This window comes from Clostridium mediterraneense, from assembly GCF_900091705.1.
GTDB classification, from domain to species: Bacteria; Bacillota; Clostridia; order Clostridiales; family Clostridiaceae; genus Sarcina; species Sarcina mediterraneense.
Genome location: NZ_LT594782.1, coordinates 1 through 57,671, shown reverse-complemented (window position 1 = coordinate 57,671; position 57,671 = coordinate 1). Strand labels below are relative to the sequence as shown.

At 24.3% G+C, this 57,671-nt stretch carries 59 protein-coding genes (1 of these 59 running past the window's edge); 24 read left to right on the top strand and 35 right to left on the bottom strand.

Annotated elements, in window-relative coordinates:
* From BN8917_RS00290 to BN8917_RS00275, 4 genes are all read right to left on the bottom strand, one after another.
* Nucleotides 1-785: the 5' portion of a glycosyltransferase gene (locus BN8917_RS00290; protein ID WP_066868933.1), read on the bottom strand. Its footprint begins 334 nt before the window's first position; 785 of the gene's 1,119 nt are visible here — the first part of the coding sequence; its start codon is at nucleotides 783-785; its stop codon lies beyond the left edge, outside the window.
* Nucleotides 786-799: 14 nt separating this feature from the next.
* On the bottom strand, nucleotides 800-1,291 hold the full coding sequence (locus tag BN8917_RS00285) for a hypothetical protein (RefSeq protein WP_066868930.1): 492 nt from the start codon (nucleotides 1,289-1,291) through the stop codon (nucleotides 800-802).
* A gap of 5 nt (nucleotides 1,292-1,296) precedes the next feature.
* Nucleotides 1,297-1,716, bottom strand: a complete 420-nt coding sequence (locus tag BN8917_RS00280; protein ID WP_066868927.1) for a hypothetical protein — start codon at nucleotides 1,714-1,716, stop codon at nucleotides 1,297-1,299.
* 239 nt (nucleotides 1,717-1,955) lie between these two features.
* Nucleotides 1,956-2,261: a hypothetical protein gene (locus tag BN8917_RS00275; protein WP_066868924.1), complete on the bottom strand. Its 306-nt coding sequence runs from the start codon at nucleotides 2,259-2,261 to the stop codon at nucleotides 1,956-1,958.
* A 491-nt stretch (nucleotides 2,262-2,752) separates the two neighbouring features.
* Between BN8917_RS00275 and BN8917_RS00270 the strand changes: the two genes are divergently transcribed.
* The 3 genes from BN8917_RS00270 to BN8917_RS00260 are packed head-to-tail and all read left to right on the top strand — an operon-like array spanning nucleotide 2,753 to nucleotide 5,351.
* Nucleotides 2,753-3,763, top strand: a complete 1,011-nt coding sequence (locus BN8917_RS00270) for an ABC transporter ATP-binding protein (protein ID WP_321220962.1) — start codon at nucleotides 2,753-2,755, stop codon at nucleotides 3,761-3,763.
* Nucleotides 3,744-4,550: an ABC transporter permease gene (locus BN8917_RS00265; RefSeq protein WP_066868921.1), complete on the top strand. Its 807-nt coding sequence runs from the start codon at nucleotides 3,744-3,746 to the stop codon at nucleotides 4,548-4,550. The genes BN8917_RS00270 and BN8917_RS00265 overlap by 20 nt, the downstream gene beginning before the upstream one ends.
* Nucleotides 4,551-4,556: 6 nt before the next feature.
* Nucleotides 4,557-5,351 carry an ABC transporter permease gene (locus BN8917_RS00260; protein ID WP_066868918.1) on the top strand — a complete coding sequence of 265 codons (795 nt, stop codon included), beginning with the start codon at nucleotides 4,557-4,559 and terminating at the stop codon, nucleotides 5,349-5,351.
* Nucleotides 5,352-5,504: 153 nt separating this feature from the next.
* Here BN8917_RS00260 and BN8917_RS00255 read toward each other — a convergent pair whose 3' ends face one another.
* Nucleotides 5,505-6,695, bottom strand: a complete 1,191-nt coding sequence (locus BN8917_RS00255; protein ID WP_066868915.1) for a multidrug efflux MFS transporter — start codon at nucleotides 6,693-6,695, stop codon at nucleotides 5,505-5,507.
* A 105-nt stretch (nucleotides 6,696-6,800) separates the two neighbouring features.
* Here BN8917_RS00255 and BN8917_RS00250 point away from each other — a divergent pair, with 105 nt between their 5' ends.
* From BN8917_RS00250 to BN8917_RS00230, 5 genes are all read left to right on the top strand, one after another.
* Nucleotides 6,801-7,367, top strand: coding sequence for a TetR/AcrR family transcriptional regulator (locus BN8917_RS00250; RefSeq protein WP_066868912.1), 567 nt, complete (start codon nucleotides 6,801-6,803; stop codon nucleotides 7,365-7,367).
* Nucleotides 7,368-7,960: 593 nt separating this feature from the next.
* On the top strand, nucleotides 7,961-9,490 hold the full coding sequence (locus BN8917_RS00245) for a polysaccharide deacetylase family protein (protein ID WP_066868909.1): 1,530 nt from the start codon (nucleotides 7,961-7,963) through the stop codon (nucleotides 9,488-9,490).
* 314 nt (nucleotides 9,491-9,804) lie between these two features.
* The gene (locus tag BN8917_RS00240; protein ID WP_066868907.1) at nucleotides 9,805-10,017 is read left to right on the top strand and encodes a hypothetical protein; all 213 of its coding nucleotides are present in this window, start codon (nucleotides 9,805-9,807) and stop codon (nucleotides 10,015-10,017) included.
* Nucleotides 10,018-10,504: 487 nt separating this feature from the next.
* On the top strand, nucleotides 10,505-11,305 hold the full coding sequence (locus BN8917_RS00235; protein ID WP_066868904.1) for a Cof-type HAD-IIB family hydrolase: 801 nt from the start codon (nucleotides 10,505-10,507) through the stop codon (nucleotides 11,303-11,305).
* A complete protein-coding gene (locus BN8917_RS00230) occupies nucleotides 11,302-12,093 on the top strand; it encodes an HAD family hydrolase (protein WP_066868901.1) in 792 nt (263 codons plus the stop codon). The genes BN8917_RS00235 and BN8917_RS00230 overlap by 4 nt, the downstream gene beginning before the upstream one ends.
* A gap of 566 nt (nucleotides 12,094-12,659) precedes the next feature.
* On the opposite strand, the gene BN8917_RS00225 is transcribed toward BN8917_RS00230, so the two are convergent.
* Entirely contained in the window at nucleotides 12,660-12,914 is a 255-nt protein-coding gene (locus BN8917_RS00225) for a phage holin family protein (RefSeq protein ID WP_066868896.1), read from the bottom strand.
* Between the two features lie 384 nt (nucleotides 12,915-13,298).
* Here BN8917_RS00225 and BN8917_RS00220 point away from each other — a divergent pair, with 384 nt between their 5' ends.
* Complete coding sequence (locus BN8917_RS00220) at nucleotides 13,299-14,186, top strand: tyrosine-type recombinase/integrase (RefSeq protein ID WP_084748391.1); 888 nt, start codon at nucleotides 13,299-13,301, stop codon at nucleotides 14,184-14,186.
* A gap of 295 nt (nucleotides 14,187-14,481) precedes the next feature.
* Here the strand turns inward: BN8917_RS00220 and BN8917_RS14240 are convergent, their stop codons facing one another.
* From BN8917_RS14240 to BN8917_RS00195, 6 genes are all read right to left on the bottom strand, one after another.
* The gene (locus BN8917_RS14240; protein WP_159426709.1) at nucleotides 14,482-14,640 is read right to left on the bottom strand and encodes a hypothetical protein; all 159 of its coding nucleotides are present in this window, start codon (nucleotides 14,638-14,640) and stop codon (nucleotides 14,482-14,484) included.
* 80 nt (nucleotides 14,641-14,720) lie between these two features.
* On the bottom strand, nucleotides 14,721-15,416 hold the full coding sequence (locus tag BN8917_RS00215; protein WP_066868893.1) for a hypothetical protein: 696 nt from the start codon (nucleotides 15,414-15,416) through the stop codon (nucleotides 14,721-14,723).
* Nucleotides 15,417-15,885: 469 nt separating this feature from the next.
* Nucleotides 15,886-16,242: a GntR family transcriptional regulator gene (locus BN8917_RS00210; RefSeq protein WP_066868890.1), complete on the bottom strand. Its 357-nt coding sequence runs from the start codon at nucleotides 16,240-16,242 to the stop codon at nucleotides 15,886-15,888.
* Between the two features lie 15 nt (nucleotides 16,243-16,257).
* On the bottom strand, nucleotides 16,258-17,463 hold the full coding sequence (locus BN8917_RS00205) for a hypothetical protein (protein ID WP_066868887.1): 1,206 nt from the start codon (nucleotides 17,461-17,463) through the stop codon (nucleotides 16,258-16,260).
* Nucleotides 17,464-17,477: 14 nt separating this feature from the next.
* Nucleotides 17,478-18,281, bottom strand: a complete 804-nt coding sequence (locus BN8917_RS00200) for a hypothetical protein (protein WP_066868884.1) — start codon at nucleotides 18,279-18,281, stop codon at nucleotides 17,478-17,480.
* Complete coding sequence (locus BN8917_RS00195) at nucleotides 18,265-18,966, bottom strand: ABC transporter ATP-binding protein (RefSeq protein ID WP_066868881.1); 702 nt, start codon at nucleotides 18,964-18,966, stop codon at nucleotides 18,265-18,267. The genes BN8917_RS00200 and BN8917_RS00195 overlap by 17 nt, the downstream gene beginning before the upstream one ends.
* Before the next feature lie 472 nt (nucleotides 18,967-19,438).
* Between BN8917_RS00195 and BN8917_RS00190 the strand changes: the two genes are divergently transcribed.
* Nucleotides 19,439-21,391, top strand: a complete 1,953-nt coding sequence (locus tag BN8917_RS00190; protein ID WP_066868878.1) for an FUSC family protein — start codon at nucleotides 19,439-19,441, stop codon at nucleotides 21,389-21,391.
* 32 nt (nucleotides 21,392-21,423) lie between these two features.
* Here the strand turns inward: BN8917_RS00190 and BN8917_RS00185 are convergent, their stop codons facing one another.
* Nucleotides 21,424-22,038 (bottom strand): hypothetical protein, encoded by a 615-nt coding sequence (locus BN8917_RS00185; protein WP_066868875.1) that lies wholly within the window; start codon nucleotides 22,036-22,038, stop codon nucleotides 21,424-21,426.
* A gap of 149 nt (nucleotides 22,039-22,187) precedes the next feature.
* On the opposite strand from BN8917_RS00185, the gene BN8917_RS00180 reads away from it, so the two are divergent.
* Complete coding sequence (locus BN8917_RS00180; RefSeq protein WP_066868872.1) at nucleotides 22,188-22,589, top strand: hypothetical protein; 402 nt, start codon at nucleotides 22,188-22,190, stop codon at nucleotides 22,587-22,589.
* A gap of 79 nt (nucleotides 22,590-22,668) precedes the next feature.
* Entirely contained in the window at nucleotides 22,669-23,031 is a 363-nt protein-coding gene (locus tag BN8917_RS00175) for a hypothetical protein (protein WP_066868869.1), read from the top strand.
* A 348-nt stretch (nucleotides 23,032-23,379) separates the two neighbouring features.
* On the opposite strand, the gene BN8917_RS00170 is transcribed toward BN8917_RS00175, so the two are convergent.
* Nucleotides 23,380-24,045, bottom strand: coding sequence for an NAD(P)H-dependent oxidoreductase (locus BN8917_RS00170; protein ID WP_066868866.1), 666 nt, complete (start codon nucleotides 24,043-24,045; stop codon nucleotides 23,380-23,382).
* Nucleotides 24,046-24,399: 354 nt separating this feature from the next.
* Here BN8917_RS00170 and BN8917_RS00165 point away from each other — a divergent pair, with 354 nt between their 5' ends.
* Nucleotides 24,400-25,545 carry an AI-2E family transporter gene (locus tag BN8917_RS00165; protein ID WP_066868863.1) on the top strand — a complete coding sequence of 382 codons (1,146 nt, stop codon included), beginning with the start codon at nucleotides 24,400-24,402 and terminating at the stop codon, nucleotides 25,543-25,545.
* Between the two features lie 34 nt (nucleotides 25,546-25,579).
* Here the strand turns inward: BN8917_RS00165 and BN8917_RS00160 are convergent, their stop codons facing one another.
* The 4 genes from BN8917_RS00160 to BN8917_RS00145 all read right to left on the bottom strand — a co-directional run bounded on the left by BN8917_RS00160 (nucleotide 25,580) and on the right by BN8917_RS00145 (nucleotide 30,037).
* Nucleotides 25,580-26,569: a magnesium transporter gene (locus tag BN8917_RS00160; protein ID WP_066868860.1), complete on the bottom strand. Its 990-nt coding sequence runs from the start codon at nucleotides 26,567-26,569 to the stop codon at nucleotides 25,580-25,582.
* 288 nt (nucleotides 26,570-26,857) lie between these two features.
* Entirely contained in the window at nucleotides 26,858-27,826 is a 969-nt protein-coding gene (locus tag BN8917_RS00155; protein ID WP_066868856.1) for a magnesium transporter, read from the bottom strand.
* A gap of 224 nt (nucleotides 27,827-28,050) precedes the next feature.
* Nucleotides 28,051-29,484, bottom strand: coding sequence for a hypothetical protein (locus BN8917_RS00150; protein WP_066868853.1), 1,434 nt, complete (start codon nucleotides 29,482-29,484; stop codon nucleotides 28,051-28,053).
* A gap of 205 nt (nucleotides 29,485-29,689) precedes the next feature.
* Nucleotides 29,690-30,037 carry a hypothetical protein gene (locus BN8917_RS00145; protein WP_066868850.1) on the bottom strand — a complete coding sequence of 116 codons (348 nt, stop codon included), beginning with the start codon at nucleotides 30,035-30,037 and terminating at the stop codon, nucleotides 29,690-29,692.
* Between the two features lie 481 nt (nucleotides 30,038-30,518).
* Here BN8917_RS00145 and BN8917_RS00140 point away from each other — a divergent pair, with 481 nt between their 5' ends.
* Nucleotides 30,519-30,839: a hypothetical protein gene (locus BN8917_RS00140; RefSeq protein WP_066868846.1), complete on the top strand. Its 321-nt coding sequence runs from the start codon at nucleotides 30,519-30,521 to the stop codon at nucleotides 30,837-30,839.
* Between the two features lie 217 nt (nucleotides 30,840-31,056).
* On the opposite strand, the gene BN8917_RS00135 is transcribed toward BN8917_RS00140, so the two are convergent.
* From BN8917_RS00135 to chbG, 3 genes are all read right to left on the bottom strand, one after another.
* Entirely contained in the window at nucleotides 31,057-31,545 is a 489-nt protein-coding gene (locus BN8917_RS00135; RefSeq protein WP_066868843.1) for a hypothetical protein, read from the bottom strand.
* Between the two features lie 143 nt (nucleotides 31,546-31,688).
* Nucleotides 31,689-31,853: a hypothetical protein gene (locus tag BN8917_RS14480; RefSeq protein ID WP_187117182.1), complete on the bottom strand. Its 165-nt coding sequence runs from the start codon at nucleotides 31,851-31,853 to the stop codon at nucleotides 31,689-31,691.
* A gap of 149 nt (nucleotides 31,854-32,002) precedes the next feature.
* Nucleotides 32,003-32,743 carry a chitin disaccharide deacetylase gene (gene chbG, locus BN8917_RS00130; protein ID WP_066868841.1) on the bottom strand — a complete coding sequence of 247 codons (741 nt, stop codon included), beginning with the start codon at nucleotides 32,741-32,743 and terminating at the stop codon, nucleotides 32,003-32,005.
* A gap of 570 nt (nucleotides 32,744-33,313) precedes the next feature.
* Between chbG and BN8917_RS14855 the strand changes: the two genes are divergently transcribed.
* Complete coding sequence (locus tag BN8917_RS14855; protein WP_066868838.1) at nucleotides 33,314-35,134, top strand: NlpC/P60 family protein; 1,821 nt, start codon at nucleotides 33,314-33,316, stop codon at nucleotides 35,132-35,134.
* Between the two features lie 55 nt (nucleotides 35,135-35,189).
* On the opposite strand, the gene BN8917_RS00120 is transcribed toward BN8917_RS14855, so the two are convergent.
* Nucleotides 35,190-37,250: a DUF262 domain-containing protein gene (locus BN8917_RS00120; protein ID WP_066868835.1), complete on the bottom strand. Its 2,061-nt coding sequence runs from the start codon at nucleotides 37,248-37,250 to the stop codon at nucleotides 35,190-35,192.
* A 238-nt stretch (nucleotides 37,251-37,488) separates the two neighbouring features.
* Between BN8917_RS00120 and BN8917_RS00115 the strand changes: the two genes are divergently transcribed.
* From BN8917_RS00115 to BN8917_RS00105, 3 genes are all read left to right on the top strand, one after another.
* Nucleotides 37,489-38,871: an FAD-dependent oxidoreductase gene (locus BN8917_RS00115; protein ID WP_066868832.1), complete on the top strand. Its 1,383-nt coding sequence runs from the start codon at nucleotides 37,489-37,491 to the stop codon at nucleotides 38,869-38,871.
* Nucleotides 38,872-38,992: 121 nt separating this feature from the next.
* Nucleotides 38,993-39,427: a winged helix-turn-helix transcriptional regulator gene (locus BN8917_RS00110; protein WP_066868829.1), complete on the top strand. Its 435-nt coding sequence runs from the start codon at nucleotides 38,993-38,995 to the stop codon at nucleotides 39,425-39,427.
* 90 nt (nucleotides 39,428-39,517) lie between these two features.
* Nucleotides 39,518-39,784, top strand: a complete 267-nt coding sequence (locus BN8917_RS00105) for a hypothetical protein (protein ID WP_066868826.1) — start codon at nucleotides 39,518-39,520, stop codon at nucleotides 39,782-39,784.
* A 66-nt stretch (nucleotides 39,785-39,850) separates the two neighbouring features.
* Here the strand turns inward: BN8917_RS00105 and BN8917_RS00100 are convergent, their stop codons facing one another.
* From BN8917_RS00100 to BN8917_RS00075, 6 genes are all read right to left on the bottom strand, one after another.
* Nucleotides 39,851-40,408, bottom strand: a complete 558-nt coding sequence (locus tag BN8917_RS00100; protein ID WP_066868823.1) for a DUF6512 family protein — start codon at nucleotides 40,406-40,408, stop codon at nucleotides 39,851-39,853.
* Nucleotides 40,409-40,500: 92 nt separating this feature from the next.
* Complete coding sequence (locus BN8917_RS00095) at nucleotides 40,501-41,934, bottom strand: sensor histidine kinase (RefSeq protein ID WP_066868820.1); 1,434 nt, start codon at nucleotides 41,932-41,934, stop codon at nucleotides 40,501-40,503.
* Nucleotides 41,909-42,589 (bottom strand): response regulator transcription factor, encoded by a 681-nt coding sequence (locus tag BN8917_RS00090; RefSeq protein ID WP_066868817.1) that lies wholly within the window; start codon nucleotides 42,587-42,589, stop codon nucleotides 41,909-41,911. Before BN8917_RS00090 ends, BN8917_RS00095 begins: the two co-directional genes overlap by 26 nt.
* 407 nt (nucleotides 42,590-42,996) lie before the next feature.
* On the bottom strand, nucleotides 42,997-43,284 hold the full coding sequence (locus BN8917_RS00085; RefSeq protein WP_066868814.1) for a hypothetical protein: 288 nt from the start codon (nucleotides 43,282-43,284) through the stop codon (nucleotides 42,997-42,999).
* Nucleotides 43,285-43,456: 172 nt separating this feature from the next.
* Nucleotides 43,457-43,891 carry a hypothetical protein gene (locus BN8917_RS00080; protein WP_066868811.1) on the bottom strand — a complete coding sequence of 145 codons (435 nt, stop codon included), beginning with the start codon at nucleotides 43,889-43,891 and terminating at the stop codon, nucleotides 43,457-43,459.
* Between the two features lie 180 nt (nucleotides 43,892-44,071).
* Nucleotides 44,072-44,680, bottom strand: a complete 609-nt coding sequence (locus BN8917_RS00075; protein ID WP_066868808.1) for a thermonuclease family protein — start codon at nucleotides 44,678-44,680, stop codon at nucleotides 44,072-44,074.
* Between the two features lie 162 nt (nucleotides 44,681-44,842).
* Between BN8917_RS00075 and BN8917_RS00070 the strand changes: the two genes are divergently transcribed.
* Entirely contained in the window at nucleotides 44,843-45,619 is a 777-nt protein-coding gene (locus BN8917_RS00070) for a hypothetical protein (protein ID WP_066868805.1), read from the top strand.
* Nucleotides 45,620-45,718: 99 nt separating this feature from the next.
* Here BN8917_RS00070 and BN8917_RS00065 read toward each other — a convergent pair whose 3' ends face one another.
* Nucleotides 45,719-46,303, bottom strand: coding sequence for a TerD family protein (locus BN8917_RS00065; RefSeq protein WP_084748385.1), 585 nt, complete (start codon nucleotides 46,301-46,303; stop codon nucleotides 45,719-45,721).
* Nucleotides 46,304-46,767: 464 nt separating this feature from the next.
* On the opposite strand from BN8917_RS00065, the gene BN8917_RS00060 reads away from it, so the two are divergent.
* Nucleotides 46,768-47,967 carry a C40 family peptidase gene (locus BN8917_RS00060; RefSeq protein ID WP_066868798.1) on the top strand — a complete coding sequence of 400 codons (1,200 nt, stop codon included), beginning with the start codon at nucleotides 46,768-46,770 and terminating at the stop codon, nucleotides 47,965-47,967.
* A gap of 71 nt (nucleotides 47,968-48,038) precedes the next feature.
* On the opposite strand, the gene BN8917_RS00055 is transcribed toward BN8917_RS00060, so the two are convergent.
* Entirely contained in the window at nucleotides 48,039-48,359 is a 321-nt protein-coding gene (locus tag BN8917_RS00055) for a rhodanese-like domain-containing protein (protein ID WP_066868794.1), read from the bottom strand.
* Nucleotides 48,360-48,429: 70 nt separating this feature from the next.
* Complete coding sequence (locus tag BN8917_RS00050) at nucleotides 48,430-49,506, bottom strand: hypothetical protein (protein WP_066868791.1); 1,077 nt, start codon at nucleotides 49,504-49,506, stop codon at nucleotides 48,430-48,432.
* 250 nt (nucleotides 49,507-49,756) lie between these two features.
* Between BN8917_RS00050 and BN8917_RS00045 the strand changes: the two genes are divergently transcribed.
* The 3 genes from BN8917_RS00045 (at nucleotide 49,757) to BN8917_RS00035 (ending at nucleotide 52,035) form a co-directional block, all read left to right on the top strand.
* The gene (locus tag BN8917_RS00045) at nucleotides 49,757-50,242 is read left to right on the top strand and encodes a CarD family transcriptional regulator (protein ID WP_066868788.1); all 486 of its coding nucleotides are present in this window, start codon (nucleotides 49,757-49,759) and stop codon (nucleotides 50,240-50,242) included.
* Nucleotides 50,243-50,513: 271 nt separating this feature from the next.
* A complete protein-coding gene (locus tag BN8917_RS00040; RefSeq protein WP_066868785.1) occupies nucleotides 50,514-51,209 on the top strand; it encodes an MgtC/SapB family protein in 696 nt (231 codons plus the stop codon).
* A 253-nt stretch (nucleotides 51,210-51,462) separates the two neighbouring features.
* Nucleotides 51,463-52,035: a YrvL family regulatory protein gene (locus tag BN8917_RS00035; protein ID WP_066868783.1), complete on the top strand. Its 573-nt coding sequence runs from the start codon at nucleotides 51,463-51,465 to the stop codon at nucleotides 52,033-52,035.
* Here the strand turns inward: BN8917_RS00035 and BN8917_RS00030 are convergent, their stop codons facing one another.
* Both BN8917_RS00030 and BN8917_RS00025 read right to left on the bottom strand, forming a co-directional pair.
* The gene (locus BN8917_RS00030; protein WP_084748382.1) at nucleotides 52,036-52,986 is read right to left on the bottom strand and encodes a serine hydrolase; all 951 of its coding nucleotides are present in this window, start codon (nucleotides 52,984-52,986) and stop codon (nucleotides 52,036-52,038) included.
* Between the two features lie 537 nt (nucleotides 52,987-53,523).
* Nucleotides 53,524-54,921, bottom strand: coding sequence for a basic amino acid/polyamine antiporter (locus BN8917_RS00025; protein WP_066868780.1), 1,398 nt, complete (start codon nucleotides 54,919-54,921; stop codon nucleotides 53,524-53,526).
* A gap of 378 nt (nucleotides 54,922-55,299) precedes the next feature.
* Here BN8917_RS00025 and BN8917_RS00020 point away from each other — a divergent pair, with 378 nt between their 5' ends.
* Complete coding sequence (locus BN8917_RS00020) at nucleotides 55,300-56,166, top strand: DMT family transporter (protein WP_066868777.1); 867 nt, start codon at nucleotides 55,300-55,302, stop codon at nucleotides 56,164-56,166.
* A gap of 111 nt (nucleotides 56,167-56,277) precedes the next feature.
* Here BN8917_RS00020 and BN8917_RS00015 read toward each other — a convergent pair whose 3' ends face one another.
* A complete protein-coding gene (locus tag BN8917_RS00015) occupies nucleotides 56,278-56,799 on the bottom strand; it encodes a chromate transporter (protein WP_066868773.1) in 522 nt (173 codons plus the stop codon).
* Nucleotides 56,799-57,347, bottom strand: a complete 549-nt coding sequence (locus BN8917_RS00010; RefSeq protein ID WP_066868770.1) for a chromate transporter — start codon at nucleotides 57,345-57,347, stop codon at nucleotides 56,799-56,801. The genes BN8917_RS00015 and BN8917_RS00010 overlap by 1 nt, the downstream gene beginning before the upstream one ends.
* Between the last annotated feature and the right edge of the window lie 324 nt (nucleotides 57,348-57,671).

The window sequence follows — 57,671 nt, the reverse complement described above, 5'->3', positions numbered from 1 at the left end:
AGAAATATTACATCATTTAATATATCTAGCATATTTGCAAGTTCTTTAAGCTCTTTTAAATATTCTTTTTCATATTTATTTTTATGTATTTCCCTAACCGAAATAATAAGCTTATCATTTATAAAAGCTCTTTCTTTTATAGTTTTAAAAAAGAATATTACCTCTTCAATATTTTTTCTTCTATGGAGGTCTCCATTAAAAAATAAGAAGTCTTCTGTTATTTTAAATTTAGAACTTAAATATACCTTAGAGATTTCTTTATCACGAGGACTATAAAATTTACTTATCTTTGGATATAATACATCTAACTTTTTATTATCTATATTATAATATTTTTTTAAAAGATTCTTTTGAAAATAAGAACTAACTATAATTTTATCACTTAGATTTAAAGAAATAGGAAGTCTTTCTAAAAATCTATTTAGAAACTTCTTATTACATAGCTCCTCATCATAAAGAGGATATAAGGTATTTATACTAGTAATTTTTTTAGCTTTAATTTTGCTATTTAAAGAAAAACCATTATTAAAGCAATGGTAAATATCATAATTTTTATTTTTAGTAATATCAACTATTTCAGAGTAATTTCCTTTTATCCTATCTATATTAAGTTTTTTAATATTAAAGCTAGATAAGTTTCGTCCCTTTTTAAATGACATATCTTTTATTATAGATAACTCATTAGCAAGTGAATTTTTTTCAAGGGAATCAATAATTTCTCTTACTTCTTCTCCATAATCTCCATTATGAAAAAAATAAACCAAACCATCAATTAATACACTCATAAGCCCTCCAAAATCTATAAGAAATCTAAACTACTATCAAACATATCTTTACTTGAATTATTTATATATCTAGAATCTAGAGTATACATTTTAACATCGCCTTTATTTTGCTTTAAAAGCATAAAGATAAAGTTTAATTTATAATTTTTGTTATCTTCTATAAGGTTTAAATCTAAAATTTCTATATTATCAATATCAATATTTTTATCTATGTTATATAAAATAGGTATATTCTTTTCAGCAAATAAAGCTCTATTTGTAGAATGCTCACTATATAAGATTTTAAGATTAAGCTTTGCTGTTATTATTGTTAGAAAGTTATCTTTAAGCTCTACTTTTCTTTTACTTATTAAGTTCGTAGAAAGTTTTATTTCATATATACTTTTTATAGGAAAGTCTAGAGAAAGCTCACTATCTAGTGATTTTATTATAAAATCTGATTTATTTAATAGCTTTAATTTATCTTCATTTATTAGTCCTTGGATTTCTATATCACCTTTAATCATAATATCTAAAAAATAAAACTACTATGTATATCAATATAAATATAATATCTATTATTTTGAAGTTCTAAGAACTTTATATTAGTTATATTATTCTTTATATTTAAGCTATCCCCTATATCAGTTTTAAAATATAAAGTTTTATAATTTATAAATTTCTTTAAAGCTATCATTCCAAACTTATCTTCATCTATATATTCTATAGATATATCAATTTTCAATATATAAAATATAGTCTTAATATCTTCTAGGAACTCCTTATCTTCAATTATAAGACTAGCATATATTTTGCTTATCTCTATATTACTAAGTTCTTTTTCAAATACTATATCAGTTTCAAATATAGACTTTTTAAATAATTTTGATTTATCTATATCTTTTGATATACCAATATACTCTATAAAGTTTTCTTTTTGATTATTAAACATATAGATACCTCCAAAACTTTCCTTATTAAATAATATGTTAATTAAAATTAATCTATTCTAATAATTTAAAATGTATCAAATTATAATTTAACAACATATAAATAGATTAGAAAGTAAATGTTTCTATAAGATTTTTTCAACACCTCTCCTTTTTTAATATATAAGGCCTATATCATTAAATGATATAGGCCCTTAATATTATAAGTAGTGGCTTATTTAAATTTATTTTAGAGATATTATTATTTATACCAATATAATTTTAAAGCATATACTATTGATATCAAAAACAAGAACATAAGTAGGACTGTTCCAATACCAAGACCTAATGAACCATATTGCTCTGTTAAATATGCTGAAAATAAGGACATTAACCCTAAAAAGAAGTAGTATGCTCCAAATCTTTTAGAAACGATTTCTTTATTTGTTATCTTTCTTAAATCTTTTTTATCTACAGTGCTTATTAGATATAATTTTTTTTCTATTCCAACAAAATATGCTACAACAAAAAATATTAAGGCTATTATGCCAAAAATCCAATAATGCATAAAGATCACTTCCTTTTAAGCTATATTATATAGTATTCAAATAAGTGAATTATGTACCTATATTTAAACGTTTTCTTTTGGTAAAGAGTTTTATAAGTACTAACATAATAAAAACTTAATAAATTAGATTTTATAAGAGTATCACTAGTTTATAAAATTTATTTATAACTTAATTAATTACTATAATTTATATATTGCAATTAAGTTAAGTTTACTTTTATTGTATTATTAAACTAATAGAAAGGTTTTTATCTTATAAAGATACTAAGGAGCTAGTTAAAATGCTTTTAATATATTTTTGTAAGAATGTGAAAAAATATATAGTAAAATACTGAAATTTAAAAGAAAGAGCTTATACCATCTTTATTATGGGATAAGCTCTTTTATTTTTATAAAATATATAAAGTTTATACAATAAAAACAAAATTTTTTAACTATAAAAAGATTTTAATAAATGTAATAATTTTATTGGTAATAAATAGGAGGGGATTGTGAGAAATTCTAATTATGTTATAAAAGTAGATGGTCTATGTAAATGTTATAAATATTATAAGAAAAAACAGGGCGTAATGGGTTCATTAAAAAATTTAATAAAAAGAGAGGTTTTAGAAAAAGAAGCTGTAAAAAATGTTAGCTTTAATATAAAAGAAGGGGAAATAGTAGCTTTTTTAGGGCCGAATGGAGCAGGAAAAACTACAACCTTAAAAATGTTATCAGGAATTTTATTTCCAACAACGGGTACAATTGATATTTTGGGCTTTAATCCTGCTGAAAGAAAAAATGAGTTTAAACAAAAAATATCAATCGTTATGGGACAAAAAAATCAGATATGGTGGGATCTTCCTGCAAATGAATCATTTTATTTAATAAAAAAAATTTATAATATTTCAGATGAAGATTATGAAAAAAGATTAAATGAAATGGCAGAATTATTAGATGTTAAACATTTATTAGAAATTCAAACAAGACGTTTATCTTTAGGGGAAAGAATGAAGATGGAAATTATAGCAGCTCTTTTACATAACCCTAAAGTTTTATTTTTAGATGAGCCAACTATAGGCCTTGATATTGTATCACAAAAGAAAATTAGAGAGTTTTTAAAATATTATAATAAGGAAAAGAAAACAACTATTATTTTAACTAGTCACTATATGGAGGATATAAAGTCACTATGCAGTAGATGTATAGTTATAGCTAATGGAACACTTATTTTTGATGATAAATTAGAATCTGTAAGTAAATATATGGAGGATACAAAAATCATTAAAGTAAAACTTGTAGATACTAAAAGTGAAAATACATTATTAAAGTATGGAGAAATAATTAGTAGAGATAATTTAGATGTAAGTTTGGTAGTAGAAAAAGAGAAGTTCAAGGAATCAGTAGCTCAAATGTTAAATGAAGTTGAAATCTTAGACTTTACAGTAGAAGATACACCTATTGAAAATAGTATAGAAAGATTATATGAATTAGGAGCTAAAAATGAAAAAATATATAAGTAAATATTATTACTGCTTTTTAATGGGATTTCAAACTACCTTAGAATATAGATCAGATTTCTTCTTAAGTCTAATTAGTACGATATTTCCAATAGTAATACAAGTATCTTTATGGAGTGCTATATATAAAACTACTGGACAAGGAGCAATTTATGGATATTCATATAGTCAAATGATTATGTATACAGTTTTAGTTGCTCTTGTTGGAAAGTTCTTAGCAACTGGTTTTGAATGGGAAATGAATGATGATATAAAAAATGGTGGGCTTAGTAAATATATTGTAAGACCAATAAATTATATTTATTATAGATTAAGTTGCTTTATTGGAGGACGTTTTGCATTATTAGTTTTCTTAAGTATATTAATAAGTTTTATTATTATGATTTTTCCTCAGCAAAGAGCTATGACAGTTTTAAGATTAATATATATTATAATTTCTTTTATGTTAGCAATGCTATTAAACTTTATATTATTTTTTATTATAGGAACAAGTGCTTTTTATTTTACAGAAGTAGCACAAATATTCCCTGCTATCTCAATAATAATAACTCTAATTAGTGGTGGTATTTTCCCAGTTGATATATTGGGAAATGCATATTTTAAATTTTTAAATTTCTTACCATTTAAATATACACTTCAATTTCCCATTGATGTAATAATAGGAAAGTTAGATATACAAAGCACCTTGTTAGGAATTACCTTCCAAGCTATTTGGGTATTAGTATTATTTTTTGTGTTAAAAGTATTTTTTAATAATGGACTTAAAAAGTACATTGCTATTGGAGGGTAAGTTATAATGAGAGAGTTAAAAAGATATATAAATATATTTTGGGTTTTTGCAAGAAATTCTTTCTTAGTAAATTTAGAATATAGAGTTAATTTTTTTGCAGGTATATTTGTTCAGATAGGCTTTGTTCTTGCAAAGCTATCTTATGTATTTTTGATATATAAAATGAATGTAGATATAAATGGAATGAGTCCAGATTATATGCTTATTTTTATAGGTACTTTTATATTTATGACAGGAATTTATATGAGTTTTTATTGTAATTTATTAGGTTTTAGTAGAGAAGTAAGAAGTGGTAATTTAGATATTCTACTTACCAAACCTATATCATCACTATTTTTAGTAAGTTTTCAAAAAATAGATTTAGCAATGCCTATACCAAACTTAATTTGTGGAACAATACTGATAATAATGGGCTGGACTAGATCAGGGATAGAAGTAACATTCTTTAAAGTATTTTGTTTTATTCTATTTATGATATTGGGATGTATATTGACCTATGGTTTATTTTTACTTCCTAGATTATTAGCCTTTTTTGTAATATCTACAAATGGGATATCACAAATTTGTGAATCATTATGGGATTTTAATAATATGCCACAAGGAATCTATGGAAAAGTAATTCAAAATATAGGCACCTTTGTTTTTCCTATATTTTTAATAACAAATATGCCAGGAATCATAATTAAAGAACCTAGTTTAGAATATGTACTTTGGTGTATAACAATGCCATTTGTATTTTTATTTATAAGTATAAAAGTTTGGAACATAGGAATTAAGAATTATACAAGTGCTAGTAGTTAATATGAGCAGTAAAAATATTTTAGTTATTAGTAACTTTTCCCTAAATAGTTTTATGATAAAAAAATGAAATAGTCTTAAGAGATAAATTAATATTATTAGATTAAAAAGTAAAGGTGGATAAGAGGACTTATCCACCTTTGTAATATTTGATTATTAATTTAGAAGAGGTCTTTTATAAACTTTGAAATAAACTAAAACTGCATTTAATAATAGTAATGCACTTGTAATAAAGAATATATATCTTATACCTAAATAAGCTGCAACTTGACCTCCTAAAATAGAACCACCAAATACTCCTAAATATCTAGCTGAAACACTAAAACCAAAGACTCTACCTGTAAGAGAACTTGGTGTAATTTTCTTTATAATTATATTAACTGATGGATTTAGTCCTGCTAGTGCTAAACCTAGTAAAAATCTAAGTATCATTAATTGCCATGGATTTTTTACAAATGCTTGAGGTATAAAGATTATACCTGCAACTATAAGAGAGTATAGCATAACTTTATGAGCCCCTATTTTATCAGAAATCTTTCCAAGCTTTGGAGCAGCAATTATATTTGCAAGCCCTGAAGCTGAAAATACTATTCCAGCTATTAAAGCAACATTAGTTATATTATTAGATAATTCACTTATATATACTGTTATTATTGGTTCTACAGAATATAATGCAATAGTTAATATGAAAGATGTTAAAAACATTATAATAGTTAAATTCTTATCTGGAAGAGAGCTCCACACTTCTTTCATATTAGGTATCTCTTTCTCCTCACGCTTAAATGATTCTTTTACAAATATAACTGTTGTAATAAATGCAATAAATAAAAGAGCACCTGTTATGAAAAATACATTTTGTGAACCAAAATTCTCTTGTATAAGCCCACCAATTGATGGCCCTAGTAAAGATCCAGCAATATTTGCTGTTGAAAGTACACCTAAAGCCCAACCAGCATTTTCATTATCTGTTTGAGTTGCAATTAAAGTAGTACAGGCTGTACTATAACCAGAAATAACACCTTGTAATAATCTAAGACCAATAAGTTCATATACATTTCTTGCAAATCCCATAGTAAATATTACTATTGCCATACCAAGACTTGCTCTTAAAAGCATAGGTTTTCTTCCAAATTTATCAGCAGCACGTCCCCAAATTGGTGAGAAAATGGCAGATATTATAAAAGTAACTCCAAAAGCTATTCCTGAGAGTTGTTCAATTAAAGATGTGTTTTCAATTCCAAGATGTTTTATGTAAATTGGCAGTATAGGGGCTATTTGACTCATTCCTATTCCTGTTACGAACATTCCAAACCAGCAGAATATTAAATTTCTTTTCCACATTTTCATTAGTATACACCTCACTTTATTTTATAATTATAAACTATAAATTATAGTTTGTAAAATATATTCTATTATGATAAAATACTTTATGAAGTTATAAGGAGTGATATAATGGCGAAAAAAAGGAATTTAACTAAGGAAAAAATTATTGAAGTTACTCTTTTATTAGCTGATGAAATTGGGCTTAGTAAAGTTAATTTTTCTAAGATTGCAGAAAAGTTAGATATAAAGTACCCATCACTATATAATCATTTTACTAATATGGATGATCTTAAAATAGCAATGACTATATACGTTTTAAATCAATTAAATATGAAACTAATGCAAGGATTAATTGGAAAAAGTGGTGAAGAAGCAATTAAAGTATTTGCTTATAACTATAGAGAGTTTGCATTTAAGAATAAGACTGCCTATGGACTTTTTATGAATGTTCCAAGTGCAGAAAACAAAGAGATAAAACGCTTAGTAAGTGAAACTATGGGGATTATTCGTCAGATTTTAGCTTTTTATATTAATGATGAAATATATTTATCTCATAAAAGTAGAGCATTAAGAAGCTCATTACATGGATTTATTTCATTATGTTCTCTTGGATATTTTCAAGGAAAAGCAGATTTAGAAGATAGTTTTCAATTTATGATAGATGATTTTATATTTTCTCTTTCTAATAAAAAATAAAATTTTAATAGCTTAGAAATAACATTATTTAGGAGCATATTTAAAACAGAAATTTATTCTGCTTTAAATATGCTCCTTTTGTTTAATTACAAATTAATTATTGTAGATACCCTATGATAATTTGTAAAAAATAAACTTTTTTTATTAAAATTATTTTTAATAAAAACTTATTTAACTATAAAAGATACATTTTTATTAAATATTAATTTTAATATTTAAATAAATTTTCTTTGTTTTTATTTTTATTTGTTTAAATATAATAATTTAATTATTATACAGTATATTATTATATAAAAATAATTTACAATTTAATTATTTTTATGAATAAATAGTTAAATAAGTAGTAGTTTTATACTAAAATCAATATCAAAATTAGATATAGTTATAAATAAATCTTATTTTCATTTATAACTATATTAGAATAAAAATCTAAATAATATTAAATTATTTAGTAAAAAGATATTTTAATATTAATTTAATTTAAAGTTGGATAATTTTTATTATTTAATAAAAATTATTAATTTGAAAAAGAGATTTTTAAATAGTAAATTTACCTTAACCAAAAATTTTATACTGAAAAGGTGGATTTATACATGATAAGAAAAACTTTATTAAAACTTATAGCATGTGGAGCTATAATATCCGCAGTTTTAGGAAGTACTACTTTAGCTAAAGCAGAGAATATTAATACTAAACATGCTGTTAATAAAATTCTTTTAAGTAACGTAGTTCAAAATGATGGGAACCAAGCAGTTGTAGTTAATACAACAGGTGCACCACTTGTTCTTTATTCTAATGATAATACAAGTTCTAAGATTTCTAGTTATATATCAGTAGGAGAAATGCTTACTATACAAAGTTCAACTAATGGATTTTATAAAGTAAAAATTCATGAAACAGGTGCAGTTGGATATATAGCTAAATCAAATCTTCAAAAGATTGAAAGTGGAGTAAATGCTTCATATACTTCTATCAATAAAAAAGGTATGATTATAAATGTAAGTTCAGCAGTTCATTTAAGACAAAATGCTACTATGAACTCAGCTATTTTAAATAATTTAGGAAATAAAACTAATATAAATATTTTAGGTAAACAAGGAGAATGGTATAAAGTAAGCTATAATGGAGTGGTAGGTTATATCTATGAAACATATGTAGCAACTTTAAATCAAAATATCTCAGGAATAGTAAATAGTAATAAAACAACTACTTCATCAAATAGTGTAAAGGGAACAACAAGTAATGTTACATCTAACCCAAAAGTAGTTGTACCTACTAAACCAACAGTTAATAAGACAGAATCACATAAAACTACACCTACTAAGAATACAGCTAATAAAGCAAATACAAATAGTAGTAATAAAACAACAGCTACATCAAGTAGTGCAAAAGGATCAAACAATGAAATAATTCCAAATGGAAATATAATTTATTCAGCAAAGAGTTATGCTGTTCCAGCAAATGAAGTAGCTCAAATGATAAATGGTACTTACAAAGGTGGCGGAAAGCAAATCTTCTTAACATTTGATGATGGCCCAAGTGCAGTTAATACACCAAAAGTACTTAATATACTTAAGAAATATGGAGTACATGCAACATTCTTTGTATTAGGTTCAAATCTTCAAACAAAGACAGAACAAAATCTTCTAAAAGAAGAAATAATGGATGGAAATGCTATAGGTGATCATTCATATAGCCACAATTATAGCAAGTTATACCCAGGAAATAAGGTTAATGTAACTGCATTTATGAATGAATTAAATAAAACTAATAGTATAATGAGAAGTATATTAGGTCCAAACTTTAATGCAAGAGTTATAAGAATGCCAGGTGGATATATGTCAAGAGCATACTACCATGATCAGAACTTACCAGCATTAAATAGTGAATTCAGAAAAGAAGGAATTACTTCAATAGATTGGAATGCTGAAACAGGAGACGCAACAGGAAAGGCTTACACACCATCTCAACTTGTAAATAATGCTATTAAGGAAACTAAGGGATATCACCATATAATTCTTCTTATGCATGACATCAAGGGAAATACAGTACAAGCTCTTCCAGAATTAATCCAATACTATAAATCACAAGGATATTCATTTGATGTAATATCAAATTCATAATATAAAAATAGCACTAGAGAATACTAGTGCTATTTTTATTATTCTATTATATTTAAATATTTATTAATTGAATTTTTATTAGTATTCTTTAAAAAACTTTCAAGAATATTAGAAAGTAATATCTTTTTAGGAGTTAAAGTAATACTACAGGATATTACTTTTATATATTTAATTCTAGATTTTTTATTGAGGTTTACTACCAAATAATTTAAATCTAAAATTCATTTTCATAATTTAATTTAATCTTATAATGACAAAATCAAATATTAATAAATATATTTATAATATATAAATATATTGGGGGCTTTAATAAAGTGAAAATAATTTTAGAAAGAAAGTTTTTCACAATGGAAAGTTTATTATCTGGTTTGGATGAGTATTTTTTAAAACAAAATAAAAGATTTAGAATTATAGCTAAGGGATCTAGTCCAATAATAAGTATTGATGATACTTACTATAAGGTCTTTATAGGAAATGGAGATGCTGTATTTTTAGGATGTAAAGAAGTATTATTAAAGAAGGTATAGATATTTTAAAACTAAAAAAATAATTAAAAACATAGAATTAAATGATAGTATACTTTAAAAATTCAAAGAATATATAAGAAGAGGATAAATTTAAATTTATCCTCTTCTTATATATTCTTTATAAAAAAGTCTTAATATTTAGTAGTAATTAATTATTTTATAGATTATTAAGATAATATTCCAATTTAATACTTTTATATTATCTATAAATAGGAAAAATGCCTATATTACTATATTTATAAGCTATAATAGAGTATTTTATTTATTGTTAATTATTAACTAAGTCTTAAACCTATAAATTTATGATATTAATTATTTAATTGAATATTTTATTTAAAAATAAGAATAAGTACTCATTAATTGTGAATTTTATATCCATTAATAATATTTTTAATATGAGAATGATAATTAATATCAATTTACGAAAAGAATAACATGATATAAAATCAAAACATAATTTATACAGATCTTTAAAGGAGATATACAAATGATAAAATTAATAGCAACAGATATGGACAACTCACTATTAGGTGAAGGATATATATTAGATGAATCATTTTTTGATATATTTGAAAAATTAAAAGAAAAAAATATAAAATTACTTGCTGCTAGTGGTAGACAAGGTGCAAGTATGATGGAAACATTTAAACATGAAAAAGATAATATTATATTTGTATACGAAAATGGAAGTTGTGCTTCATTAAATGGAGAAGTTCTTTACAAGAGTGTTATCGATAATGAAATAGTACAAGAATTTATAAGAATTGGTAGAGAAAATAATTTAGATATATTATTAGGTGCAAAAGATACAGCTTATATAGAATCAAGAAATCCAGCATTTATAGATAAAGCAAGTAACTTCTTTGCGAATTTAGAAATAGTTGATGATTTAACAAAAGTTGATGATGAAATAATAAAATGTAATGTATGTGATTTAGATGGAATATGGGATCATTTTCACAATATAATTGAACCTAACTTCGGAGATAAATTACAATTAGCAACATCAATGGGATTCTGGATACATTTAGTTAATAAAGGAATAACAAAAGGTTATGCTGTAAAGATGATCCAAGAAAAATTAGGAATCAAAGGTTCAGAAATGATGACTTTTGGTGATGATGATGGTGATATAGAAATGATAGAATTAGCTGATGAATATGCATTTGCTATGGAAAATGCTAGAGATGAAATCAAAGCACATGCTAAACATATAGCACCAGCTTATAATAAAAATGGAGTATTAGAAACTATTAAGAAGATTATTATAGATGGAGAAACATTATGATAAAACTTATAGCAGCAGATATGGATGGAACATTATTAAATGAAAATGAGTTAGTTCCAGAAGAATTTTTCGAAGTATTTGAAGAGTTAGATAGAAGAGGAATAAAATTTACTGCAGCTAGTGGTAGACAAAAAGCTAATCAATATAAAATGTTAAATCCTATTGTAGATAGAATAGGAATAATCTTTGAAAATGGTAGCTGTGGCGAATTTATGGGAGAATCTTTTTATAAAACAGAGATAGATGAATATATTGTTAATTCAGTAATAGATATCGCTAGAAAGGACAAGCTTAATCTAGTTATATCAACTGAAGATATGGCATATTTAGAAGGTAATAATGAAGAATTTAATAATACTGTTATTAGATTTTATGAAAATGTATCTATAATAGATGATTTAAAAGAGATAAAAGAACCAGTTATAAGTATGACTATAGCTAAATTAGATGGTACAATTTCAGCTTTATATGAAAGTTTTCAAGAAAAATATAAAAATGATTTAAGTATGACAACATCTATGAACCTATGGTTACATATGTTAAATAAGGATGCTGATAAAGGTAAAGCTATAAAGAAATTACAAGAAAAGCTTAATATTTCTGAAGAAGAAACTATGGTTTTTGGTGATGGTTTAAATGATTTAGAATTACTTAAATCAGCAAAGTATAGCTTTGCTATGGATAATGCATCTGATTATGTTAAAAACCATGCAAATTATGTAGCCCCATCTAATAAAGAAAATGGAGTTGTTAAGATTATAAAACAATATATATTAGATAAAAAATAGTCTATATTTATTAGATTATTTTTTAAAAGACCTTCTTTATTGAAGGTCTTTTTATATTTTATTAAATTAATTTTTATTCAAATAATATATATAATATATAAATTTCAAACTTAAGAATTAATAAACTAAAAAAATAAGGGTATAGTTAAAATAAATTTTAACTATATCCTTATTAATACTTTCCCGTAATATGGAGTCACTGGGATTAAACGAAAATCTATAAAAATACAACAATTAGTTGCACAATCAAACAAAAGACAGAACAATAATCATACAATTAACTAGATATCATTGCCCTGGAATTTCATTTTATCATATCAATTATATTAAAGCAATTTACTATATATATTATATTATTAAATTTTAAGCTACTTTTATATCTATAAAGTTACTGATTATATATTAAATATAATATTTTATTAAAAATACATTATATTTTTCAATATATGATAATGATACTCAATATCATATATAAAATAAATTTATATTAAAATATAATTATATAGTATAAAATAAGCTATAACTTCTTTAGTAAAATTAAAAAGCCAAATTAAGGACTTCTTAATTTATCTTTTAGAGACAGTTTGTTTATAAAGCTGATTAATTCCTACAGATCCAAAGCTACATATTATACCTTGTAAAATAGATGTAGCACTAAAGCCACAAATAATTACACTAAATATAATTCCAATAACTAATAATATCCAAGGTATCATCCAATCCTGGACTTTAGGTGTTTTCTTTAAGATAGTTCCTATAACGTAGAGAGCAGCTACTAATATTAATAATTGATGTGGAATGAAGTTTGTTAAATCTTCCATAAATTAAATCCCCCCTATTTATTCTAATTTAATTTATGATATTAGATAACATATGATTCCTAATTAATCTAAAAATATTTTATGTTAAAAATTTCTCTATTTTAAATAAAAGATTACTTACTAATTTTTAAAAAGAACTTCTCCCCTAAATGGTCACTATAGAAAATCTTAAAGTTATTCGCATTTTAACTAAAATGCGAATAACTTTAAGAAAAATGGCTTATTATAATGCTTTATAGATATTTTTTTAATAATTATATTTTTAATATAATTATTAAAAGCGAATAACTTTGACAAATACGAATAAGTTTAATATAATAAAACTAATAATAAATATACATAATTTAGTAAATTAATATAATCTACAGAAGGGATCTTAGGTACATGAATAATTCAGATATAATAAAAGTATTAGAAAGTGATTTCTTAGAAATAGAAGAAAAATTTAAAATTCTAGAATCTAGAGCTGTAAATATAGATAATACCTTAATTTCTGCCATATTGGATTCTGATATTGCTTTAGATTTACAAATGAGTTTAATCAGGTATATCAAGGAATATAAGGATTTTAAAATTCAAAATTTTCTTAAAAACGATAGTGGGAATTTAGTAAAAAAAACTAAGATAAAAAATGAAAAAACTACAGTTAATAATAAAACTAAAACTAGAGATGATATAGCAAAAGAATTAAATGAGAGTAAGGCGACAAGACCTTTAACTGAAGAAGAATTTAATAAAATAATTTCAATATTAAAATTTGGAGTTAAATATAAAGATAAAAGAGGGGCGAGTAGAAGGATTGAACCTAATTTACAAGTTGCTTTAATACTTAGTGTGCAAGCAACTATAGGATTTAGAATAAATGATATTTTAAGAATGAAACTTAAAGATATCAGAGGAAACAAACTAGCTTTTATAGAACAAAAAACCAAAAAGCTTCAATATAGAAAGGTTAATATTAATTTTATAGAAGCTCTCCAAGACTATGCTATAAATAATAATCTTGGTCTTGATGATTATCTTTTTAATACAACTGCCAGAAATATTCAAATGAGATTAAAAAAAGTTACTGAATATTTAGGGTATAACTATATAGGTACTCATAGTTTTAGAAAGTTTTATGCTGTAAATGCTTATAGAGCAAGTAATAATAATCTTGAAATGGTAAGAAATCTTCTAAATCATTCAAGTGTTTCAGTTACTCAAAGATATATTAATGTAGATCAAGATAAAATAGATGAGTATAGTGCTAGTGTTAATTTTGTTAGATAATCTTTTATTATATAGGAAAACTTATTTTTATTTTCCTTATTTCACAATATTCCACTATAATTTTACCTGAAAATTAAATATTTTACAAATGATGTGTTAGTTAATTCAAAATTAAAATTTTAATACAATAATGTAATCTTTCAGAAATATCTTTTAGTATAAGGTTTCATTATTAAAGGGTATAATTAAATTAATCACTTATGATGACTTGTTACGGTTATCTAAACTAAAATTTCAAATACATAAAAATAAAAAGAACTCCTAAGGATTAGCCACTTTAGAAGTTCTTTTTATTTTAATAATCAAATTGTCTATTTTTAGATTTCAAATAATTCTCAAGTTTTTTCTTAGAATTTTTTGATTTACTAAGCTTTTTATTTAATCTGGCTTTTTCAGCTACTTTATCTATATAATCTTGCTCTAATCTTTCGCCATCTCTTCTTATTCCGTACAATTTTAATTACATCTCCTCATGATTTTATAAAATCTATTATAAATTATATCATAAGAAATTTGCTTAGTATAATAATTTTACTATTTTCTTGTAACGTATATATTAAAGTAATTTATATCTGCTGGTGTAGTAGGCATTTTTGCTTTTACAATTATTTTACCAGGTGTACTACTATCAACTTGATTTCCAGTAAACATTACACCATTTATATTAACACCTGTTACTTTTAGGTTTGTATTTAATCCTTTTGGCACATTTATAATAGTTGAATCAGCAGTTTGTTCTATTTTATAACTAGTTGAGAATGCTATTTGAACTCCCCCCATTGTAACATGAACATCATTAGTTTTTGGCATTGATATATTTACAATTATTAAACCATTTGCATTAGGTGTAAATACAAGATCTTCTATATCTTGTAATGAATAACGTACTCCATCATAAGTAATTGATGTTATTGTTGCATCAGCTGGTATTTTTACATATTTACTTAAATCCCCAAGAACTTGATGTCCAGTTCCTTTTGCAACTCCTGAAGATATTAATATTCCTGATTCATTTATTACATAAATACTTTGTTGACCTTCTGCTGTTGCTTGATCTTTTTGTGATTTTACTTGTGTATTATTTTGTACTACTTGTACACTATTAGTAGCTTGTTGGTGTTGTGCTAATAATACAGTATTATCTACTTTAGGATGAGTTGCAAGTCCCTTAGCTGCTAATGGTGCACTCATAATTAATGCTGCGATAAATCCTAATTTTACTTTGTTCATATAAATCACTCCTACTTTAATATAAAAAATAAAAGATTCAATATAACTAAATACTTTATTTTTTATATATTTTATTTATTTTTTTATTATATTTAGTATCTTGGCCTTACCATAAAATACTAATTTATATTATGTTTAAATTATAACTACTCTAAAAAAAAAATACAAAATAAGTGATTATAGAACTTGCTAAATTTTGCTATACTAAATAATAAATTTATGTAATTATTTCCTATAAAAATATTAGATTTCGTTATTATAAGTTAATTTATATAATATATCCATATTTTTTAACTAAAATATAATACTTTTGAAATAATTTAGTATAACCTCTAAAAAAATTTACATAATAAGTATTAAATTTAGCAACTTTAATAAAATAAAACTAGAATATAATATTAAAACAAATAAAAAAATGCTATCTTAATAATCAAAGATAGCATTTTTATTATTTAATATTCTCTATTATTTAATATTTTTCATTTATTATATCAATAACCTCTTCCTTAGAAAAATTTAAAGATTTCATTGATTCTAAAAATTTATTTATAGATTCATCAATAAGTTCTGATCTAATAGTATTTAATATTTCTTTATCATTTGTTATCTTACTTGGAAAATTTCTTACTGTTTCTATCAAACCAATCCCCTCCATTTCTCTATAAGCTCTTTGTACAGTATTTGGATTTACTCTTAAACTTTCTGCAAGCTCTCTTCTTGAAGGGATTTCATCACCAGCTTGTAAAGTACCAGTAACTATTGCAGTTTTAATATGTCTTATTATTTGAATATAAATAGGTTCTCTATCATTGACCTCAAAGAACATAAATTAATCCCTCCTTTATTTTTTCATAGATATAGTTTCAACAAGATATGGATCATTTTCAAATCGTCCAGTATATAAGGATTTGTTAGTATTTAAATCTAAAACTTCTACTACTGTATTGGAATCATATATATATTCATTATCACTTTTTCTTACTCCTTTAATTAATATAGCTTTATCATTTTTTAATATAATATCCTTTATATAACTTTCTTTACCTTTAGTATCTAAGATATCAAATTTTAAATTTTTATATTCTTTAAAGGAATTATTCTTTATATTATATCTATATAGATTTAAAGTTTTATTATTATTTTCATTTGCAAAATAAATTTCATTACTTACTCTTCCTATATTGAAATTTATATTTTCAACTTTATTTTCTAAGTTAAATTTATTTACTACTTCTAACTTATTAATATTATTAATATCGCCTTTTATAATTTCAACAATATCTTGCTCTTTATCTTTATTATTAAGCTTAAGGTAATAAAAATTTTTATTATTAACTACTATAGGAGTTTCTATCATATTATTACGTTTTTTATCTTCAACAGATATATCGTACTTTAAGGTATTAAGATCTAATGTTATTATACCGAATTTATAAATTTGATCCTCCTTTTTTTCTTCTCTTCCACTAATATCTAATCCTATAATTAATTTATCATTATCTTTTTTTATAAATTTTGTATCTGTATAATAAATATTAGCCATTCCTTTTATATTAAACTTCATACTAATATCTCTTATATTCTTATTTTTATCTTGGAATTTTCCTTTCATCTCTAAATTATAATCCATATTAATAGAATTATAATCATTTGTATTACTTCCTATATATAATAAACTATTATCATCAAAAACTTCTAACTTACTATCTGAATCTACGCTAAACAACCATGTGCTAATACTTTTAAAAAACTTTTTATTTTCTTTAATAAAGTCTTCTGATGGTCTTTTATTAGCTAACTCAGCTACTATATTTTTCAAAAAATTATCTATCCTTATTCCATCTTTAGATATTTCCGTAGTATAATTTCTAAAAAGTATATCTGAATTAAACGTTAACTTAGTATCACCTAAGGCATCTAAATTCCCTTTTATTGTAGTATACTTGTTATTAGTTTCAGTTTTTCTATCCTTATTTATAAGCTCCATCCCTATTCCCATAATAGAAATTATTGCTAGTACTGAAACTATTATTCTCTTTTTATTCATAGTACATCCCCCTTTTAAACATGAACCTTTTTATTCAATAAATAATTAGCTACTATAAATGATCCAATAAAATAAATAATAGTCTCTACAAAATATACTGTTATAAATTGATTAGTAAATAAGTTTAACCATATAGGTAATAAAAAGAAAATAGCTGTTAAAATTAATTCTATAATAAGTATAAGAATAGTTCCTAATATAGGCTTTAATCTATTTATAAATACTATATTAAATACAAATATTATAGCTATAGTTACAAATATAAATATTAATTTTATAATATCTAAATCATTAATAAAAGTAAAATATATACTTCTATCAATTAATGAAGCTTCTATATTATAATTTATATTAGATAATATAAGTCTATCTATATATTTAAATAAATATATTAATCCAAAATTTATTATAAAGAAGAAATAACAAACTATATATTTAGAAGCTATTAACTTCCATCTTTCAACAGGTAACATTAATAAAGTATAAATAGTTCTATTGTTTCCAAACCATTCTTTAAACCATATATAAAATGAAAATATTACTAAAAGTAAAATAATACCTCCTAGGAATATTAATTCCTTCATTTCAAAGAAATTAGTTATTGAAGTAAATAAATTATATTCTATATCCTTTTTGCTATATCTTTGCTCTACAAAATACTTTAAAGCTGAATTAGTACTAAAAAACTTAAAAATTGTTACTCCAATACTAAGAGCTATTAATGAAATAGTAGCTATGACTCCAACTTTAAATGTATTATCTATTTCATATCCAATAAGGTTTAAAAGACTATTTTTCTTTTTAGCTATAGATTTCATTTTTATAAACCTCCCTCATTTTATCTACAATTGAAAGACCTTCTTCTTCTTTAAGCTCCTGAGCATTAAATTTACTTATAAGTTTTCCATCACTTATTAAAATCACATCATCGGCTAAGTTTTCAATTTCTTTTATTTCATGTGTTGTTAGAAGAACTGCCATATCTTCAGTCATATATTTAAGCATTGAGCTTATAAATACTTCTCTTGTAAATATATCTATTCCTGAGAAAGGTTCATCAAGTAAAAGATATTTAGGATTTTGTGCAAAACCTAATATAAGTTTTACTCTTGCTATATTTCCTTTTGATAAACTTGAAATTTTACTATCTATATCAAGTTTAAAATCCTTTAGCATTTCATAAGCTTTTTCCATGTCCCAATTTATATAGAAAGTATCCATATATTTAAATGCTTCTTTAATTGTCATATATGCATAGTGAGTTTGTATATCTGGAACAAGCGCTATTTTATTATAGGATTTTGCTCCAACCTTTTCACCATCTACAAATATTTCACCCTTATTAAGTTTTACAAGTCCCATTATAGCTTTTAATGTAGTTGATTTACCTACCCCATTTAAGCCTAGTAAAACTGTTATTTTCCCTTCATCAATATTTACTGTAAGTCCATCTAAAGCTCTAATTTTTTTATATACCTTTACAGCATCTTTAATTTCAATCACTTACTTCACCCCTTATAATATATAATGTATTAATTCATTAATACATATAAGACAAAAAAATATATTTATTCCTTTTTCTTACTTAAGTGTATTATAGTATTAATACAATATTAGTGTCAATAAATCCCTGTTAAATATTTCAATCTTAAGATTTTTGTAATAATCTATGTAACAAAAAGAATATTTTTTTATATTCAGCTTATAATAGATATATCCTAAATTATTTAGTTCAAATTTATCTTTATATTTTTTACAGTAAAGATAAACTATATATGACTGTAAAAGTCATCTATCCAAAACATATTCAAAGACTATCTTTTTAAGGTAGTCTTTTTAAGATTTTGATCTAAAAATACTACATATAATTTAAATATCTATATTCTAATGTTAAATTATTATCTTTTTAGACTTTTGTTTATATCGATAGTATAATAAGAACTAAACATAAGATAAAATAATTAAGGAGTTGCAAATGGATACAAAAAAAATAATAACCAACACGATAATAGTCCTAATTACCGCTCTTTTCTTTATAGCTGCTAAATTATTTTTAGGTCCAGCAAATATTATTGTTAGTATTCTTGTTTTTCTTATAGGTGTATTTATCTTAAATAAAGATTTCACTGGAACACCTTTAAGAATAGCATTTAAAATTATAGGGCTTAGCATTTTTATAGGAGTTATGCCTTACTTAGCTAACTTAAATATATATACAGGACTTTTCATAAACTTTATAAGTATTTTTATACTTGTATATCTACTTATATACAGTTTAAAGAAAACGATTTATTTCCCATTTTTAATGGGTTACTGTTTACTTTTAGGTATACCTGCTAAAGGAAAAGATTTTGGATTTAGAATTTTAGCTCTTACTATAATAGGAATAATAGCTGTTTTAGTACAATTAGTTATTAATAAAAGAAGGGCTAAGAAAAATACTCTTAATAATCTAAATGGGATTTTAAATTCTTTCCTTACATTTATAGATTGTATAATTAAAGAAGAGGATACTAGTAAAGTTATTAAAAACCTTGACATGCTTAATTCAAAATGGTCAAGTGAAGTTTTTGAGACTAGAAATAGTAACTTTTATTTAAGTAAAAAAGAAGGAGCTACTCTTAGTTTAATATCATCTTTTGATGCTTTAAAAAGAAAGCTTATAAGTATAGAACATTCAAAGCTTTCCGAATGTCAAACATTAAAAGATTTAAAAGATGGCCTTTCTGAAATGATTAAATATTCTAAAGGAGAAGTAGATAAGAAAAATATAGAGTCTATAATAACTAAATTTAGTAAGCGTCATAATGAAACTGATTTAGATGATTTTACTAAATATGAATTATATGAATGTATAGATATTATTGCTAAACTTCTTATAGAATTTGTAGAGTCTGATAAAGGTTCTAATAAACTTGATAACAAGCAAATAATCACAGAAACTTTAACACTTACTAATATATTAAAGACTAGCTTTAATAAAAGCTCTGTTAGATTTACTTTTGCTTTAAGAACTTCACTTACTATATCTATTACTTATTTTATAGTTCAATATTTTAAAATTCCTCATGGAACTTGGATTATATATACTATAGCATCTGTAAGTCAGCCATATAATGATACTTTAAAAAATAGAAGTATTGCTAGAGTTGTAGGAACTACACTTGGAGCTATATATTTCTTAATTTTATTCTATATATTCCATAATGCTAATATAAGACTTTTAATTCTTTTACTAGCTATATATGCTGCTAGTTTTTCTAAATCATATAAAAATCAAATAAAATTTATAACTATCTTAGTACTAGGACTTGCAGTTATGAGTGATCCAAACCATCCTACAATACTTTCATTTGATAGAATTTATTTTATTATAATAGGTGTAATAATAACATTACTTGCAGGTAAGTTTATATATCCTTACTATATAGCAAAAGAGACAGAAGTTCTTATAAATCAATACTATAATGTAACTAGAGAAATGATAGATAAGCTATTTACTATAACTGAAGATAAAGACAATACTACATTTATTCAAAATTCAATACTTTTAGGTAAATCTATAGAAACTAAAATAAAGATTAATAATACAGCTCTAGATGATGAAGTATTAAGTGAATTTATAAATCTTGAGCGTTATATTTTAGTAAAGATTAAAAATATAATTAATAGAGTAGAATATGGAGATATATCTCTTAAAGAAAATAGAGAAGAACGTATTCAAAGATTAAATGAACTAAGATGTAATATTTGTACTCTCCCTGATTATGATAAGATAACATCTGTTGAAGACATTCCTTTATGTATTAGAGAGAATTTTAATCAAATTAATAAGGTTAGTGAAAGACTTATATATACAGATATATGTGAGATCCTTATAAATATTGAAAAATGTTCTGCTTTAAAAGATAAGCTTTTAGCTAAATAAAAAGTGGTCAACTTTTTAGTTGACCACTTTTATTATTCTCCAATATCAGTTAAATCTTTAAGAGCATTAGCATCTAAATTAAACATTTGAAGCATAATATCTTCTTCATCTACAATTTTCCACTCTGAATCTTTCTTTTCAAGTTTTATATCTATTTCATTAGTAGCTGTTTTTACATTATCTTTATCTAAAGCTTTTTTTATTGAATCTATAATCATATTTGTAGCTTCTTCATCAGAAATATCTTCACCTTCTTTTAATTCACCTTGGAAAGCCTTTGAAAATGCTTGTGAGAATATATCACTCATTACATCACTAAATAAGACATTAAAATCTACAGCTGTTACTTTAGTTTTAACTACAGCTGTATTTCCATCTTCTGATATCTCACTAGAAATTATTTCACCTTTAAATGTATCTTGAACTACTTTAAATGATGGTTCTAATTCTTTTAATTTAGGTTCAATTTTTTTTAATTCTGCAAGCTCTTCCTTTGATAAATCTGATGATGAAATTAAATCTTCAAGTTTATCTTCTTTTATTTCCTTAAATGATTGCTTTACTACATCTTCTGGCTTAACCCCACCACAAGAAACAAGTAAAACTGAAAGTAATACAGCTAGAAATCCTCCTAATATTTTTTTCACTAAAAATCCCCCTTAAATTAATTCTATCTAAGATTATATTACCATATAAAATCCACATTTGGAATTATTTTTAAATATACTTGTATGAAAAAAATATATATGATATTTTTATTTATAGTAACTAATACTTAAGAAAAGAGGAAATATTAATGGATAAAACTTTTATCATACAAGATACTGAAGATGGATTAAACCTTACAGCTTGTCTTGCACAAGAACTTGACGTAACATTTGAAATTAATCAAATAATCAAATGTGTTAATGGCTCATTTATTACTTTAATAAAATCTAGCACAGATCCATATTCTTATAAACAAGATGGTAAAAATCTTACTTTTAAAATAGGAATTAATAATATACATGAAATAAAAATAAAAAAAAGTAGGGACCTTTTAACTTTTGTTATTGAAGGAAAAGAAGAAGATGCTTTTGACTATCCTAGACCAAAAGATTTTGTAGCTTCATGTGCTGAAGTAATAAAGTGGTTCTATAAACACTTCAATATATTTATAGCTGTTAAAGATATAAAATCAATTACAGGTTACTATTAAAATTTAAAAAGCCATTATAATAACCATTTAAATATCTAAATCATAACATATAAGTAGTAGTATTTTTAGGAGAATATATATGTCAAGATCAAAATTTACACCTTGTGATTGTAAGATGTTGACTGAACAAGGTCGAGAAAGTCAGCAAATGTTATTTTGGATACTTATATATGCATTAACCACAATAACAAATCAAAACAGTTATCTAATGTGTATTCATGATTTGCTTTTAAGGAACACTCTTGATAGTAATAACTTAATTTTAAGAAATAATCTTGATACTAACGATTTAATTTTAAGAAATAGTCTTAATAATAATAATTTACTTTTAAATAATGTATTAAGTAATTCTAGAGCAGATAATTTTAATTCTAATGACAATACTGGATTCCCTTTAAGTGGAACTATACTTGGTGGTACTAACAATAATGGTTTAAGTTAATATTATATCCACAGCTAGTTATTTTATTTAAGAATAACTAGCTTTTTTTCATACAAATATTTCAAATATATTTAATAAGATTTTAATATTATGTCATATATAATAATATTTAGTTATTATTTATCTATACATATTGAATATAAATTTTAAAATGAGATAATTATAACATAGTTAATTATCCTAGTTTAAGAAGTAGCTTGAGTTATGATTTTTACTATGAAATTCGTATTCTAATATAATATTTTTTATTATATGTCTATCATCCAAACTCTCTGATTGACCCCAGAGAGTTTTTTATTTAATAAAAAAAAGAAATCAATAAATATTGAAATCTTTCTTAAAATTATTTTAATGAATAAACTTAACTACTTGTTCCATAGGTCTTCTTACTTTAGCTCTCTTTGGTTCTGCTTTTCTATATCCAAATGAAACTAAGCATGAAACTCCAAACTCTTTAGAATCAATAATTCCTTCTTCTTCTAATATTTTTTCTAATTCTTTAGGTGAAAAACCTTCCATTCCACAAGAATCTATACCTCTAAGTGCAGCAGCAAACATCATATTTCCAAGAGCTATATAACTTTCTCTACATGACCATTCAAAAGCAACTCTATCACTTTCTAATATATTAAACTCATTCTTTTGGAAATGTTCAAGTGTTTTCTTTTTCTTTTCAACTTTCTCTATTGGAAGTTTTTGAATTTCTCTTACGTAATAATCAACATAATCTGAATTATAAATTATAGATTCTTTTTTTCTAGCTAAGATTATAACAAAATGACTTGCTGTATCAAGTTGTGATGCTGCTCCAAAACAAACTGGTTTAATTTTTTCTCTAAGATCTTTATTTTGAACAACAACAAAACTCCAAGGTTCTAGTGAAAATGCACTAGGTGATAATCTACCTGCTTCAAGAATACAATTAAAATCTTCCTCACTTATTTTCTTTTGATCATCATAGATTTTACATGCATGTCTAAAGTTTAATATTTCTAATATTTCTTTATTTTCCATATGTACGATTGACCCTCCTTTTTTAATAATTTAAAATTTAATTTGTTATATAAAATTGTAGCAAAAAACTATATGTTTTCATTTACAACTTCCTATCAATATTTTTTTTATTTTGTATCATTTTATTCTTTTTTTATTTAATTATCATTTACGAGTATTTTATTTAAGAGATAAATTATAAATATATCAAAAAATATATTAACTTATTTGTTTTTATCAAACTTAAATATAAAAATTTACTATTTTAGTATATTTACTAGTTTAAATTGTATTTATTAAATATTTATTATAAAATTGTAACTAGAGATTTATATTAAATTATTGATTATTAAAATTAAAAGGAAAGTGATATTATTGTTTTTTAAAGATTTAAAGTTAAAATCTTATATTTTATTAAGCACTTATATATTATTACTAGCTGCTTTACTTTTAAAAATAAAATTAGTTTTATCAATAATAAGTGATATTTTAGGTATGCTTTCACCTTTTATTTATGCAATAGGTATAGCGTTTGTCTTAAACCTACTTATGAAATTATTTGATAATAAAATTTTAAAATTTATTGATAAAAGTAAAAGCGCTAAAATTAGGCATATGAAAAGACCTCTTTCTATAACTTTATCACTTATTACTATAGTAGGTGTATTAGCAGCATTAATTATATTTGCAATACCACAACTTATAGAAAGTGTATCAAAGCTTGGAAGTAGTATCCCAGGATATGCTACTGAAATAGAAAAATTTGTTGAAAACTATATAAGCCATATTAATTCAGAACAAATACATACTATGCTTGATAAAGCTCTTAATATGTGGAAAGAAATACTTAATATATCAACTAACATCATAGGTTCATTCTTATCAAACGCTATAGATATTACTATTAATGTAACTAGCAGTTTAATTGATTTAGTTCTTTCAATAGTATTTGCTGTTTATATGCTTGCAAATAAAGAAAAACTTATACTTCAAATGAAAAAAGTCTTATTTGCTTTCTTTAATAAAAGATTTGCAGAAAAGACAGTTGAAATTGCAAAGCTTGCAAATAAAACATATTCTGCTTTTATTACAGGGCAATGTTTAGAAGCACTTATAATAGGAACTCTTTGTTTCCTTGGTATGCTTGCTTTAAGACTTCCATATGCTTTTCTTATAGGAACTCTTGTTGGTGTTACAAGTATTATACCTATTTTCGGAGCATTTATAGGAACTATTCCATCTTTATTTATTATATTTATGGTAAATCCTATTAAGGCCGTTTACTTTTTAATATTTATACTAATTCTTCAACAAGTAGAAGGTCATTTTATTTATCCAAGAGTTGTTGGAAATTCAGTAGGACTTTCAGCTATATGGATAATGCTTGCTATACTTATAGGTAGCAGTGTATATGGAGTTTTAGGTGTTATATTAGGTATTCCTCTATTTGCAGTTATATATAGAGTATTTGCTGATTATACACATAAAAGACTTAAGAAAAAAGATATTGAAGTTAAATAAAAAAATGGATGTCTAAAAGACATCCATTTTCTTTTTATATATACATAATAAATTTATATGCTAATCCTAAATAGAACAAGAATCCTAATGTATCTGTTATTATTGTTAGGAAAATCGCAGCTGAACTTGCAGGATCTAACTTGAATTTAGTTGAAATATATGGAATTACTATACCACTAATATTTCCTGCTATCATATTAAGTACCATAGCAATAGCTAAAATTAGAGCTATCATAACATTTCCAGTCCATATTGTAGCTATTAATCCTACAGTAATCCCTGTTGCTAAACCTGTTGTAGCACCAAGACTTCCTTCTTTGAATAATACTTTAATAAAATTCTTAGAATTTAGTTCTTTTAATGCAAGACCTCTTATAGCTATGCTAAGTGATTGTCCACCTGAATTTGCTCCAAGACCTGCAACTATAGGTAAAAATGTTGCAAGTATTGCTACCTTTTCAATAACTCCATTAAATAAAAATATAACTGAGCAAGATAAAACAACAGTTACTATATTTAATATAAGCCATGGTAATCTCATCTTTACAGAATCTAAAATACTATCAGTAACATTTTCTTGTTTGATATCACATTTTCTTTCTGAATATATCTTTTCTGCTTTAATACTTTTATAAAAAACACCTCTAAGCTTTGAAGTATTGTCAACAACAGGTAAGCTCATATAACCATGTTTATTAACTAAAGACAATGCTTCATCACTTTTAGTATTAAGTCTTAAAAATGCTATTTCTTTATGCATTATATTTTTGATAATCTCATTAAAATCTGTTGTTACCAAATCTTCAAAACTTATCTTACCTTTTAACTTACCATTATTGTCTACAACAAATATTGTATAATGCTTTTTATCATTAATTGCAATAGTTTGTAAATATCTTAAAACATCTCCCACTGTTTTATTTTGATTTATTGATATAAAATCATAATCTATTAATTCCTCTACCGTTCCCCTGGGGTGAGAACCTGAGTCATCACCAGCTACTTTTGCTAAACTAAAACTCATCTTAAGTACACCTCTACTTTAAATTATATTTTTCAAATTAATTTAAAAACCTAATTGAGAACATTTTATCACTTACTATAAGTATACTCCTATTTATATAAAATCTACAAGTAATCTAGAAATTTTTATCAATTTTTATACTAAGATTGATTTTTTTTATCAATAAATATATCAATTATTTATTTGTATAATCTATTAGCAAAAAATATTATTAAATATCATATAAATTCTAAATTTGTTATTTAATAAAAAAGGAATGATTCTAAATGAATCATTCCTTTAAATCTATTATGTTATATACTTTATAAACATCTGTGCAAATCCCAGTGTTATTAAAAATGATACAATATCTGCTGTTGTAGTTACAAATATTGATGATGCCATAGCTGGATCTACCCCGAATTTCTTTAAAATCAAAGGTACAATATATCCTAATAGGACTGTTATAAACAAACTAAGTATCATAGCAGCTCCTATAACTATCCCAAAATACATATCCTTATCCCAAATAGCAGCTATAACAGCTACTATAAGGCCCGTAACTACTGCATTTATTACACCAACTACAAATTCTTTTATAAATACTTTCTTATAGTTATTTTCTTTTAAGTTTCCAAGTGCTATCCCCCTAACTATAACAGATAATACTTGTCCACCCCCATTACCTGAAATACCAGATACTATTGGCATAAATGTGGCAAGTATTGCTACTTTAGATATAGTTCCTTCAAATTGATTAATTACAATTGAGGCAAGTAATATTGTTACTATATTAATCATAAGCCAAGGTAATCTATTTTTAAGTCCAGTTATAAAACTAGAATTAACACTTTCCTCTTCTTCGTCATCTTCAAAGGCTTTTTTATATTTTAATAGATTAACCTCTCCAAGTAGCTTTTTTCTATTGTTAACTACAGGTATATATGAAACTTTTCCAAACTTATATGAAATATCTTTTAAAATATCTTTGCTATCTGTGCAATTTACACAAGTTATATTTTTCTCTAATATTTCTGAAATTTTCTTTTCAAATGAATTAGTCGCTAAATCTCTTGCTTTTACTACACCCTTTAGTGTTCCTACTGAATCAACTACATAAATAAAAAATGAATTATTCTTATTTATAGGTATAGATTGCAATTCCCTCATAACATCTAGTACTGTATCTGTTTCTTTGACAGATATACATGGCTTCATAACTCCTCCAACAGTACTCGTGTCATATAAATTATTTTCTTTTTCAGATTCCGGCTCCATTTATGATCTCCTTAAACATATAATCGTGATGAAACCTTCTTCAACTAAGCTTTAAATTAATTCTCAAGTATATAATACAAATAAAAATAATGCAGTTCAATATTATTTAATAATTTGTATTTATTTTGTTTACTTTTATTAATATAAATAATATAAATGTTATCTCTTAACTTAAACACATAATAAAACTTTTATATTTAAAAAAACATTATACTTTAATAATTTTATCTACCAAATGCACTATGTGATAAAACACCACCATTTAATGATATATACATCTCTATTCCATTTTGACCATTGAATTCTGGACAATTTTCTACTGTACTACTTCCAAACTTTTTATAAATATCTCCATTATATTTTAATTCAGAACTTGCTCCTTGAATTACTGCATAATACTTAATTCCATTAACTTCTTTATACTTTATAGTACCATCAGGATTAAAAGCAACTTCTATATTAGGATTACCAACTTGTTCCCATCCCATATAATCTACATATTGAGTAACTACCTTTCCCAATTCATTATAAATCTGCTCAGTAGTCAACGTATCATCTATCTGCTTTTCAGGTATATCCTCATTTAATACATCACCATTTAAGTTCATATAAAATTGAGAATCTCCATAATAATTATGAATTGAATAGTAAGTCTCTCCATTTACATTTATAGTATTAGATAGGTTTACTACTATCCAAGAAGCATCTGTTCCCATATTCCCTCTAGTTTCTAATGATACTATCGCTAAACTAGATAAATACTCATATAGATTAATTTGTGTTTGAGTAATATTACTATTATTTTTATATTCATCTATTTCACTTTGGCTAAGAGGTGAAACTCCCCCACTAAAATTATTATCTGATCCTATTGAAGGATTAGCATAAATTATTCCATTTAAACTTATATAAAGATCTACATTATTTCCTGTTACATGATAAAGTTTTATACCATTAACTTCTTTATAATCATTTAGATTTACAGTTATATTAGCACTTGTTTTTACAGTACAATTAATATTTGCATATTCTAAATATAATTTATAAATAACATTCTCTATTTGAGTATTAGTTAAATTCTCATTTACCTGACTTGAATATGAACCCTTAAGAGCTTTTCCTGTTATTGAAAACATTCCTCCACCTAAAATACCACTAGTATTTTCTAGAGTTCTATTATTTATAGTTCCTGCTAAACAATAACTTGTAACTCCATATGATGGTATATTATTTATCATTACAGGATTTCCAAGATTAGTTACCATAAAAGTACACCAACCCGGTCCATTTTGACTAGCATTTAAAAGCTTATTATATAATTTAATTTCATCTGGTGTAAAATTCTTTATATTTATAAATTGATTTTCTATCTCTTTATAATCATCAAAGCCTTTATCATTAGCGTTAGTTTCTTTACTATTACTTACTGTACTTTGTGATTTATTATTACTTAATCCACTATTATTAGTGTTATTTGAACTATTATTTGTATTTCCTGATTCATTACTATTTCCATTTCCATTACTCATGTTGCTACTATTTGAGCTAGTATTAATATTTTCAGAAGCATTTGCGATTTTTGAATCTTTTTCATAAAAATATGTTATAGAAAATACTGCTATAAAAGCAGCTATAATAATTCCAATTAATTTTTTCATATAAAATCCTCCTCATTTGTTTAATATTGGACTATATAATTATATATTTTGTAAATAATACTTCAATTTTTATATTTTATTTTACATTTGGTAATTAAGTAGATTTCTTATCTAATAATTAAAAATATTAAATAAAAAAATATATTTTTACATTTTTTCTTATCATTTAAATATAAAAATAAAAAAGTAAGCTAGACCACCTAACTTACTTTATATTTGAAATCAATTTTGGAATTATTATATATTCAGAAATAAAAAATAATACTACTAAAATAATAGTTATAGTTTTTAAAGTATCCCCTATATCAAATCTAAAATTTACAATACCTATATTAATTAATAAATTACTTATAAAGCTTATTATAAAAGCAGAATATAATGTTATATGAATATAATTACTTCTAACCATTATCTTATTTTCTTTTGAATTTGGCTTTATTATTCTTCTAAAACGAATAGCTTCTTTTATCTGTCTAGACAACTTAAAGCATAATGAAAAAATTATTATAAAACTTATTATAATATCAAAATTAATATATATTTCAACTAACACAACTCATATCTCCTATAAATATTATATTTATAATTTTACCATTTTATATAAAAATTTTCTTATTTCTTGATAAAAAATTTTATTTTCTAATTAAATATTAAATAATTTAACATTCTTCACATTTCCTTAACTTTATGTTAATATAATATTTAGGTAATTTAACTGTCACACTTTAAATTATCACACACATACACACATAAATCCTAAAATTAGATCTTAAGTATAAGATCATAAATTATAAGATATTTAGCTATTTTATAATTTATATTTTAAAGTATAATTATTTAAAATTAAAAATAATTATACTTTTTTAATCTATATATAGATATCGTTTACACATTAAATGATAAATGCTAGAATAAAATTAAATGTACTTCTATCATAAAATTTTTGTTTATTCTTAAAAGTATGTATAAAACTTTAGCTGTTTATGCATACTACATAGGCTTAAGTAATTAAAATTTTAATGCGGGGTGATTTAATGGAAAAATCAATTAATAAAAATCCTTTTTCAAACTTTTCTTTAGAAAATCATTATTTTACTGATCAATCTATTGTAGTTGCAGCTATAAATTACTTTAGAAGTTTAAAAAAAGATTGCAAATTTTTAGGTTTTGATTCTAATTCTAATCCTATTTTATCTATTAATGATTTTAATTATAAATTACTTTATAAAAGAAATTTCCTTGGCCTTATATCATTTGATAGTATACAAATAAATAAAATATCTAATGACACTAAAATAATAAATAATGAACTATCAGAAATTATTTTAGATAACTTAAATGAATACTTTGAATAATTTAAATAAAACTAAAGCTAGCCTTAAATAGACTAGCTTTTTATTTTTATTTGCACGATAAAAGCAGTTATCTCCCCTTAAATAACTGCTTTTATGAAATCAACAAATTTTATTATAAATATAGATTGCAAGTAATATATTATTACTGATTTTATACTCTAATTATACAATAAAAATACATATTTAATATTACTAAGTAATTAACTTTTTTTTAACATTATAATTTTTTTCTCTCCATAAGCTTAGGTACTATCTTATATTTCCCACTATTTATTGCGAAATTAATAAATTTATCTAGATTTTTATTAGTAATAAAATTACTTTCTAAAAGTATATCTATACCATCCTCATCTTCACAATTAATAATAGTTTTTATAAGTTTTACCTTATTTGAACAAGTTTTATGATCTGAATATTTTATGTATGTTTTAATAATATCTATATTATCTGTATTTAAAGTTTGTACTTTAAAACTTAACTTAAAACCAGACATATTTAAAATATGTCCTATATTCTCAAGTTCATTAATGTTATTACTTTCTATAATATTTGATAAATAAGCATTGAAAGGACTATTTTTATCCTCTATTTGTTTTTTTATAAATTTCACTTTCTTTTCTGGTACCTTTTTACTATATTCATCTATATTAGCTATAATATCATTTTTTATTAAATAATTTTCCACCTCTATATATTGCTTTAACATTCTAAACCTATCCTTTAAACTTAATTTTCTCTTTTTTTAATAATTTAATAATATCATTTTTTCTACTAAATTCAAAATTTATTCTAATATAAAAAATAAACTACATTATTATATATTAATGTAGTTTATTGCCATATTAATTATTAAAATTCTTCAAAAAATTCGTCTTCTAAGATTTCATCTTCGAGCATTTCATCTTCAATCATTTCATCCTCGAATATTTCCTCTTCTAATAATTCTTCTCTTCTCATTTCTTCTCTTCTTAACTCTTCTCTTCTTAGTTCTTCTTCTTCAAATAAATCAAACATGAAAACCTCCTCCTTAGTTTATATATTTAGATTATTATAACTTTTATAATTTAAAATTTCAAAAAAATATCATTACATTTCTATTACTATTTTCATCAATCTTATTTTGCTTAAATTAACTTATAAAATACATGGAAATATAATATATATTATTTTCTACTTATATTAGTATAATTTATAAGCTCTACATTATTATCTTTTATCCAATTCTTTAATTCTTTAGACAATAGTATTTTAAGTTCTTTTTCCCTTGCATCAGTATAAGAACTTTTATCTCTAAGTTCCTTGTCAACAATACCAGGATGACACATAAGTTCTACTATATCATAATTTAACATAGAATCTTTATCTTCATAAAAATACTCCATATTTATATTCCCTTGATGGAAATTCCTGATAAATTTAACAAATTCATAATCCTTAATGATATATTCTTCTTGTCTTATAGGAATATTATATTCATTTGCTAAATCTTGAATAATTTCTAAACCTGGCCACATTAAATGAGCATGATGATGTGAATCTATATGAGTTGGCTTTTTTCCCATCACTTTTATAAATTTTTCAATTTGTGCTTTCCATTCTCTATAAACTTCTTTTGGGTCCATAGAAATTTCTTTATTATAAATATACTTATACTTATAGAAGTCACCATTCTCATCTACTATTGTTTTTACATCATTTAAAATAGATTTTCCTGCTGTTAAAACTAAATGAATTCCTACTGCTAAGCCAGGATTTTCATCTGAATACTTCTTTGCAAGATCTATATAAGGCATATTTACCATCATTGTTGTTGAAGTTAATATTCCTTCTTTATAAGCTTTAATTATTCCCTCTGTAACTCCTTTTGTCAAAGCAAAATCATCAGCATTTATTATAAGTCTCAAAAATATTCCTCCCGCTATAAAATTATATCCTAAGTAAAGGTTATCATATATCAATAGATATTACTAAAATTTTTAGAAAAATTAACTAATTATTAAATTCTTTATTATTTTATTGATATTTATAAAATAAAAATCAGGACTATAAGCCCTGACTTTTATTTTTAATATTAGTATTACAATCTCCTAGTTCCCCTTAAAACTTAGAGTAATAAATATAATTTTGTCAGTATTATTTTTCACAAAACAAATAATTATTATTCTAAATTTTCTTATAAATATAAAAATTTTTCCTTTATTAATTTACTTTTATAACATCTTTGTTATCTATTAATATATTTTGTCAATTTAATTACCTATTTATTGAAATTTCTCTTCTTAACTAATTTCTATTGAATCAAAATATATGTATAAAATTTAACTTATTATCAAAATTTCATTTATTATTATGAATAATATGTTAACTTTAGTTTATAAATCTTGTATATTTATAAATATTACAAATTTGAAAGCTTTGTCCTATATAACTATAATGTATCTGTAATATATTAATTATGTATGGAGGAAAAAATAATGGCAAGAAATAAAATCGCAGGACTAGTATTAGCTAGTGCATTACTAGTTGGTGCTAATACGGCACATGCCCATAAGCATGCGACGTCAACACAAAATAAACAAACAACTAAGGTAACTAAGAATGAGGTGCTTTTAGCAAACGCTAATCACAAGATGGTTACAAACGCAATGGTTGTTAATGGAAATGGAAATTTAGTCCTTAGAAGTCAAGGAAATAAAAATGGTAAAATAGTAAGTAACCTTTCAGTAGGTGAAATGCTTAAAATACAAAGTTATAGTCAAAACTGGTATAAGGTTACTGTTCAAGAAACAGGATCAACTGGATATATCTCAGCTGATAACCTTAGATTAATAGAAAGTGGAGTTAATGCTACTCCAGTAGAAATGAATAATAATGGACAAGTTATAAACGTTAGCTCAAGCTTAAATGTTAGAGAAAATGCCACAATGGCTTCATCAGTTATAGATTCATTAAGTAATGGAAACCAAGTTAAAGTAATTGCTAAACAAGGTGAATGGTATAAGATAAATATAAATGGTACTATTGGATATGTTTATGGAGAATACCTAAACATAGGTTCAGCAGTTTCAACAACTTCATCAAACTCAACAACTTCAAATAAAGTAGCTAACACACAAAAAGCTACTCCTGTAAAGAAAGAAGTTGCTAAGACAAATAACTCAACAGTTAAAGAAACTAAGAACACAGATACAAAGCAAACACAAAATTCAAAGGATGCTAAGAAACAATTAACACCTGCTCAATTAGCAGCTTTACAATCATCATCATTCTTAGCTATACCTAACAACGGACAAGCTCAAACAAATAATGCTAGCTCACAAAGCCAAGTACCTCAAATAGGAAGTGCAACATTAACATTAATAAACGCAACAAGCGAACAAGTACTTTCAAATGTTAATGTAACAATAAACGGTAATAGCTTTACAACTAACCAACAAGGAAAAGTTAAAATAAGCTCAATCCCAACTGGTCTTCATACATTTACTGTATCAGTAGATAACTATAATTCAACATCAGTTAAAGTTAATGTTAAAGCTGGAAAGAGCATGAATAGTATAGTTTCATTATCACCAGCTCAAAGTTCAAGCAACTCAAGTTCAAGCAACCAAAGTTCAAGCAACCAAAGTTCAAGCAACCAAAGTTCAAGCAACTCAAGTTCAAGTAACCAAAGTTCAAGCAACTCAAGTTCAAGTAACCAAAGTTCAAGCAACTCAAGTTCAAGCAACCAAAGTTCAAGCAACTCAAGTTCAAGTAACCAAAGTTCAAGTAACCAAAGTTCAAGCAGCCAAAGTTCAAGCAACCAAAGTTCAAGCAACCAAAGTTCAAGCAACCAAAGTTCAAGCAACCAAAGTTCAAGCAACTCAAGTTCAAGTAACCAAGGTTCAAGTAACCAAGGTTCAAGCAACCAAAATTCAAACAGCGGATTAAGTACTTCACAATTACAACAAGCTATAGTACAATATGCTGAACAATTTATTGGAACACCATACGTATGGGGAGCTACAGGTCCTAATGCATTTGACTGTAGTGGATTAACATCATATGTATACAAACACTTTGGATATTATATAGGAAGAACAACATACACTCAAATAGATGCTGGAACTCCTGTATCAACAAATGTAAACAGCTTACAACCAGGTGACTTAATATTCTGGGGAGATCCTCAAGCACCTTACCACGTAGCAATTTACATTGGTAATGGTCAATATATTCAAGCACCAAAACCAGGTGAAACTGTAGATATTTCTTCATGGCACTTAAGCGATATTTCAGCTGCTAGAAGAATTGTTTAATAAATTTTAAAAAATAAAAAACTAAGTAGTACTGTCCCACTACTTAGTTTTTTTATTATATATAAAAACTTAACTCATCTAAATCAATATTATATATACCTAGAATATATCTTAAAACATTAAGCTTTGAATCTATAGATAAAGATTTTTCTATATAAATATCCTCAACAATTTTATAAGGTTTTATCATTCCATATTTATCAGCAGATATTTTCATTGCTATTTCTTCTTTATTATAAGAGTTTATAGCTATACTTTTAAGTAAGATAGGTTCTATATCATAAAGTATGTTTAAAACCTTCTCATAAAGCTCTGTGAAGCTTTTAGCCTTATATTCTTTCCCTTCAAATATAAAGCCCTTTATTTTTTTATTTGTAAAATCCTCTTCATCAGATAAATAATATATATTTTCAAAGATATTATTAGACTTATATTTAGTTTTAGGATAATCCCAAATATTTTCTGCATCTTTAAATAATAAAATAGCTCTTTGTAATATCTCTTTTTCTGACCATACTTGTCTAGTTGCTATAAAGGAATTTAACTTTAATCTACTATTTTTAAAACCTTTATCAGTATTTTTCTTCTCATAAAAAGATTTATTACTCATATTAGCATTATATCCTGTTAAACTTAAATTGCCTATTGTATGTAGATATGTATTATGTATTTCTTCAAAATTATCTCCTAAATTTTGTTTCCACCAACTATTTAATTTTTGTGGCATAATATGCTCTATAGTTAAAGTTCCCTCTTCTAAAAGCCTTTCTATATCTACTCTCTCTTTATTATTATAATTCTCTAATTTTTCTAAAAGATATGTTTTTCTTTTAGAATTAAATAAATATACTTCTTCTTCAAGAAAATGTTTTTTAAATTCCATATTACTTGGTAATCTAAGATTATCTTTCCTCTTTAAAATTAGATATTTAAATATTTCTAAATAATTTTCCTTATAATTGTTCTCTTTCTTTATGCTCTCACTAAGATTAACAAAATATTTAGCAAGTGAATTGCTAGGAATTCTACACATTATTCTTCTAAATATATAGGTTTCTAATACTTTTAAAACTTCTATTAAATCATCTTTATTTATATATTTATTATAATAATCTAAAAATAACTCCATAAGGAATGGATAAGTAACCTTAACTCCTAAATAATTTATATTTTTTAATATAGAATTTATCTCCTTAAACTCAAAATTCAAATTAATTATTTTATTATATATCTCTGAATATATAAACATTTCTTTTAAAATATATTCTATATTATTATTAAAATTTTCTTTTATATAAAGCTTAAAATTATAATAAATCTTATCTATTGTTGAAATTTTTCTTTCTTTTATGCTAAGGTAATCTTTTATAAATACAACTATATCATCCTTAGTATTTTTCTCTATCTTTCGCCAATATTTTTTATAAAGATAAGTTTGTGTTTTAGAATCCTTATCCATAAGAATAAAGTTTCTTATTTTATCGGCATCTGTAAGATTAAGCCCTGTTGAATTTAAACTCTCAAAGATAAGCTGTGCATTATCCTCTGAACTCTTAAGTTCTATCTCTACAATGATTAACCTATTTATAGCTTCATAAAGCTTATCTAAGCTTATTTCCTCTTTAAGTATTCTATTATAAAAATAACTATAATTTATACCTATATTTGAATCACTATAAATTATATTTTCTTCATATAAATCTTTATACACTTTAAAGTCATCATAAATAAGTTTTAACTTTAATTTATCTTCACTAATAGAATATGGATTTATAAGATATTCATTTATAAGCTGATTTTTATTAATCCTTTCTATTTTGCATATTTCTAAATCAATAATTCTATATAAAGCTAAAATTAAAAGTGATACTGTAGTTATTCTTTGTTGTCCATCTATAATTAAATATTCTCTATCTCTTCCTAAATCATTATAAACAGATACTATACTACCAAAAAAATGATTTTTTTGATTTTTATTTATAATATCTATAAGATCATCATATAATTTTTTTGCTTCTTCTATAGTCCAAGAATATTTTCTTTGATATATCGGTACTATAAAATTTGTATCTGAACTTTCTAAAAATCTAAGTATAGTTTTCTCATTAGCCTTCATATAATTTCTCTCTTTTCTTATGTTCTATAAATATAATATTACTTAAATTCAACTTAACATATGTATTTTTGTAAATCAAGTTTTAATAAAACATAATAAATATTTTAATCTACAAATAGTTAACTTGTTTTTAGAAAGTAACTTGTTAAAAACAAGTTACTATGCTATACTAAATTCATAAAGAAAATTTAGCAAATAAAAAATAATTTTTAATTATATAAAAAAGGGGAAATAACTTATGAAAAAATATGATGCAATTATAATAGGATTCGGAAAAGGTGGAAAAACTTTAGCAGCTAATTTAGCAAATAGAGGTCTTGAGGTTGCTGTAATAGAAAAATCTAATAAAATGTATGGAGGAACTTGCATAAATATAGGTTGTATTCCAACTAAATCTTTAGTAAATTCAGCAAAAATATCTAAATATAAAGAATTTAACAATTTTGAAGATAAGGCAAAAGAATTTAAAAAAGCTATTGAAACTAAAAATAATTTAACAGAATTTCTTAGAGGTAAGAACTTTGATAATTTAAATACTAAAGAAACAATAACTATTTATAATGGAACTGCTTCATTCTTATCAGAAAAGGAAATTAATATAAAATTTGAAGACTCAAAAAACACTACAATTACAGCCGATAAAATATTTATAAATACAGGAGCAAGAACATTAATGCCAAATATACCTGGTGTAAATAAAAGTAAAAGAGTCTATAATAGTACAACTTTAATGCAAAATGATATACTTCCTAAAAAATTAATAGTTATTGGAGCTGGATATATAGGCCTTGAATTTTCTTCTATGTTCTCAAACTTCGGTTCTAATGTTGTTGTACTTGATAAATATAAGGACTTTTTAATTAAAGAAGATGAAGATGTTGCAAATGAAGTTAAAAAAATATTTGAAAATAAGGGTATTGAATTTAGATTTGATGTTTCAGTTAAAGAAATAAAAGATACTTCTAATGGTGTTATAGTTAGTTATATAAATAATAAGGATGGAAAAGTTATAGATATAGAAGGGGATGCTATTTTATTAGCAACAGGAAGAGTTCCTAATACAGAAGATTTAAATCTTGAAGCTGCTGGAATTGAACTTACAGAAAGAGGAGCTATCAAAGTTGATGATAAATTAAGAACTAATGTTAAAAATATCTGGGCCATTGGTGATGTTAATGGTGGACCACAATTTACTTATATCTCACTTGATGATTTTCGTATAATTAATGACACTTTATTTGGTGAAGGAAAAAGATCTACTCTAGATAGAAAGGTTGTACCTTACTCAGTATTTATAGATCCAAACTTATCACGAGTAGGACTAAGTGAAAAAGAAGCTCTAAAAGCTGGATATGAAATTAAGGTTGCTAAATTACCTGTAGCTACTATACCAAGAGCTAGAGTAATAAAAGAAACTAATGGTTTACTAAAAGCTATAGTTGATAAAAATACTAATAAAATACTTGGAGCTACATTATTATGTGCTGACTCAGCAGAAGTAATAAATATAGTAAGTCTTGCAATGAAAGCTAATCAAGATTATACTTTCTTAAGAGATAATATATTTACTCACCCAACAATGAGTGAAGCTTTAAATGATTTATTTTCTTTAATTAAATAAATTTTATAAGAAAATAAACTTAAAATAATTTTATATAATATAGAGTCTTATATTATCTACTTATAAGACTCTATATTTTTTTGTAAATTTTAGCTAAGTAATGAATCAAAGGAGATATTTTATGAAAAATCAATACAATTTACCCTGTAATATCGCACAAACTCTAAATATAATTGGAGATAAATGGTCTTTGCTTATAGTACATGAAATAACAATAGGTAATTGTACTTTTAAAGATATTGAAAAAAATCTTGTAGGAATCTCTACAAATGTACTTGCAAGTAGATTAAAAAGTTTAGAGCAAGATAATATAATAAAAAGTGAATTATATCAAAGACATCCACCTAGATTTAAATATAAATTAACAGAGAGTGGAGAAGACTTTAAATATATATTTAATAGTATAATTTTATGGGGAGAAAAACATTTAGATAAATGCTATAAAAGATTAACTCATAATGAATGTGGTCATAGTGTAACTGAAAAATACTTTTGTGACCATTGTAATAAGATAATTGAAACAGCTGATATTATAGTTACTCCCGTAGAAGAATAATATTTATATTAACTTTTTAGGTCAACTAAAACTTATGTCTTGCATATAATATAAAAAATATATTTTTAGCATTAATAAGGATGTAAGTTCATGTATAAAATAATAAAAACAAGCTATAAAGAAGAAGTCAATAAAGACCTTAAAGAAGTTAATAAAGAAGAAATACTTGGTTTTGAAACTTTTACTGCTGCTCAAGATTTTATGAATGCCAATGTTACAAGTATATTAAATGCAATTAAAAGTCATAATAGATTTGTAGAAGCAGAAACTAACTTGAAACGTGATAGGGTTAGTATACATGATAATCAAAATATATATCATAAATATTTTGATTTTTATATACAGGAATATTCTTAAAAATTCTTATTATAAACTAAAAAGAATCCTACAAAATTATAGGATTCTTTTTTATTTACTATTTACTTATTTCTTAGATAATATTCCATAAGTTTTAGTAACACCATCTTTAAAAATTGGTAGTCTAGGCGTATATACTGTAAATATTATAAAGACTATAACTATTAATGTAATTATTATTATAGCAATATTTGCATCTATTCCATTATAATTTTTATAAATATGTAGGCCTAGTAACTGTCCAAATAAAATAGATAAAAAAGTTATTAATATATCTATAAAAAGATTCTTTATACCAAAGGCTTCAGTATAAAAATAATATAACAAAGGAATTATTATTAGGCTTGTTACTAATGATACTAAAAGTCCTGTAAACCACCTATCACCATTAATATTATAAATTCCATTTTTAAATAAATAATAAATTCCCCACCAAAATATTATCGGTATAATAACCATTTTAAGATGCTCCCATATACTTTCATTAACAGGAGAAAAAAATCCAACTATAGTATTATTTCCTGTTAAATCATATAAAAAATGAATAATTGCGGCAGCTATAAATATAATTATTATTCCATATAAAATCCACTTTTCCTCAGCAACTAAATTTATATCTCCCATAAAAACCTCATAAAAATTATTAATAATATCTTTATTAATATATAAGTATGTTTTACTTAATATTCTTATTTTCTTTTTAATTTTGATATTTTCTACTTTTCTATTTCTACTCTAAAAGTCACTACCCCATTATTTGATTCCATACCATAAGTCATATTACTATGTTTATCTAATATATTTTTAACTATAAACAGTCCAAGACCACTTCCACCTGTTTTTCTATTTCTAGATTTCTCAAGTCTATAAAAAGGTGTAAATACATTTTTAAGTTCCTCATTAGTTAATTCTTCAGATTTATTTTTTACTTCAATTATCACTTTATCTTTATTTTTTAAACTTACTATAATATCATCATCTTTTGAATATTTCACAGAATTACTTATAATATTATCTAAAACCTTTTTAAATAACTTCATATCAGCATAAATATATATACATTGATCTATATCTGAAATAATTTTTATATTATTTTCTTTTGCATAAAATGATTGTTTCTCAATAGCTGCCTTTATCATATCAGTAACATTTATTCTTTCCATCTCTACTCTAAAACCTTCAGATTCATATTTATTAATCTCTAAAATTTCTCCCACAAGGTCTCTCATTTCAGCTATAACTTCATAACTTTTTCTAAGATATTTATCTCTATCTTTAAAAGCTCCTATATTATATATCATACCTTCTAATTGCCCACTTATTATTGTTATAGGTGATTTTAATTCATGTGAGATAGTTCCAATAAACTCTCTTCTCTTTTTCTCAGCTATTCTTTCCTTTTCTATATCACTTAAAAGCTGCTTATTAGTTTCTTCAAGCTGCCTTATATTTCTCTCAAGGTTATTTCCCATCTCATTAAGACTAGCTGAAAGTTCTGCAAGTTCATCATTTCCTTGCACCTCTAATTTTTTAGAAAAATCTAATTTTGACATAGATTTTGCTATATTATTTATTTTTAGTAAAGGTTTAGTTACTGATTTAGAATAAAAATATGCACTTGCTATAGATATAAATATTGTAATTCCTATAACTATTGGCATAAATATTAACATAACACTTGAAACCTGCTCTATTGGTTGAAGTGGTATTCTAATTTCAAGAGTTAAATTTTGATTTATGGCATTTGAATAGAAATTAATTTGTTTTATTACTCCATCACAAGAAAATTTCTCTTCTATTAATTTTCCTTCAGTTGGACTAAATTTACTATCAGAAAAATCTTCAAAAAATCTACTACTAATATATACAAGTCCATTATTACTCTTTACCATAATATCTATATTATCAACATAGGAAAACCTATTAAGATCTTCAAACATCATATTTAGATTAGGGGCATTTTTATATTTATCTAAAATTAAATTTACTCCATTTACAGCAACTGTTGATTTATAGAATAAATATGCTCTTGGAAATAAACTATAAAGCGCACTATATATTACAATTGTACTTAAAATAACTAGAATAGATGAAGTAAAGAATACTTTATTACTTATACCTAAATTATTCCATAACTTTTTCAAGTACATATCCTACTCCTTTTACTGTCTTTATATAATTTTTGCTTATTTTCTTTCTTATATTCTTAATATGTGCATCTATTACTCTCATCTCTCCATAGTACTCATATCCCCAAACTTTATCCATAAGTTGTTCTCTAGTTATAACCCTTGGATAAAACTCTATAAGATTTTTTAATATATTAAACTCTTTTAATGTAAACTCACATTCCTCTTCATCTACATAAACTTTATAACTATCCTTATCTAACTTTAAAGTTTCAAATACAAGTTCATTACTATCTTCATTATCAGAACTTAAAGTTTCACTTCTTCTTAAAACTGCATTAACTCTTTTTATAAGTATGTTAAATGAAAATGGCTTTGTTATAAAATCATCACATTCTAATTCAAAACCTTTAATTTCATCCTGTTCCTCACTAAGGGCTGTTAAAAATATAATAGGAGTTTTACTTATTGCCCTAATCATCTTACATAAAGAATATCCATCCATATTAGGCATCATAACATCCATTATTATAAGATCATATTCATTATTTTTTACCTTTTCATATCCAAGTACCCCATCATCTGCTGTATCTACAAGATAATTTTGTGCCTTTAAAAATTCTTTAATAAGTTCTTGTATTTGTAAATCATCTTCTACTACTAAAATTTTCTTCATTTGCTATCTCCTTATAATATTTACTTATTAAATTAAACTATATCTTTTATAAAATTATATATAATTAATATTTTTAATTCAATTTATATAATCTTATAAAATATCTTTTTTAACAAAGAAGAGGATATCTCAACCCGAGATATCCCCTCCTTTGTATTAGAATTTTTAAATTAGAATTTTTAAATTAGAATTTTAATATTTAGTTATAATGTTAACCCATTTACCTTTTATACTTTATATCTTTGGAGAAAATACATGATTTTGTGTTACTTTAATTTTTCTTTATTACTTTCCTTATTAGATAAAATTTTTAAACTTTACCTCTCCTATATTAAGTAAACTTAATATAGCATTCTCATAATATCCTTTGAACCCACCAATTGACGCTTATCTATAAAGTTAATATTTTATCTGCTGACATTATTCTCTGAAACTAGGTAATCAAAATTGATATCCTTAAAGCTTCTAAGAGCATCCTCAGCATTTTCAAGAGTATTACCTGTTATATCCTTCATCTTATTTAGGTTTGATACAAATTCATCTGAGAACTTTTCTTTATCTACATGATTTTTATTAAACTCTATTTCTCTAACTACTTTTATCTCTTTAGTAAGTAATTCAGATTTTTCTTTTCCCATATAACCCTGTAAATTGGTTTTTGCAAAACTTAGCATTTTTCTCAATTTACCTCTCATAAAATTACCTCTCAACAATTCTCATAATTTTTTTGTTATTTACAAGTCTTATAATACTCTCCTTAAATATATTTACAATGAATACAATGTGAAATCCATATGAATTTTTTAAATAAAATAATAATAAATTTATATAAATAAAAAACTACCTTTAATAAGGTAGTTTTTTATATTAACTAAATTGTACTGCTGACATTGTCTTAGTTGTTGTAAAACCTTGTAATGTAACATTTCTCTTTGCAATAAGTCCTGTTGTTAAATGACCATTTATAGTTACATCATAATTTACTTGCTCTGGTCCTCCTAGTACTCCTGAAGCTTGTGAAATATATATTTGAACACTTCCATCTCCACTATACTTATTAATTAAAGCTTGTTTAAAGTTTTTTACAACTCCTGAATTTGCAGCTTCTTGGCTTACAGTAATAGTAACTCCTGGTTGATTTGATTGTGCTTTTTGAGGTTTAGACTCAAGTGTTACATATTTATTTACAATAGGAGCTGAATTCTTTGGTTTTGCTTGTACATTCTTTGTTGGATAAAATACATACACTCCTAAAAGTACAACTATAGCTCCAACTACTACTTTTCCAATCATCTTATTCATAATCTTATCTCCCTAATTTTTTCTTATGTTTAATTTACATATTTATATTTGAAAATTCATATTTATTGATAATTTAATTCTATAAAAATAAGACTTGCTAAACAAGTCTTATTAATTACTATTTACTCTTTATTATCTAACAAATATGTAAAATCAACTGTAACCATTGTAACTATTTTTTTAATTATACACATTCATATTAAAGCCTCTATTTGTTACATACCCTGGTTTACTCCATATATTAAGTTTCTCTTCTTTAGCTTTATTTTGAAGCTCCTCTAATTTTGAAAGATATTTCTTACTTTCATATACATAAGCAACTCTTGCAAGACCATTTGCCACTAAAGCTTCATTTATCATTATCCACTTTCCATTATCCTTAAACCAGATATAAGCAAGATCTCTATTATACTTATCTTTCTTTTCTACATCTTGTTCTAAATAAACAACTTGTCCTTTTTTTAAATTCCTTGAAGTAAACTCTGATGCTTCTTTACCATACTTTTGTACTCCCATATTAGGATGTTTAGTTTCTGGTGTATCAACAAGTAAAAGCCTTACATCCATTTTTTGTCCACTTTCTGTTGTAACTATTACTGTATCTCCATCTACATCTCTATCTACAGTAGCTTTTATAGAACCTTTTGGTGGATTTGTAAGCTGTGTTAGCTCCTCATTTTTATTTAAATCCACTTTTTTAATTGAAGATTTATTTAAAATATCTCTTCCAAAGAATAGTATTCCTAATAAAACTACTATAGTAGCAATAATAATTTTTCCATATTTCATCAAATTATTTTCTCCTTTGTTAAATTAAAATATATATCATTATAACATCTTAGAATCTATCTTTCTAACTATTACTTTTACATTACAATTTGTACATTATTGTCCAAAACTCACTAAAAAATTGTATAATTTAATTGATTATTAAATTTGGAGGAATCCATTATGAAAAAGATTTTTATTATCTTTCTTCCCTTATTATTTATAATTATATTTTTAAATTTATTTTCAAAAGAAAATATTAAAGAAAAGACTACTTCAACAGACACAAAATTCATAATAAAAGAGGAAGATTTAGAAAAACAAATTAGTAAATCCATAAAAGCGACTGGTGAAAGATATTCTAAAACTGAGCTTACTACAGAAGGTCATATAACTCTTGGAAAAGAAATAAAGGATGAAATCTTAACTGTTTATCTTATTTCTAGTGTTTCTAATTTTGAATTTCAAGATAATGAATTTAACCTAATTTCAGGAGCTAGTTTAGTTCCTACCGTTATAAAATATGAATTAAACTCTAATAATAATAGATATAAAGAGCTAGAATATATAGAACTACTTGATGATAAAAATTATAATAAAATTTTTCCTAAAAAATATATAGATAAACTTAATAATTCTAAAGGTATATACAAAGATATAGAAACACAGCAATTAAATCAAGCTAAAGAATACTTAGAAACTATAAATAGAAATGCTAATATAAATATTGAGCATGTAAAAAAAGAATATCTAGATATACCAGTAGATCTTATAAATAAATCCATAAATGATAAATTTCCAAATTGGGAAGGTGAAATAGAAGGCTTAGAAAATGGTAAAAGAATTATCTATTCAACTACTATAGATATAAATAATAATTATATATTCACTAAATCATATAAGGATGGAGACATAATAGAGAGCTTTGAACTTGATAAAAATGGTAATAAAATAGATTAATTAAAAATAAAAAGAACTACTTAAAATAATTTAAGTAAGTTCTTTTTTCTTTATAAATATAAAACTAATATTTAATAAGATTAGTTAATTTATCTTTTACTATACATATCTTTGAGCAAGTGTTGATATAGAACCATTCATAAGCTCACCTACAGCTTTAAAGCTCCAATCATTTTCTACTCTATTTAACTCTGCAAATATTAAAGCAGTCTTATTTTCTCCGCTCTCTGATAAATTAAATCTACATATTTCCTGATGACCTTTATCTTCATTTAAAAGTCTTATATAAGCATTTTTAACTTTTTCAAAACTTTGATTTCTCTTAACAGCATCATAAATTGTAATTGCAAAAACAATCTTCTTACATCTAGGTTCTATTTCTGATAATGTTACTGAAATCATTTCATCATCACCATCTCCAGCCCCTGTTCTATTATCTCCATGTAAAAAGATACCTTTTTCTCTTTGATTTTTAAAATATATTATAGCACTTCTACCAAGTAACTTATCATTTTCATCTAAAAGTAACGCAACTAAATCTAAATCATAATCATGAGCTGCAAAACTAAAGAAACCTTTCTTTGCAACATCCCATCCTGCTGCAAGCATTATATTATTTAAAGATGGATCTTTCTTTGTTAAATCTAAAATATCATTTTTTTGTAAATTTAATATTCCTGACATATTTCCCCTCCACATTCCATAAAAATATCTTCTTCCTTTGTTTTTATAAATATATTATAACATAAAAAGATATCCACTTTAGCACTTATTGCTATGTAAACTAATATTTTCATGATTAAAGCATTTTTTAATATATTCTTATTAATATATTAGTTTTTACTATAATTACTTTATTTTTGTTTAGTATATTTAGATATATCTTTATCGAATAGTAAAATACATTTATTTCTTTAATATGAATTTAAAATATCATTAAATCCATATAATTAAAATTGACTTACATAAAATTATATATATGGAATATCTAATTACTAAAAATAGACTTTTTAGTTACCATTATGTATAATGGTAACTATGTTTAAAATAACTATTAAAAAAATGTACAAGCTTTATTAATAAAGTTTCAAATTCATAAACATAAGGAGGAAATATAGATAATAAAGTTTTATCTATAGAAAATATCAATGAAAAAAACAGCTATAACCTGCTTACTTACTTTAAGTATGCTAGGAGGTGCAAGCACAATTGCATTAGCAGCACCATCAAAAACTACTAATGACACAACTCAAAGTATCCAAAGTGCTAAAACTGCTTATAATAAAGCAACTGAAGATGTCCAAAATGCTCAAATAAACTTAGAAAAAATAAGTAATAGTATTTCAAATTTAACAAGAGCAATAAATCAAAATAATATAGAAATTGGACAAACTCAAAAACAATTAGATATATTTACAAAAGAATATAATGAAGCTTTAGCACAAGAAGCCAGCAGAATAAAATCTATTTATCAAAATAGTAGTAATGCTAATCTTATATCAATGCTTATAACTTCAGAGAATCTTTCTCAATTTATTTCAAGAATGTTTGCAATGAATAAGCTTATGCAAATTGATGCACAAACTGTAAATAGAACACAGGCAGCTAAAAATTCAATGGAAGAAACAGCTAAAAAATTAAATGAACTAAAATCTTCTAATGAAGCTCAATTAAATTCACTTAATACACAAAAGGTTGAAGCTGAAAAACTTTTAGCTACATTAGAGTCACAACAATCTGATTCAAAACAAAATCTTCAAAATATTGAAGAAAGAGCAGAACAATCACTTGCTATACTTTCTAATGCAAAAACAATATCAGAGGTAAATGATGCAGTTAATACACTTCAAAATTTAAAAACTAATGTATCTTCAGCTGAGCTTCAAAATAAAATTAACTCAGCTATAAATAATAGCCAAAATAAAATTCAACAAATACAAAAAAATAATTCACAAACTCAAAATAAGGTACAAGCAAATCATAATAATGCTTCATCAATGCAACAACAAATAGTTTCATATGCTATGAATTTCCTTGGAAGACCATATGTCTGGGGAGCACTTGGACCAAATGCATTTGATTGTAGTGGATTAACTCATTATGTTTATGCTCATTTTGGTTACGAAATAGGTGATTCAACATATAGTCAAATCGATGCTGGTACACCTGTATCAACTAATGATTTAGAACCTGGAGATTTAATATTCTGGGGTGATCCTTCAGCTCCATATCATGTTGCTATATACATAGGGGGAGGACAATATATCCAAGCTCCAAGACCAGGTCAAAATGTAGATATCTCTTCATGGAATTTAAGTAATATTTCAGCTGCAAGAAGAATCTTATAAAACAAAAAAAGACTAGCCTTTAGATTATCTCTAAAGCTGGTCCTTTTTTAATATGTATTATAAAATATTTATTATTTTACTAATCCATATTTCCAATCTAAAACTCCACCTATATTATAAGCATTAGTAAAGCCCATATCTGCTAATGCAAGTGTTGCAACTTCACTTCTTCTTCCACTTCTACAATATAAATATATTTCAGTATCTTTATCTATATCCATATTAGCAAAAGCTTCCTCAACTTCACCAAGTGGAATAAGTTCTGCTCCTTCTATATGACCTGCATTAAATTCTTCTACTTCTCTTACATCGACAAGTAATATATCCATATTCTCATCTAGATTTCTTTTTGCCTCTTCTTGTGTCAATTCTTTATATTTAATATCTAACATAAATTTTCATCCTTTCATATGATAAAGTTATAAATATATTATACACTTTTAAGTTAATTATTAGTTTAATTTATTCTTCCAAAAATCTTAAAAATCTATTTGTATCTATATCTATATTTTCTTCTTTATAATCATCAAAATAGCTTTTAGAACCAAAATCTATTTTATCTTTATCATAACAATAAATAAAATATATATATCTATAAAAAGATATTATTTCTTTAAATGCTGAATTATATGGTATATTTCCATCTAAATATATATATTTTCTAGAGCTTATTTGTATAAATGTTTTATAACTATCTCCCATATAAACAAGGCAATATTCATTTGAAGTTATTATAGCAACACTTCCCTCTTTAGTATCTTCTATAACGTTTAATACTTGTCCATCATATTCCTTTAGTATCTTTTTTACAGTATCCTCTATATCTAAATTAGTTTTATATACATTAGCTTCTTCTTCCTTATCAATTTTTGATGAAAGTGAAGTTAAATAAATAAATTGCTCATCATATCTAATAGTATCTATTAATAAAGGTAGTTCACTTTCTCCTATACTTACCACAAGGATAACTAAAAATATAAATATAGAAGTAATACCAAGAGCTAATTTTATAAATTTATTTTTACTTTGAATCTTTTTATCTTTAATTATATCTTTACTAATATCAGATTCTCTCTTTATCCTATCAAATTTTTCTATACTAATCTTATCTCTAGATATCTTATTACCATTTAAATAAAACTTTTGACGCTTTTTAAATTCTATATATTTATAATTCTTTTTATCTTTATCTATATAAATCTTATAATTTAATATATCTGCTACATCATATTTTGATGCTCCTCTAACATCTAATATAATTGCTTGCTTTAATTTATAATCTATATATTCCTTCTGCTCAATCTCTTGTAGCACACTAGCTACAAATGGGCACTCTAAGTAAAATATATATTCATTATCAGATGTATTTATATCAAGATATCTTATTGTATAATCCTCTATATCTTCAAGTTTATATCTAATAAAAATTTTATTTTTATTACTAGATTTAAATACAACTATTGATATTACTCTATATACATAGTTATCAACTTTTACTAAATCTCTTAAATGAAACTCTAATTTATAATTATTCATCATAGACATACCCCTTACACCCCCAAAACATACTCCTTATAATCTATCATATAAAATAATTAATTATTATATGTCTTTCCACTAAATATTTTAAAAAATATCTTATGTAAATTAATATATTCTTTAAAATATTTTTTCAAAAAGTAATAACTTTTTAATTGACACTAATAACCATATATGATAAAATAAAAATTTTTGACTTTTTTCTTTTAATGTGTTATACTAATATTAAATAAACATGGAGGTGTTTTACTTGTTTAATATAGGTGATAAAATTGTCTATCCAACTCAAGGGGTTGGGGTAATAGACACAATGGATGAACAAGAATTTTTTGGTAAATCACAAATTTATTATCATATAACATTACTTAATAATTTAAAAGTAATGTTACCTGCAAAACGTCTAGAAACAACTCATATAAGACATATATCAGATCTAAATACATTAAAAAGTACTCTAGAAAATATTAATTCATTTGACAATCTATTAGAAAATCAATCTAAAATAAATACTAAAGAAAGAACTGCACAAAATACTAGTAAAATTAAATCTGGTACTCTAGATGATTATGCATCTGTTGTGTACACTTTAACTATGATAAATAAAGAACATAATTTAAACTCAGGTGAAAAACAAATACTAAGTACAGCAAAAAAATTCTTAGTTGATGAAATAAGCTTAGCCAAAGGAATTAATACAAATGAGGCCTGCGATATTCTAGAAAATTATATAAATTAAATATTAAGATAAATTAATTTATCTTAAAAAAAGCTAGAATATTATGTCTAGCTTTTTTTATTTAGAATATATTAATCTATTCCAATATTTACCCTAAATTATAAAATTAATATTTAAAACTTATTATTTTATCACTTTTTTACAATCCTTTTATATTAAAGTAATAATTTGATTAATTTTAATAATAATCTAAAAAATGTTATTATACATACACAGGGAGTAATTATAAAAGTGTACAAGCTACGAATAAATAAATGGGAGAATATATGTAATGACTCACAATCTATTTTTTATTAATCATTTAGGTCTTATAGGCCATTTTACACTTAGAGTAATACTTGCTGCTGTGCTTGGTGGTATAATAGGATATGAACGAGAGCTTCGTTCAAAAGAAGCTGGGCTTAGAACTCATATTTTAGTTGCAATGGGTGCTGCACTTATAATGATAGTTTCACAATATGGATTCTATGAAGTAATACAAAATTACATACAAGTTGACCCAAGTAGAATAGCTGCCCAAGTAGTATCTGGAATAGGATTCCTTGGAGCAGGAGTTATATTTAAAGAAAATGGATCAATAAAAGGTCTTTCAACAGCCGCTGGACTTTGGGTTGATGCAGCAATTGGACTTGCAGTAGGTTCAGGTCTTTATACTATAGCTATAATATCAACTATACTAGTTATAATAGCATTTGAAGTATTAAATAAGCTTTCAAAGAAGTTTTATAATAATCATATAGAATTTCAAGTTACCGTTAAGGGAGAAGACCATTTTACAATAAAGAAATATCTTGAACAAAAACACGCAACAATAATTTCATATAAAGTAACTAATAACTCTAGTGAAGATGGTTTCCATGTAGTTAACTTTAAAGTTAAAGTTCGTGATGATTCAGATATAGATTATATATTTGACATAATAAATAAATCTGAAAACTTAAAAATGGACTATTTTGAAATTATATAATTTGCTTAAACTTCAACTTATAAAAATATAAAATAAAAAAGTAGCTAGATATTCTTGTTTAGAATATTTAACTACTTTTTTTATTTTTTAGTAACTTTAATATTTATCATTTATCTATAATAATAAGAAAAATATATTTATATAATATATTAAATTTACTTTTCAAAGTAATATTAATACTTTTTTAACTTTTATTAACTTATATATTTATTTATACTTTAATTAATACATATTTATTTTTTTGGGGGATTTTATGGGTAAAATAAAAGATATTATTTTATTAATTATGCTAGGACTAATCTTTTTTGGAATAGCAGTAATTATAAACTCTATTTTTAGTATCAGTATACTAGGCTTTTTAGGTTTTAGTTATGAATCATTTAAAGATATATTTTTATTTCTAGTTATATATTCTATTTTATCTTCTAGTGACATTATAATAAGTAGATTTATAGAAAATATTAAAAAATTTAAAAATCTTAATAATAGCGAGATATTAATTCTAGATATGATTTTATCTATATGTAGTAATATAATAATGCTACTATTAAGTGACTTATTAGTAGGAGGAGTAAAAATCTCATTTATCTCTATAATAATATTCTCATTTATAAGTTTTATAATATGTAAAAAAATAAATACAGAAATAAAAAAAATAGATGAGAGATATAAAGAAGCTATATTAAAACAACAAGAAAATACAAAAAAAGAAATGGAAGATGCCATTATAAATATAGAAGAAGAATTATCTAATAGCTACAAAGATATTTCTGATCAAGAAAAAATTAATACAACTTCCACTTCAAAAAAAGATGATAAATCATAATTAATTTATACTTTCTACAACCTTATAAATATTTTTTGATATATTAGAAATAATAGCATCTGCATATGTTCCATTTTCATATGTAGGTCTATTTTTTGCTTCATAAATACCTGTATCTTCAGTCATCACAACTAGAATATATGGGTCTTTAGCATAGATAATTCCTACATCATGAACACAATTCATATTTGTGCCTATTTTATGTGCAACCTCTTCATTTGGAATTTCTCTTGCCATTCTTTCCTCAAAAGGTGTTTGCTTCATCCACCCTATTATCTTATTATAATAAGGATTATTATTTTTATTTTCATAAAGCTTTCTTAAAATAAGATAACTTTGCTCTGCTGTCATATTTCCTCTAATATTAGTTTTTATCCCTGTATTTTTTTCTATATAATCGTATACATATATGCTTGTATAATCTTTTAATATATTGTAGGCAATATTATCAGAATATATAATAGATAACTTCATAGCCTCTTCAGTCTTAATTACCTTTAAATTAGTCCTTCCTTGTAATATACCTGTTCCTTCTTCATAATCTGTTGCTCTATTATAACTTAATAATTTATCTTTTGATAATTTATTATCTTGTATATCATCTGCTGCACTCATAACCATAGGAAGCTTTTTTACACTTGCACTAATAAAGTTTTTATCCTCATTTAATGAATATTTAGTACCTGTTTCTAAATTATAATAAACAATCCCAATTTTATCTTTGTATTTACCTACAGCACTTAAAACTGCTTTTTCTATACTTTTATATTCATTCTTAATAGCTTTTTTCTTCTCTCTCATTTCTTTCTCTTGTTTTATTTTTTCTTTTTGTATACTTGCTTGTACTGCTTCCTTCTCTTGTTTAACAATATTGTGAGCTAATAAAGCTATAGCAGAAAATAAAACTAAAGTTATAGACAGAACTTTAAAAACATCTTTCCCCTCTTTCATCGCTTACCCCTTATAAAAATAAATATATATTATTTATATTATTTTTTAATTATTATATATAACTTTAATTATTGTATTTATTTGAGAAATAATGATTTTAAAGATAATACTATATTAAAAATATAAGATTTTTAAAAGGACCTATTACTAGGTCCTTTTAATTTATTATTTATTAAAATTGTGCTTATTTAAATAAGTTTATATTCCATGCAAGTATACCTAATATTCCACCTATCGCTAAACATAATAATCCCCACCCTACTTTATTAGCATTTACACTTGTTTCTTTATCCATAATAAATCTCCTCTCAATCTAATAACATCTGCTAACTAATCTTTTATTTAATTATACTCAAATAAAAGATATATATATACATTATTTACCACTATATATAAATTACTTTTTTCTCTTTAAAATCCTTTATTTAAATATAAAAGTATGAATCTTTTTCCTTTAATATATCCTTTTAGTTTTAAATATAAAAGGACTATCTCAAAGCAAAATCTTATTCTACTTTAAGATAGTCCTATCTTAATTTATATAAAAGTATATATAGCTGATGCTATTCCTGCTATGGTAATAAGTATACATAAATACATTTCCCATTTTTTATCAAATAATTTTTCTTTTTGTTCTCTTGCTCTTATTAAAATAAATATAATTCCTAAAGCATAGAAAATTACTATCTTTGAAAGCCCTGATATTCCAGCTGTTGACATTGCATATAATGCAAATATAACTGCAACTATTGAATATGCTATTTGTCCTTTATTACCATCTTCTCTTGCAAGTTTAATAAGATATAAAGATGATAAAATATAAGGAAGTAAGGCCATTAATGTTGCTAAATTTGTTATTTCTGTAAAAGCATTTTGAGCAAACATTGCAAATATAAATATAACTTGCATTATAGCTGCATTTACTAATAAAGAGTTAATTGCAGCCCCACTTTTTAATTCTTTTGCAAAGAATTTAGGAAACACCTTATCTTTAGCTATAGTCATAGGAACTTCTGCATTTATTATTGTCCAAGCTACCCACGCTCCAACTACTGATATAATAACTCCTATATTTATAATTACTGCTGCCCATGTACCATAAGTATTTTGTAGAACTCCACCAAGTGCTGGATTTTGTAAATTTATAAGTGTATATTGTGGAAGTGCTCCAAAACTAAGCATTACTATTAAAACATAACAAATTAAAGTAAATATGTATCCTATAATTGTTGCTTTACCAACATCCTTAACGTTTCTTGCCCTTGCTGATATAACAACTGCTCCTTCAATTCCTGTAAATGTCCAAACAGTTTGTAATAACCCTTTTTTAACTTGATCAAATATACTTGCAGCTGAAGAAGCTCCATTACCTATATGTTCTATTCCATAAAAATCATTAGTAAATACCTTAAACTTAAAACATGCAAATAATAAAATTATAGCAAATAAAACTGGAAGTAATTTTGCTACAGTTGCAATAGTATTTAATTTATTTGCTATAGACATACTCTTAGCAATTATAAATAATATTCCCCAAATCATAATTATAGAAATAATAAGACTTACCCAACTTTTAAATGGTCCTATTTGTGGTACAAAACTATGTAATGCATAAATAAATAATACTACATAAGATACACTTCCTAGTAAGTGACTTATCCAATACCCGAATCCTGAATTAAATCCTATATATTTACCAAAACCTACTTTTGCATAAGTATATATTCCTCCAGAAAGTTCTGGTTTTCTATCCCCAAGTGCTTGGAATACCTTACCTATGAAAAACATACCTATTCCAGTGATAATCCAGGCTATGATAGATGCAAAAGGTCTACCAGCCCTAGCCATTTCGGCAGGAAGTTGAAAAACTCCTCCACCAATCATCGAACCAACAACTATTGCTATTAGTCCTAACAATCCAACTTTTTTTTCCATAAAAAGCCCCCTATTCATCTTTTGTTTAATGTAAATTAAAATACTTTACTTTTATTTCATTTACATTCTAAGATTGTAACATATATCTAACTATTTGTATAATTTCTCTTATAAGCTCAAAATTAATACCAATTTCAGCTTATTTCCAGCATATACTTTCATTTTACTATACATATAGTATTTATATCTTACTCTGAAAATATGTAAATATCTAATAAAATTTAAAATAAAATAATCTATACTTTTATAACTAAAGCTAATTTTAGAAATTTTATTTAAAAAATATGGTATAATATTTTTCTAAAAAATTTTTAAATTATATTATTAATATAATAAATCTAAAACAAAAGATAAAATCTAAATGGAGAGGAATAAAAAATGAATAAATTAACCAAAGCTATTATCCTTATGCTTATAAGTTCTTTAGGTTATACAGGAATGGCTCTTTTTATAAAGCTTGCAGGAAATGATATTCCTGTAATTCAAAAAATATTTTTTAGAAATCTTATAACTTTCTTTGTAGCTTTATATCTTATAATAAAAAGAAAACAATCTTTTACAGGTCATAAAGGAAGTAGAGGAGCTTTACTTTTAAGAGGGGGTATGGGTACTCTTGGCGCCTTAGCAAACTTTTATGGAATAGAACACTTAATGTTACCTAATGCTACAATTATAAAGCAACTCGGACCTTTCTTTATAATAATATTTAGTTTCTTATTCTTAAAAGAAAAAATAAAGAAATTCCAAATTGGTGCTTTGATAGTAGCATTTTTAGGAATAATAGTTATAGTTGGTCCTGGATCTCATATAGCATTAATTCCAAGTATGGTTGAACTATTCTCTGCTGTATCTGCAGGTATAGTATTTACTTGTGTTAGATTCTTAAAAGATAAGGAAAGTGCAGAAACTATAGTATTTTGGAATTCAGTAGTTTCAATTGTAATAAGTCTTCCATTCTTAATATTTGATTATACATATATGAGCCCTATACAAATTATATACCTTCTACTAGCAGGTGTATGTACTGTTCTTGGTCAATTTGGATCAACAATAGCTTATAGATTTGCTCCTGCTAAAGATATATCAATATTTAGTTATAGCCAAGTAATTTTTGCAACAATAGCTTCAGTTATTATATTTGATGCTATACCTACACTTAATAACTTTATAGGTTACTTAATAATTATTATAGCTGCATTTATAAGTTTCCTTTATAGTAGGAAAGTAGGTAAAACTAAAAATTAATAAAACTTATTTGAAATCACATATAGTCTTTGAAGATTTATATGTGATTTTTTTTATTAGAAATAATTAAATAAAATAAAAAAATAGAGCAATTTTTCGCTCTATTTTTTATTACATATAAAGTATAATTCCTAATATAGCAGCTATTACTATTACAGTAACAGGTTGCATTTTCTTATATAAAAGTAATACTCCTGAAATAAGAATTATAACAAGTGCTCTCCATTCAGTCCATAATCCTTTAGTAACTCCTACAAATGCACTAACTATAAGAGCTATTAAAGCTGGTTTCATTCCTTTTATGGCATCTCCCCATGTTTTTGAATCTTTCAGCTTTTTAAATATTAAATAAAATATTGTTACTAATATAAATGGAGCTGTTGAAAGACCAAGTATAGCAACAAGTGCTCCTAAAAATCCTGCTACTTTAAATCCCACATAAGTTGATAAATTAACTGTAAATGGTCCAGGTGCTATTTGTACAAGCCCAACATATGAATTAAGCTGTGAGGCTGTTACCCAATGATGATCATTTACTAAAACAGTTCTTATAAATGGAAGCATAGCATATCCTCCACCAAAAGCAAGAGCACCTATTTTAAGAAATCCTAAATATATATTTAATAATACCATTATTCTTTTCTCTCCTTCATGATAAATCTATAAAATATAATTCCATAAATTGCTGAGAATATAATAACGATAGCTGGATTAACCTTGAAAAATTCCAATGCTATAAAAGCAATCAAAGCATAAATTATATTATGTACTGTCTTATTTAATTTCTTCCAGAAGTTTTTAACTGCTATAAGTACTATTACAGGAACTGCCGCTTCTATTCCTGAAAGTGCATGTTTTACAACTGTTTCCTTACTAAAGTTTATAAAAATAGTAGCAATTAAAAGTATTATAATAAAAGACGGTATAGTAGCACCAAGAAAACATGCTAGTGCACCAGCGAGTCCGTTTAATCTATATCCAACAAATGAAGATGATGTTACAGCAAGTGGTCCTGGTAAACTCTGACATACTGATATAGTTTCCATAAAGCTATCCTCATCCATCATTTCTCTTGTTTCAACTAATTCCTTTTGCATTATTCCTACCATTGCATAACCACCACCATGAGTAGTTGCACCAATTTTTAGGAATATAAGGAATAGCTCTAAAGTTTTTGACATTTTCCCCATCCTTTCTTCTTTTGTAAGCCAAGCTTATATATTGTAAAATAGCTGTTATTGTAACATAATATACAAACTTTATACATTTATTATTAACATACACATTATAGCATAGATATTTTTTATAATAATTACATAATGATTTCGTTATTCATATATAGGGTATTACCTATGTATTTTTTTTAACAATAAAAAATGGGACTGTCTCAAAGTGGAATTAGATTCCATCTTTAGAGGCAATCCCTTTTTTTGCGTTTAAACGACTTTTTATAGATTTTGTTTAAAATATAAGTATGCAAAAAACAAACAAAACCTATGATATAA

Excerpts from the sequence above, each read along its gene's own strand:
- BN8917_RS00175 (WP_066868869.1), top strand. The coding sequence starts at position 22,669 with ATGTCAAGATCAAAATTTACACCTTGTGATTGTAAGATGTTGACTGAA.
- BN8917_RS00050 (WP_066868791.1), bottom strand. The coding sequence starts at position 49,506 with ATGATGAATAATTATAAATTAGAGTTTCATTTAAGAGATTTAGTAAAA.
- BN8917_RS00030 (WP_084748382.1), bottom strand. The coding sequence starts at position 52,986 with ATGAAAGAGGGGAAAGATGTTTTTAAAGTTCTGTCTATAACTTTAGTT.
- BN8917_RS00020 (WP_066868777.1), top strand. The coding sequence starts at position 55,300 with ATGAATAAATTAACCAAAGCTATTATCCTTATGCTTATAAGTTCTTTA.
- BN8917_RS00025 (WP_066868780.1), bottom strand. The coding sequence starts at position 54,921 with ATGGAAAAAAAAGTTGGATTGTTAGGACTAATAGCAATAGTTGTTGGT.
- BN8917_RS00090 (WP_066868817.1), bottom strand. The coding sequence starts at position 42,589 with ATGAAGAAAATTTTAGTAGTAGAAGATGATTTACAAATACAAGAACTT.
- BN8917_RS00115 (WP_066868832.1), top strand. The coding sequence starts at position 37,489 with ATGAAAAAATATGATGCAATTATAATAGGATTCGGAAAAGGTGGAAAA.
- BN8917_RS00160 (WP_066868860.1), bottom strand. The coding sequence starts at position 26,569 with ATGAGTTTTAGTTTAGCAAAAGTAGCTGGTGATGACTCAGGTTCTCAC.
- BN8917_RS00200 (WP_066868884.1), bottom strand. The coding sequence starts at position 18,281 with ATGAAATCTATAGCTAAAAAGAAAAATAGTCTTTTAAACCTTATTGGA.
- BN8917_RS00245 (WP_066868909.1), top strand. The coding sequence starts at position 7,961 with ATGATAAGAAAAACTTTATTAAAACTTATAGCATGTGGAGCTATAATA.
- BN8917_RS00280 (WP_066868927.1), bottom strand. The coding sequence starts at position 1,716 with ATGTTTAATAATCAAAAAGAAAACTTTATAGAGTATATTGGTATATCA.
- BN8917_RS00120 (WP_066868835.1), bottom strand. The coding sequence starts at position 37,250 with ATGAAGGCTAATGAGAAAACTATACTTAGATTTTTAGAAAGTTCAGAT.
- BN8917_RS00110 (WP_066868829.1), top strand. The coding sequence starts at position 38,993 with ATGAAAAATCAATACAATTTACCCTGTAATATCGCACAAACTCTAAAT.
- BN8917_RS00100 (WP_066868823.1), bottom strand. The coding sequence starts at position 40,408 with ATGGGAGATATAAATTTAGTTGCTGAGGAAAAGTGGATTTTATATGGA.
- BN8917_RS00250 (WP_066868912.1), top strand. The coding sequence starts at position 6,801 with ATGGCGAAAAAAAGGAATTTAACTAAGGAAAAAATTATTGAAGTTACT.
- BN8917_RS14480 (WP_187117182.1), bottom strand. The coding sequence starts at position 31,853 with ATGTTTGATTTATTTGAAGAAGAAGAACTAAGAAGAGAAGAGTTAAGA.
- BN8917_RS00215 (WP_066868893.1), bottom strand. The coding sequence starts at position 15,416 with ATGAACAAAGTAAAATTAGGATTTATCGCAGCATTAATTATGAGTGCA.
- BN8917_RS00055 (WP_066868794.1), bottom strand. The coding sequence starts at position 48,359 with ATGTTAGATATTAAATATAAAGAATTGACACAAGAAGAGGCAAAAAGA.
- BN8917_RS00255 (WP_066868915.1), bottom strand. The coding sequence starts at position 6,695 with ATGAAAATGTGGAAAAGAAATTTAATATTCTGCTGGTTTGGAATGTTC.
- BN8917_RS00065 (WP_084748385.1), bottom strand. The coding sequence starts at position 46,303 with ATGTCAGGAATATTAAATTTACAAAAAAATGATATTTTAGATTTAACA.
- BN8917_RS00010 (WP_066868770.1), bottom strand. The coding sequence starts at position 57,347 with ATGTCAAAAACTTTAGAGCTATTCCTTATATTCCTAAAAATTGGTGCA.
- BN8917_RS00285 (WP_066868930.1), bottom strand. The coding sequence starts at position 1,291 with ATGATTAAAGGTGATATAGAAATCCAAGGACTAATAAATGAAGATAAA.
- BN8917_RS00105 (WP_066868826.1), top strand. The coding sequence starts at position 39,518 with ATGTATAAAATAATAAAAACAAGCTATAAAGAAGAAGTCAATAAAGAC.
- BN8917_RS00040 (WP_066868785.1), top strand. The coding sequence starts at position 50,514 with ATGACTCACAATCTATTTTTTATTAATCATTTAGGTCTTATAGGCCAT.
- BN8917_RS00190 (WP_066868878.1), top strand. The coding sequence starts at position 19,439 with ATGGATACAAAAAAAATAATAACCAACACGATAATAGTCCTAATTACC.
- BN8917_RS00225 (WP_066868896.1), bottom strand. The coding sequence starts at position 12,914 with ATGGAAGATTTAACAAACTTCATTCCACATCAATTATTAATATTAGTA.
- BN8917_RS00060 (WP_066868798.1), top strand. The coding sequence starts at position 46,768 with ATGAAAAAAACAGCTATAACCTGCTTACTTACTTTAAGTATGCTAGGA.
- BN8917_RS14855 (WP_066868838.1), top strand. The coding sequence starts at position 33,314 with ATGGCAAGAAATAAAATCGCAGGACTAGTATTAGCTAGTGCATTACTA.
- BN8917_RS00140 (WP_066868846.1), top strand. The coding sequence starts at position 30,519 with ATGGAAAAATCAATTAATAAAAATCCTTTTTCAAACTTTTCTTTAGAA.
- BN8917_RS00150 (WP_066868853.1), bottom strand. The coding sequence starts at position 29,484 with ATGAAAAAATTAATTGGAATTATTATAGCTGCTTTTATAGCAGTATTT.
- BN8917_RS00080 (WP_066868811.1), bottom strand. The coding sequence starts at position 43,891 with ATGAATAAGATGATTGGAAAAGTAGTAGTTGGAGCTATAGTTGTACTT.
- BN8917_RS00235 (WP_066868904.1), top strand. The coding sequence starts at position 10,505 with ATGATAAAATTAATAGCAACAGATATGGACAACTCACTATTAGGTGAA.
- BN8917_RS00035 (WP_066868783.1), top strand. The coding sequence starts at position 51,463 with ATGGGTAAAATAAAAGATATTATTTTATTAATTATGCTAGGACTAATC.
- BN8917_RS00155 (WP_066868856.1), bottom strand. The coding sequence starts at position 27,826 with ATGGAGCCGGAATCTGAAAAAGAAAATAATTTATATGACACGAGTACT.
- BN8917_RS00180 (WP_066868872.1), top strand. The coding sequence starts at position 22,188 with ATGGATAAAACTTTTATCATACAAGATACTGAAGATGGATTAAACCTT.
- BN8917_RS00135 (WP_066868843.1), bottom strand. The coding sequence starts at position 31,545 with ATGTTAAAGCAATATATAGAGGTGGAAAATTATTTAATAAAAAATGAT.
- BN8917_RS00260 (WP_066868918.1), top strand. The coding sequence starts at position 4,557 with ATGAGAGAGTTAAAAAGATATATAAATATATTTTGGGTTTTTGCAAGA.
- BN8917_RS00275 (WP_066868924.1), bottom strand. The coding sequence starts at position 2,261 with ATGCATTATTGGATTTTTGGCATAATAGCCTTAATATTTTTTGTTGTA.
- BN8917_RS00220 (WP_084748391.1), top strand. The coding sequence starts at position 13,299 with ATGAATAATTCAGATATAATAAAAGTATTAGAAAGTGATTTCTTAGAA.
- BN8917_RS00075 (WP_066868808.1), bottom strand. The coding sequence starts at position 44,680 with ATGAAATATGGAAAAATTATTATTGCTACTATAGTAGTTTTATTAGGA.
- BN8917_RS00095 (WP_066868820.1), bottom strand. The coding sequence starts at position 41,934 with ATGTACTTGAAAAAGTTATGGAATAATTTAGGTATAAGTAATAAAGTA.
- BN8917_RS00230 (WP_066868901.1), top strand. The coding sequence starts at position 11,302 with ATGATAAAACTTATAGCAGCAGATATGGATGGAACATTATTAAATGAA.
- BN8917_RS00265 (WP_066868921.1), top strand. The coding sequence starts at position 3,744 with ATGAAAAAATATATAAGTAAATATTATTACTGCTTTTTAATGGGATTT.
- BN8917_RS00070 (WP_066868805.1), top strand. The coding sequence starts at position 44,843 with ATGAAAAAGATTTTTATTATCTTTCTTCCCTTATTATTTATAATTATA.
- BN8917_RS00085 (WP_066868814.1), bottom strand. The coding sequence starts at position 43,284 with ATGAGAGGTAAATTGAGAAAAATGCTAAGTTTTGCAAAAACCAATTTA.
- BN8917_RS00015 (WP_066868773.1), bottom strand. The coding sequence starts at position 56,799 with ATGGTATTATTAAATATATATTTAGGATTTCTTAAAATAGGTGCTCTT.
- BN8917_RS00170 (WP_066868866.1), bottom strand. The coding sequence starts at position 24,045 with ATGGAAAATAAAGAAATATTAGAAATATTAAACTTTAGACATGCATGT.
- BN8917_RS00210 (WP_066868890.1), bottom strand. The coding sequence starts at position 16,242 with ATGTTCTTTGAGGTCAATGATAGAGAACCTATTTATATTCAAATAATA.
- BN8917_RS00205 (WP_066868887.1), bottom strand. The coding sequence starts at position 17,463 with ATGAATAAAAAGAGAATAATAGTTTCAGTACTAGCAATAATTTCTATT.